This is a genomic window from Candidatus Hydrogenedens sp. (assembly GCA_035378955.1).
Classification (GTDB): Bacteria; Hydrogenedentota; Hydrogenedentia; order Hydrogenedentales; family Hydrogenedentaceae; genus Hydrogenedens.
On the sequence record DAOSUS010000009.1, the window covers coordinates 1 to 57,671 of the forward strand.

56 protein-coding genes (1 of these 56 running past the window's edge) are annotated in these 57,671 nt (G+C 36.0%); 43 read left to right on the forward strand and 13 right to left on the reverse strand.

What is annotated here, in order from left to right; all coding sequences use genetic code 11:
- Nucleotides 1-118 precede the first annotated feature (118 nt).
- The 4 genes from trpD to PLA12_03450 all read left to right on the forward strand — a co-directional run bounded on the left by trpD (nucleotide 119) and on the right by PLA12_03450 (nucleotide 4,346).
- Nucleotides 119-1,150: an anthranilate phosphoribosyltransferase gene (gene trpD, locus PLA12_03435; GenBank protein HOQ31546.1), complete on the forward strand. Its 1,032-nt coding sequence runs from the start codon at nucleotides 119-121 to the stop codon at nucleotides 1,148-1,150.
- A 73-nt stretch (nucleotides 1,151-1,223) separates the two neighbouring features.
- Nucleotides 1,224-2,690 (forward strand): NAD(P)/FAD-dependent oxidoreductase, encoded by a 1,467-nt coding sequence (locus PLA12_03440; GenBank protein ID HOQ31547.1) that lies wholly within the window; start codon nucleotides 1,224-1,226, stop codon nucleotides 2,688-2,690.
- Between the two features lie 9 nt (nucleotides 2,691-2,699).
- Nucleotides 2,700-3,962, forward strand: a complete 1,263-nt coding sequence (locus tag PLA12_03445; GenBank protein HOQ31548.1) for an FAD-dependent oxidoreductase — start codon at nucleotides 2,700-2,702, stop codon at nucleotides 3,960-3,962.
- Between the two features lie 12 nt (nucleotides 3,963-3,974).
- On the forward strand, nucleotides 3,975-4,346 hold the full coding sequence (locus PLA12_03450; GenBank protein ID HOQ31549.1) for a DUF1667 domain-containing protein: 372 nt from the start codon (nucleotides 3,975-3,977) through the stop codon (nucleotides 4,344-4,346).
- On the opposite strand, the gene PLA12_03455 is transcribed toward PLA12_03450, so the two are convergent.
- Both PLA12_03455 and PLA12_03460 read right to left on the reverse strand, forming a co-directional pair.
- Nucleotides 4,330-4,878, reverse strand: a complete 549-nt coding sequence (locus tag PLA12_03455) for a TlpA disulfide reductase family protein (GenBank protein HOQ31550.1) — start codon at nucleotides 4,876-4,878, stop codon at nucleotides 4,330-4,332. The genes PLA12_03450 and PLA12_03455 overlap by 17 nt on opposite strands.
- Before the next feature lie 22 nt (nucleotides 4,879-4,900).
- Complete coding sequence (locus tag PLA12_03460) at nucleotides 4,901-5,512, reverse strand: redoxin domain-containing protein (GenBank protein HOQ31551.1); 612 nt, start codon at nucleotides 5,510-5,512, stop codon at nucleotides 4,901-4,903.
- 218 nt (nucleotides 5,513-5,730) lie between these two features.
- Between PLA12_03460 and PLA12_03465 the strand changes: the two genes are divergently transcribed.
- The 6 genes from PLA12_03465 to PLA12_03490 are packed head-to-tail and all read left to right on the forward strand — an operon-like array spanning nucleotide 5,731 to nucleotide 9,661.
- A complete protein-coding gene (locus PLA12_03465) occupies nucleotides 5,731-6,339 on the forward strand; it encodes a DUF177 domain-containing protein (GenBank protein ID HOQ31552.1) in 609 nt (202 codons plus the stop codon).
- Between the two features lie 2 nt (nucleotides 6,340-6,341).
- On the forward strand, nucleotides 6,342-6,524 hold the full coding sequence (gene rpmF, locus PLA12_03470; protein HOQ31553.1) for a 50S ribosomal protein L32: 183 nt from the start codon (nucleotides 6,342-6,344) through the stop codon (nucleotides 6,522-6,524).
- A gap of 30 nt (nucleotides 6,525-6,554) precedes the next feature.
- Nucleotides 6,555-7,637, forward strand: coding sequence for a phosphate acyltransferase PlsX (gene plsX / locus PLA12_03475; GenBank protein ID HOQ31554.1), 1,083 nt, complete (start codon nucleotides 6,555-6,557; stop codon nucleotides 7,635-7,637).
- A gap of 18 nt (nucleotides 7,638-7,655) precedes the next feature.
- Nucleotides 7,656-8,264 (forward strand): hypothetical protein, encoded by a 609-nt coding sequence (locus tag PLA12_03480; protein HOQ31555.1) that lies wholly within the window; start codon nucleotides 7,656-7,658, stop codon nucleotides 8,262-8,264.
- Nucleotides 8,251-9,156: a tyrosine recombinase XerC gene (locus PLA12_03485; protein HOQ31556.1), complete on the forward strand. Its 906-nt coding sequence runs from the start codon at nucleotides 8,251-8,253 to the stop codon at nucleotides 9,154-9,156. The genes PLA12_03480 and PLA12_03485 overlap by 14 nt, the downstream gene beginning before the upstream one ends.
- A gap of 37 nt (nucleotides 9,157-9,193) precedes the next feature.
- Nucleotides 9,194-9,661 (forward strand): hypothetical protein, encoded by a 468-nt coding sequence (locus tag PLA12_03490; protein HOQ31557.1) that lies wholly within the window; start codon nucleotides 9,194-9,196, stop codon nucleotides 9,659-9,661.
- Nucleotides 9,662-9,664: 3 nt separating this feature from the next.
- Here PLA12_03490 and PLA12_03495 read toward each other — a convergent pair whose 3' ends face one another.
- Nucleotides 9,665-10,399, reverse strand: a complete 735-nt coding sequence (locus PLA12_03495) for a 2-phosphosulfolactate phosphatase (GenBank protein ID HOQ31558.1) — start codon at nucleotides 10,397-10,399, stop codon at nucleotides 9,665-9,667.
- Between the two features lie 190 nt (nucleotides 10,400-10,589).
- Here PLA12_03495 and PLA12_03500 point away from each other — a divergent pair, with 190 nt between their 5' ends.
- The 3 genes from PLA12_03500 to ppk1 all read left to right on the forward strand — a co-directional run bounded on the left by PLA12_03500 (nucleotide 10,590) and on the right by ppk1 (nucleotide 16,850).
- Nucleotides 10,590-10,904 carry an HU family DNA-binding protein gene (locus PLA12_03500; protein ID HOQ31559.1) on the forward strand — a complete coding sequence of 105 codons (315 nt, stop codon included), beginning with the start codon at nucleotides 10,590-10,592 and terminating at the stop codon, nucleotides 10,902-10,904.
- A 140-nt stretch (nucleotides 10,905-11,044) separates the two neighbouring features.
- Complete coding sequence (locus PLA12_03505) at nucleotides 11,045-14,725, forward strand: C25 family cysteine peptidase (protein HOQ31560.1); 3,681 nt, start codon at nucleotides 11,045-11,047, stop codon at nucleotides 14,723-14,725.
- Between the two features lie 103 nt (nucleotides 14,726-14,828).
- Complete coding sequence (gene ppk1 / locus PLA12_03510) at nucleotides 14,829-16,850, forward strand: polyphosphate kinase 1 (GenBank protein HOQ31561.1); 2,022 nt, start codon at nucleotides 14,829-14,831, stop codon at nucleotides 16,848-16,850.
- On the opposite strand, the gene PLA12_03515 is transcribed toward ppk1, so the two are convergent.
- From PLA12_03515 to PLA12_03530, 4 genes are read right to left on the reverse strand one after another with little or no spacing between them, the layout of a single operon-like run.
- Complete coding sequence (locus PLA12_03515; protein HOQ31562.1) at nucleotides 16,847-17,338, reverse strand: nitroreductase family protein; 492 nt, start codon at nucleotides 17,336-17,338, stop codon at nucleotides 16,847-16,849. The two genes, ppk1 and PLA12_03515, sit on opposite strands and share 4 nt — an antisense overlap.
- Nucleotides 17,339-17,376: 38 nt before the next feature.
- A complete protein-coding gene (deoC, locus tag PLA12_03520) occupies nucleotides 17,377-18,042 on the reverse strand; it encodes a deoxyribose-phosphate aldolase (protein ID HOQ31563.1) in 666 nt (221 codons plus the stop codon).
- 22 nt (nucleotides 18,043-18,064) lie between these two features.
- A complete protein-coding gene (locus PLA12_03525; protein HOQ31564.1) occupies nucleotides 18,065-18,844 on the reverse strand; it encodes a 3-ketoacyl-ACP reductase in 780 nt (259 codons plus the stop codon).
- Nucleotides 18,845-18,865: 21 nt separating this feature from the next.
- Complete coding sequence (locus PLA12_03530; protein ID HOQ31565.1) at nucleotides 18,866-20,119, reverse strand: diaminopimelate decarboxylase; 1,254 nt, start codon at nucleotides 20,117-20,119, stop codon at nucleotides 18,866-18,868.
- A gap of 95 nt (nucleotides 20,120-20,214) precedes the next feature.
- Here PLA12_03530 and radA point away from each other — a divergent pair, with 95 nt between their 5' ends.
- The 13 genes from radA to PLA12_03595 all read left to right on the forward strand — a co-directional run bounded on the left by radA (nucleotide 20,215) and on the right by PLA12_03595 (nucleotide 32,727).
- A complete protein-coding gene (gene radA, locus PLA12_03535) occupies nucleotides 20,215-21,597 on the forward strand; it encodes a DNA repair protein RadA (protein ID HOQ31566.1) in 1,383 nt (460 codons plus the stop codon).
- Nucleotides 21,590-22,666, forward strand: coding sequence for a DNA integrity scanning diadenylate cyclase DisA (gene disA, locus PLA12_03540; protein ID HOQ31567.1), 1,077 nt, complete (start codon nucleotides 21,590-21,592; stop codon nucleotides 22,664-22,666). Before radA ends, disA begins: the two co-directional genes overlap by 8 nt.
- A gap of 1 nt (nucleotide 22,667) precedes the next feature.
- Nucleotides 22,668-23,468: a dihydroorotate dehydrogenase electron transfer subunit gene (locus tag PLA12_03545; GenBank protein ID HOQ31568.1), complete on the forward strand. Its 801-nt coding sequence runs from the start codon at nucleotides 22,668-22,670 to the stop codon at nucleotides 23,466-23,468.
- A 9-nt stretch (nucleotides 23,469-23,477) separates the two neighbouring features.
- The gene (locus tag PLA12_03550) at nucleotides 23,478-24,404 is read left to right on the forward strand and encodes a dihydroorotate dehydrogenase (GenBank protein HOQ31569.1); all 927 of its coding nucleotides are present in this window, start codon (nucleotides 23,478-23,480) and stop codon (nucleotides 24,402-24,404) included.
- A 15-nt stretch (nucleotides 24,405-24,419) separates the two neighbouring features.
- Complete coding sequence (gene pyrF / locus PLA12_03555; protein ID HOQ31570.1) at nucleotides 24,420-25,115, forward strand: orotidine-5'-phosphate decarboxylase; 696 nt, start codon at nucleotides 24,420-24,422, stop codon at nucleotides 25,113-25,115.
- Entirely contained in the window at nucleotides 25,105-25,683 is a 579-nt protein-coding gene (pyrE, locus tag PLA12_03560) for an orotate phosphoribosyltransferase (protein HOQ31571.1), read from the forward strand. Before pyrF ends, pyrE begins: the two co-directional genes overlap by 11 nt.
- 28 nt (nucleotides 25,684-25,711) lie before the next feature.
- On the forward strand, nucleotides 25,712-27,007 hold the full coding sequence (locus PLA12_03565; GenBank protein HOQ31572.1) for a hypothetical protein: 1,296 nt from the start codon (nucleotides 25,712-25,714) through the stop codon (nucleotides 27,005-27,007).
- Nucleotides 27,008-27,124: 117 nt separating this feature from the next.
- The gene (locus PLA12_03570; protein HOQ31573.1) at nucleotides 27,125-28,483 is read left to right on the forward strand and encodes a hypothetical protein; all 1,359 of its coding nucleotides are present in this window, start codon (nucleotides 27,125-27,127) and stop codon (nucleotides 28,481-28,483) included.
- A complete protein-coding gene (locus PLA12_03575; GenBank protein ID HOQ31574.1) occupies nucleotides 28,480-28,755 on the forward strand; it encodes an acylphosphatase in 276 nt (91 codons plus the stop codon). The genes PLA12_03570 and PLA12_03575 overlap by 4 nt, the downstream gene beginning before the upstream one ends.
- A gap of 26 nt (nucleotides 28,756-28,781) precedes the next feature.
- Nucleotides 28,782-29,516 (forward strand): hypothetical protein, encoded by a 735-nt coding sequence (locus PLA12_03580; GenBank protein ID HOQ31575.1) that lies wholly within the window; start codon nucleotides 28,782-28,784, stop codon nucleotides 29,514-29,516.
- 110 nt (nucleotides 29,517-29,626) lie between these two features.
- The gene (locus tag PLA12_03585) at nucleotides 29,627-30,529 is read left to right on the forward strand and encodes a sugar phosphate isomerase/epimerase (GenBank protein HOQ31576.1); all 903 of its coding nucleotides are present in this window, start codon (nucleotides 29,627-29,629) and stop codon (nucleotides 30,527-30,529) included.
- 93 nt (nucleotides 30,530-30,622) lie between these two features.
- The gene (locus PLA12_03590; protein ID HOQ31577.1) at nucleotides 30,623-31,741 is read left to right on the forward strand and encodes a sialidase family protein; all 1,119 of its coding nucleotides are present in this window, start codon (nucleotides 30,623-30,625) and stop codon (nucleotides 31,739-31,741) included.
- 11 nt (nucleotides 31,742-31,752) lie between these two features.
- Complete coding sequence (locus PLA12_03595) at nucleotides 31,753-32,727, forward strand: aldo/keto reductase (GenBank protein ID HOQ31578.1); 975 nt, start codon at nucleotides 31,753-31,755, stop codon at nucleotides 32,725-32,727.
- A gap of 8 nt (nucleotides 32,728-32,735) precedes the next feature.
- Here PLA12_03595 and PLA12_03600 read toward each other — a convergent pair whose 3' ends face one another.
- On the reverse strand, nucleotides 32,736-33,125 hold the full coding sequence (locus tag PLA12_03600; protein HOQ31579.1) for a hypothetical protein: 390 nt from the start codon (nucleotides 33,123-33,125) through the stop codon (nucleotides 32,736-32,738).
- An 88-nt stretch (nucleotides 33,126-33,213) separates the two neighbouring features.
- On the opposite strand from PLA12_03600, the gene PLA12_03605 reads away from it, so the two are divergent.
- On the forward strand, nucleotides 33,214-33,924 hold the full coding sequence (locus PLA12_03605; protein HOQ31580.1) for a glycosyltransferase family 2 protein: 711 nt from the start codon (nucleotides 33,214-33,216) through the stop codon (nucleotides 33,922-33,924).
- A gap of 6 nt (nucleotides 33,925-33,930) precedes the next feature.
- Here PLA12_03605 and PLA12_03610 read toward each other — a convergent pair whose 3' ends face one another.
- Together PLA12_03610 and PLA12_03615 are read right to left on the reverse strand one after the other, a co-directional pair.
- Complete coding sequence (locus PLA12_03610; protein ID HOQ31581.1) at nucleotides 33,931-34,812, reverse strand: alpha/beta hydrolase; 882 nt, start codon at nucleotides 34,810-34,812, stop codon at nucleotides 33,931-33,933.
- A 12-nt stretch (nucleotides 34,813-34,824) separates the two neighbouring features.
- The gene (locus PLA12_03615) at nucleotides 34,825-35,739 is read right to left on the reverse strand and encodes an alpha/beta hydrolase (GenBank protein HOQ31582.1); all 915 of its coding nucleotides are present in this window, start codon (nucleotides 35,737-35,739) and stop codon (nucleotides 34,825-34,827) included.
- A gap of 66 nt (nucleotides 35,740-35,805) precedes the next feature.
- Here PLA12_03615 and PLA12_03620 point away from each other — a divergent pair, with 66 nt between their 5' ends.
- Both PLA12_03620 and PLA12_03625 read left to right on the forward strand, forming a co-directional pair.
- The gene (locus tag PLA12_03620; GenBank protein ID HOQ31583.1) at nucleotides 35,806-36,681 is read left to right on the forward strand and encodes a DMT family transporter; all 876 of its coding nucleotides are present in this window, start codon (nucleotides 35,806-35,808) and stop codon (nucleotides 36,679-36,681) included.
- Nucleotides 36,682-36,704: 23 nt separating this feature from the next.
- On the forward strand, nucleotides 36,705-37,550 hold the full coding sequence (locus PLA12_03625) for a metallophosphoesterase (protein HOQ31584.1): 846 nt from the start codon (nucleotides 36,705-36,707) through the stop codon (nucleotides 37,548-37,550).
- A gap of 9 nt (nucleotides 37,551-37,559) precedes the next feature.
- Here PLA12_03625 and PLA12_03630 read toward each other — a convergent pair whose 3' ends face one another.
- On the reverse strand, nucleotides 37,560-38,513 hold the full coding sequence (locus PLA12_03630) for a DUF1559 domain-containing protein (protein ID HOQ31585.1): 954 nt from the start codon (nucleotides 38,511-38,513) through the stop codon (nucleotides 37,560-37,562).
- A 98-nt stretch (nucleotides 38,514-38,611) separates the two neighbouring features.
- Nucleotides 38,612-38,947 (reverse strand): hypothetical protein, encoded by a 336-nt coding sequence (locus PLA12_03635; protein HOQ31586.1) that lies wholly within the window; start codon nucleotides 38,945-38,947, stop codon nucleotides 38,612-38,614.
- Nucleotides 38,948-39,107: 160 nt separating this feature from the next.
- Here PLA12_03635 and PLA12_03640 point away from each other — a divergent pair, with 160 nt between their 5' ends.
- The 14 genes from PLA12_03640 (at nucleotide 39,108) to PLA12_03705 (ending at nucleotide 56,676) form a co-directional block, all read left to right on the forward strand.
- A complete protein-coding gene (locus PLA12_03640) occupies nucleotides 39,108-39,635 on the forward strand; it encodes a UvrB/UvrC motif-containing protein (protein ID HOQ31587.1) in 528 nt (175 codons plus the stop codon).
- A 3-nt stretch (nucleotides 39,636-39,638) separates the two neighbouring features.
- A complete protein-coding gene (locus PLA12_03645; GenBank protein HOQ31588.1) occupies nucleotides 39,639-40,781 on the forward strand; it encodes a hypothetical protein in 1,143 nt (380 codons plus the stop codon).
- A gap of 36 nt (nucleotides 40,782-40,817) precedes the next feature.
- Nucleotides 40,818-43,319, forward strand: a complete 2,502-nt coding sequence (locus tag PLA12_03650) for an ATP-dependent Clp protease ATP-binding subunit (protein ID HOQ31589.1) — start codon at nucleotides 40,818-40,820, stop codon at nucleotides 43,317-43,319.
- A 63-nt stretch (nucleotides 43,320-43,382) separates the two neighbouring features.
- Nucleotides 43,383-45,698, forward strand: a complete 2,316-nt coding sequence (gene bamA / locus PLA12_03655) for an outer membrane protein assembly factor BamA (protein ID HOQ31590.1) — start codon at nucleotides 43,383-43,385, stop codon at nucleotides 45,696-45,698.
- A 128-nt stretch (nucleotides 45,699-45,826) separates the two neighbouring features.
- Nucleotides 45,827-46,420: an OmpH family outer membrane protein gene (locus PLA12_03660; GenBank protein ID HOQ31591.1), complete on the forward strand. Its 594-nt coding sequence runs from the start codon at nucleotides 45,827-45,829 to the stop codon at nucleotides 46,418-46,420.
- 51 nt (nucleotides 46,421-46,471) lie between these two features.
- On the forward strand, nucleotides 46,472-47,515 hold the full coding sequence (gene lpxD, locus PLA12_03665) for a UDP-3-O-(3-hydroxymyristoyl)glucosamine N-acyltransferase (GenBank protein HOQ31592.1): 1,044 nt from the start codon (nucleotides 46,472-46,474) through the stop codon (nucleotides 47,513-47,515).
- Nucleotides 47,512-48,837 (forward strand): UDP-3-O-acyl-N-acetylglucosamine deacetylase, encoded by a 1,326-nt coding sequence (lpxC, locus tag PLA12_03670; protein HOQ31593.1) that lies wholly within the window; start codon nucleotides 47,512-47,514, stop codon nucleotides 48,835-48,837. The genes lpxD and lpxC overlap by 4 nt, the downstream gene beginning before the upstream one ends.
- 122 nt (nucleotides 48,838-48,959) lie before the next feature.
- Nucleotides 48,960-50,087 (forward strand): efflux RND transporter periplasmic adaptor subunit, encoded by a 1,128-nt coding sequence (locus tag PLA12_03675; protein HOQ31594.1) that lies wholly within the window; start codon nucleotides 48,960-48,962, stop codon nucleotides 50,085-50,087.
- Between the two features lie 16 nt (nucleotides 50,088-50,103).
- Nucleotides 50,104-51,078 (forward strand): ABC transporter ATP-binding protein, encoded by a 975-nt coding sequence (locus PLA12_03680; protein ID HOQ31595.1) that lies wholly within the window; start codon nucleotides 50,104-50,106, stop codon nucleotides 51,076-51,078.
- Between the two features lie 4 nt (nucleotides 51,079-51,082).
- The gene (locus tag PLA12_03685) at nucleotides 51,083-52,198 is read left to right on the forward strand and encodes an ABC transporter permease (protein ID HOQ31596.1); all 1,116 of its coding nucleotides are present in this window, start codon (nucleotides 51,083-51,085) and stop codon (nucleotides 52,196-52,198) included.
- A 103-nt stretch (nucleotides 52,199-52,301) separates the two neighbouring features.
- Nucleotides 52,302-53,564 (forward strand): MFS transporter, encoded by a 1,263-nt coding sequence (locus PLA12_03690; GenBank protein ID HOQ31597.1) that lies wholly within the window; start codon nucleotides 52,302-52,304, stop codon nucleotides 53,562-53,564.
- Between the two features lie 29 nt (nucleotides 53,565-53,593).
- Entirely contained in the window at nucleotides 53,594-54,307 is a 714-nt protein-coding gene (locus tag PLA12_03695; GenBank protein ID HOQ31598.1) for a CDP-alcohol phosphatidyltransferase family protein, read from the forward strand.
- 3 nt (nucleotides 54,308-54,310) lie between these two features.
- On the forward strand, nucleotides 54,311-55,867 hold the full coding sequence (locus tag PLA12_03700) for a hypothetical protein (protein ID HOQ31599.1): 1,557 nt from the start codon (nucleotides 54,311-54,313) through the stop codon (nucleotides 55,865-55,867).
- A 335-nt stretch (nucleotides 55,868-56,202) separates the two neighbouring features.
- Nucleotides 56,203-56,676 (forward strand): hypothetical protein, encoded by a 474-nt coding sequence (locus PLA12_03705; GenBank protein HOQ31600.1) that lies wholly within the window; start codon nucleotides 56,203-56,205, stop codon nucleotides 56,674-56,676.
- A 5-nt stretch (nucleotides 56,677-56,681) separates the two neighbouring features.
- On the opposite strand, the gene PLA12_03710 is transcribed toward PLA12_03705, so the two are convergent.
- Nucleotides 56,682-57,671: the 3' portion of a Gfo/Idh/MocA family oxidoreductase gene (locus PLA12_03710; protein ID HOQ31601.1), read on the reverse strand. It continues 375 nt past the right edge of the window; 990 of the gene's 1,365 nt are visible here — the last part of the coding sequence; its start codon lies off the right edge, out of view; it ends in the stop codon at nucleotides 56,682-56,684.

The window sequence follows — 57,671 nt, forward strand, 5'->3', positions numbered from 1 at the left end:
CAACAATAGATTATATTGGTGTATATAATTCATCCCCTCGTGATTTGAAAATTTCCAAAAAAATAAATAATTATTAACTTTATTTTTATGATATATAAATTGGCAAAAAGGTATAAATATGTCATTGCCAGATATTTTAAAGAAGATTGTAAAAAATGAAGATTTATCCCGCGAAGACTATTACCAGGCTCTTTCAGAGATAATGGAAGGAAATGTTTCAGAAATCTTAACCAGTTCCTTTTTAACGGCATTATCTCTTCGTCCTTATAAAGGCGATGAATTGGCAGGTCTTTCATCAGCAATGCGAAAATTTGCTTTACCCATAAGTATAGATAAACATCCGATTATAGATACATGCGGAACGGGTGGCGACCGAAAAGGAACTTTCAATATTTCTACTACAACAGCGTTAGTTTGTGCGGGTGCGGGTATCTATGTGGCAAAGCATGGAAATCGAAGTGCTACCAGTTCTTGTGGAAGTGCAGATGTTTTAGAATATCTTGGAGTTGTTATTGATCTTCCCCCGGATAGAGTGGCAAAGTGTATTGAAGAAGTGAGTATTGGTTTTTTATTTGCTCGAAAATTTCATCCTGCTATGAAGAATGTTGCAAAAATCCGTTCGGAATTGCCTTTCCCAACAGTATTTAATCTATTAGGTCCATTATCAAATCCTGTATCTTTAGATGGACAGATAATAGGAGTTTTTGCCAAAGAATTATTAGAACCGATTGCAAAAGCATTGCAAAAGTCAGGAATTAAAAAAGGTTTTGTTGTTTGGGGGAATGATGGCGTTGATGAATTAAGTATTTCTGATAGAACAGATGTTGTAGAGATATCAGGAGATAGTATCAAACATTATCAGGTTTTTCCCGAAGATTTTGGTTTGTCAAGACATCCTATTGAAAATATTAAAGGAGGGACATTAGAAAAAAATGCAGAAATAGTTCGAAGTGTTTTGACTGGGGAGAAAACTCCGTATAGAGATGCTGTTTTATTGAATGCTATTTTTGGAATTTTAGTAAGTGGAAAAACATCCGACTGGAAAGATGCAATCCATATCGCGGAGGAATCTATAGATTCCAGAAAAGCGATGGATAGATTAGAAAACTTAATCAAATATTCACGCCAATTCGCAAAAGAAGTCCTTTAATTGGTATATTTTAGGTTATTAAGTAGCCCAAAATTTTTTAAATTAAAGAAATACAGGAAAAACAAAGATAACAATGAATAGTCAAATATATGATGTTGCTATTATCGGTGCGGGATGTTGTGGTGCTTCCATTGCCCGTAAATTGTCTACTTATGAAATATCGGTGGTTTTGTTAGAAAAATGTGTAGATGTCGGATTTGGTGTTACAAAAGCCAATTCTGGGATTATACACGCCGGTTTTCATCACCCGATTACATCATTAAAAGCCCGTCTGGAAATCCGCGGGAATTTAATGTTTGACCAACTCCATTATGAATTAGGATTTCCTTTTAAGAGGGTAGGAATTATAGTTGTAGCCTTTAGTATTGAAGAAATGAAAACCATAGAACATTTATATTCCCAGGGTGTAGCCAATGGCGTTCCCCGAATGGAAATATGTGGAAGAGAACGGATTTTAAGTTTAGAACCTCAATTAAATTCTGATGTCGTTGGAGGATTATATGCCCCTACGGGTGGAATTATTGAACCTTATCGTTATGTATTTGCTTTAGTTGAATCAGCACAAAAAAATGGGGTCGAGGTAAAAACACAATTTACAGTAGAACAGGGAATACGAGAAAAGGACTATTGGATAATTAAATCAAAAGAAGGGGAAATCATCAAAGCGAGATATGTGGTAAATTCTGCAGGGCTATTTGCCGATGAAGTCTCAAAATCATTTGATGCGGAACTTTTTGAAATTATTCCAAGAAAAGGGGAAGAATTTTTATTACAACGGAATGCAAAAGGTTTGCCCAATCATGTAATTTTCCCTGTTCCTGGTGCCCATACAAAAGGTATATTAGTTATTCCCACAGTTGAAGGAACATTAATGGTAGGTCCCACCGCTATAGAAACAGATGATAAATATGATTTAGAAACAACATCGCAAAATTTAGAAACCGTTTTTATGCAGGCAACTTATATGGTTCCTGCCATTTCGCGAAGGGAAATCATAACCTCTTTTGCCGGTTTAAGACCAACAATGAAAGGTAATGATTTTTATATTGAACCTTCTAAAAAACAACCGCATTTTATTCAAGTCGCAGGAATTCAGTCCCCAGGATTAACGGCTTCTCCTGCTATAGGGGACTATGTAAAAGACATACTAAAACAAGAGGGATTACAACTAATAGAGAAAAAAGACTTCGACCCATTTTTGCCTCATCCTATTAAGGTTCGTGAGTTAAGTTTTGAAGAATTAGAAAATGTTGTGGAAAAAGACCCTAAATATGGGCATATTGTTTGCCGATGTGAAAGTGTCTCCGAAGCAGAAATTGTCGAAGCCATTTCAAAGGGACATACGACCCTTGATGGAATAAAATTTTATACCCGATCTGGTATGGGACGATGTCAGGGGGCTTTTTGCACCTATAAGATATTAAAGATAATTTCACGAGAGACAGGTATTCCTATAGAAAAAATTACAAAACGGGGAGATAACAGTTGGATAATATCCCAACGACTGCAAACTCTTGCAGATGAAAAAGCAGAGAGATAGGAGTTTTTTATGCAAGAACGAAACTATGATGTTTTGGTAATAGGAGCAGGTGCTGCAGGAATGGCTGCTGCATTAAAGGTGGCAGAAGAGGGTTTGAAAACCGCTATAGTTGACCGAGAACCTTTTTTAGGTGGAATCTTACCCCAGTGTATTCATAATGGTTTTGGAGTACATTTATTTAAGGAAGAACTTACAGGACCTGAATTTGCCGAACGATTTATTCAAGATGTGGTTAAATCAGATATAGATATTTATCTGAATACGACTGCTACAAATATGGCGGTTCATCAACCTATAAAGCAAGTAAATCTGTGTAGTAGTGAACACGGTGTTTTTAGGATTAATGCGAGGGCTATAGTCCTTGCTATGGGTTGTAGAGAGCGAAATCGCGGTAATTTGGGTATCCCTGGAACAAGGCCTGCCGGAATATTTACAGCGGGTCTGGCTCAACGATTAATTAATATAGATGGCTACATGCCAGGTAAGCGGGTGGTTATTGTAGGGTCTGGAGATATTGGCTTGATTATGGCTCGTAGGTTAACATGGACAGGTGCAGAAGTCCTCGCCGTCGTGGAAATATTACCTTATCCATCGGGTATTACAAGAAATATTGTTCAGTGTTTGAATGACTTTAATATTCCCTTATACTTAAGCCATATCATTACAAAAATTGAAGGTAAAGATAGAGTAGAAGCAGTGGAAATAACCCCTCTGGAGAATGGTGCTCCGAATTATACAAAAACCTTCAAAGTAGAATGTGATACACTCTTATTTTCGGTAGGGCTTGTCCCTGAAAATGAATTAACACAATCTGCTGGAATTAAAATTAATCCTGAAACAGGTGGTCCCTTAGTAGACACAAGATTAATGACTTCTGCAGAAGGTGTTTTTGCGTGTGGTAATGTCCTGCATGTCCATGACCTTGTTGATTGGGTTTCCGATGAAGCACAGAGATGTGGAAAGGAATTAATAAACTTTTTGCAAGGGAAAACAGAAAAAATTGAGCAGGGGAAGGTTATTGTAGGTGCAAACCTGAAATATGTTCTTCCCAATAGATATAGATTGGGAGAGAAAAACCGATTTTCTATGCGTTCCCTGATTGTTCGTGATAAAGCAACATTGGTTGTTCGGCAGGGAGAAAAAACAATTCGTCAGTTTACATTAAGACATGTAAAACCTGCGGAAATGTTTCATGTGGAATTAAAGCAAGAAGATTTAAATGATTTGGTCTCTAACGGAGAATTATTACCCATAGAATTTTCACTTAGTTAATAGGATAAAACTATGGAAAAAGAAGTGATTTGTTTAAGTTGTCCTAATGGTTGTCATATTACGGTTCAAGAAACTTCTCCAGGGGTATACCAATTTCAGGGTGCAAAATGTGAACGAGGAGAGGTTTATGCTTATGAAGAAATAACAGACCCCAAACGAGTTGTTACTGCAGTAGTTCAAACCAACTCAGAGGAAATGCCATACATCCCCGTGAAAACAGACAAACCCATACCCAAAAGATACATCAATCCATTATTAGTTCAATTGTATAAACAAAAAATCTCTATTCCTGTTAAATGTGGACAAATAATAATTCAAAATTTCTTGGAAACAGGAGTTAATGTTGTGATTACTCGGACATTTCCCCTTAATTTTGGGAAATAGGTGACATGCCATTTTGTTTTAAAACCAATTCTATATCATTCTCGGTAATTGCACCTTCAAATTTTTTAATAAGTTTTCCTTCTGAATTGTAGATAATCGTAATGGGCAAAGCACCACTTATTTCTGTTTTTAAAACTTTTTCAAGTTCTTCAGGTTTTCCTCCTTCTAACAAATATACAGGACAAGGGAGAGCATTCTTTTTTAAGAATGGCTTTAAAACCTTTTCTTTTATTTCCTTCCCTTCTATGTTTATCAAATACAAACGAACTTTTTCTTTGGAGTATTTTTTGTAAATATTACCAAAATGAGGAAGTTCTGCAACACAAGGAGGGCACCAGGTAGCCCATAAGTTGATAATTATAAGCCCCGGTTTCTTTTCAGCAATCAAGGTTTCAATTTGGGTCAATTTGATATCGTAAATGACAGGTTCTTTTTCAGATTGTTCCCCTACTGCTAAAAGAAAAAAAGAAAAGGTCATCAAAAATAACATACAAAAAAGAGCAATGCTACATCTGTAATAAATATTTACCATAAAATATACTTTTTAGAAAAAACTAACTTTTCGGAACTCTTTTTATAGTGCAACCCCATGCTTTTGTTTCTGCTTTTTCTATCGGTTTACCCGCTAATAAGGCTTCGATGGCATTCTCGGTATATTTTTCTGTTGGCTGTCCATCGGGTCCTTTACGGTCATCAAACGCCCCATGGTAAACTAGCTTACCATCCTTATCTACAATGAAAATTTCAGGCGTTACTTTTGCATCTACTTTATCAGCATACTTATTTTCTACATCTTTTAAGATAGGATATGGTTTTTTTGTTTCAAGAGCATATTTTTTTATATCTTCAGGTTGAGTTTTAAAGTGAGAATCAATTCCAATAAAGACAACACCTTTTGTGCTATATTTTGCATGTAACTTTGCTAAATCCGGGTCTGCACCTCGAGAATAGGGACATTCTTGAGAACAAAACTCGATTACAACAATTTTCCCTTTGTATTGTGTTAATGAATGTTCTTTACCATCATAATCTTTTAAATTGAAATCAGGCATGGGGTCTCCAATATTCAGGGCTTTTATCTGGGAAGTTAACCCAAATACCATACAGATAAGCATACATATTGAAACTATGATGGCTGATTTTTTTGTTGCGTTGGTCTTTGTCATATTCGTATCTCCTATGGTTTATTCTTTTATTTTATCAAAACATTGCTTATTTAATGAATATTTCTCATTTTAAACTTATTATTTTGGAAACTTATTATTATTTATTGTATAATATGCTTTCATATCCTTGAGGAAATAAAAATTTCCCTTGTTTGATTATTTTTTTAAAGTGTGATACAATTTTCAAAACGAGCCCTATCTGATTGAGGATTACACCATTGGATATACTAAAAATAAGAATAATGGATATATCAGATAAGGGTTATCAGATTGATGAAATTATCAAGGTTGCGGAATTACAGCCTGTTGATGTAGAAGCACTTCCCATAGAAACAATACATTTAACTGGGATAGTAAAGAAAACAGGGAAAAACTTTTTATTTCAAGGGAAAATATCAGGATACTATAAGCATACATGTGACCGTTGTCTTGATGATATGCAATATAAACTGGATAAAGAAATAATTTGGTTATTTGAACGAGGACAAGGGAATATATACCTAAATCCTGTGGAGGAAAGTGACCGAAATGTTGAGAATAAATACAGGAGAGGTAAAGAAGAATTTGATGAATTGGCAGAAAAAAGAATGTTTCAAGGAGATGAAATTGATTTGACTCCCTATGTCTGGGAAGAATTGGTATTAGATATGCCTTATAAATTTTTATGCAGTGAAACATGCGCAGGTTTGTGCCCTGTATGTGGTGCAAATTTAAATCATGAAACATGTTCATGTAATATCAATTGTGAAGAGGAAAAAACACAACTTTCAAATACAAAATTATCTGAATTACTTCAAGGAATAAACCTTAACTTAAAGGAGGAGTAAAAGTGCCTGTCCCAAAACGAAGAACTGGAAAAGCCAAGAAAAATATGAGACGGTCTCATCATGCTTTGACAAAGCCGAATTTGGTTGAATGTCCACATTGCAGTGAGAAAATCCTTCCTCACCGGGTTTGTCCCAAGTGTGGGTATTACAAAAATCGTCTGGTATTGAATCTCGAAGAAGAATAATAACTCAAAACTTTAATTTGGAGATAAAACATGCGCATCGCTTTAGATGCGATGGGTTCTGATGGTGCTCCTGCTATAGAAGTGCAAGGGGCTGTGGAAGCCAGTTTAGACCAGAATTGCGACATTGTGCTTGTTGGCAATGAAGAGATACTTAAAAAAGAGTTAGAAAAATATCCCAAAAAGGGGAATATAGAGATAGTCCACACCCCGGAATATATTTCTATGCAAGACCAGCTTGTGCTTGCCCTTCGTCAGAAGAAAGAAAGTAGCCTTCTGGTTGCTTTGCGAAAACTAAAAGCAGGGGAGGTAGATGCGGTCGTAAGCGCAGGGAATACAGGTGCTGTAATGGTAGGTTCGCGAATTATACTGGGAATTATGCAAGGGATATCTCGGCCTGCGTTAGCCCAGGCATTACCAACAATTGGCGGAAAGGTTGTTCTGCTGGATTTAGGTGCTAATGTAGACTGTCAGGTTCGACATCTCTGTGATTTTGCCTTAATGGGTATTGCCTATTCTCATTATGCTTTAGGTGTCGAAAATCCTCGACTTGGATTGATTAATATTGGTGAGGAAATGGTAAAGGGGAGCAGTGTTTTAAAACAAACTTTCCAGATTCTAAGTAAAATTGAAGGGATTAAATTTGTAGGGAACGTTGAACCCAATGGTGTTTTTGGAGGAGAAGCAGATGTCGTTGTCTGTGACGGCTTTGTAGGAAATGTTATATTAAAAACGGCAGAATCCGTTGCGAAGTTCGTGGGTAATTTTATGAAAGAACAACTTTTAAAAAGTTCTATGAATCGTTTAGGTGCTGTATTAGCAAGAAGTGCTCTCCAGGAATTAAAGAAAACTGTAAACCCCAATGAATATCCGGGGGCTCCTTTGTTAGGTGTGCAGGGAATTGTTATTGTCCTACACGGTGCCTCTACAGCATTGGGAATTGCTAACGGTATTCGTGGAGCAGTTAAGGCAGTAGAATCGGATTTATTAGGACATATAGCAGATAATATAGGAAAGTTTTCATGTAAAGAAGTTTTAGACACAGAAGAAGAGAAAAACCAACAGAGTACAAATGATACTACTAATGAAGGCAAAGAACCAATAGATGTAACATAAGTTTTTAGGAGTATTTAAATGGACAGACATGAAACAATTACCCAAATTTTGGAATGCGAATGTGGTGCTAAAATATTGCCTAAAATAGAACATAATGAAATGAAGGGAACTTGTCCCCGTTGTGGAAAAATATTATCCGTACGGATAGAAAGACCTGATGGTGAATATTTATCTGCTAAAGATTCTCCCGCTCCTAAAGAAGAAATTCCTAAAACTGTGGTAAAACTTCCATTACCTGATGATGGATTAGAACCTACCGGCAGAAGCAGTCTAACCTTTTCTTCAGATATTAAAATTCGTTCCAGAGAAGCGGCTACATTAGTAAGTCGAGGCAAAATTGTGGAGGCAGTTGCCTTATACCGATGGATTTGTGAAGAGTGTCCTGAACATCGTGATGCTTATTATGGATTAGGTTTTTGTTATTACAAATTGGGCGATTTGAATCGAAGTCGCTGGATGTTAGAAAAGGCTGTAGAATTAGAGCATCCCAATGCAGGTAAACTCTTATTAAAAATTACACAGAAATTGGAAGAGGAAGAAAAGATTAAAAAAGCAAGTGATGATATAAAAACAAAACAAACACACATAAAAGAACCCGGAGAGTTTACTCTGGATGAATCCGAATGAAATAACCTCAAAGTTGAAACCTCTTGTTGACTATTTCCTCGAACTTGCAGTCTTTGAATGGGGATTATCAGAAAATACACTAATAACATACCGACGGAATTTGAATTCATATATTCTTTTTATCAGCGAGAAGAATATAGATGACCTCACAAAAATAAATTCACATTTTATTTTAGAATATCTTTTAACTCTTCAAAAGAGAGGTATATCCGCTCGTTCTTTAGCACAACATCTAAGCACACTAAGAGGATTTTATAAATTTCTTTATGATGAACAAATAATTGATAAAAATACTATTGATGGATTGGATACACCCCGTTTATCCAAAAAACTACCTCATTTTTTAACCGAAGGTGAAATAGAACAAATATTCAAGGTTGCAGAAACTTCCCCCCGAAATAAAGAAAGAGACCTTGCGATATTAGAACTTTTTTATTCTTGTGGTTTTAGGGTAAGCGAACTAACTCACATTACAATACATGATTTATCTCTAAATGAAGGAATGTTAAGAGTTCGAGGTAAAGGAGATAAAGTTCGCATTGTCCCTATAGGAAATGTAGCCATCGAAAAAATACAAAATTGGCTGAGGATAAGAGAAACAGGCAAAGTAAAATCATCTGCCGTATTTCTATCAAAAACAGGTAAATCTATGAGTAGGGTAACTTTGTGGCGGATTATAAAACATTATGCAATGTTGGCAGGATTATCAGATAGAGTAACCCCTCACACTTTGCGACACACCTTTGCAACCCATTTGTTAAATAGGGGAGCTGATTTGCGAGTGGTTCAGGAACTTCTGGGACATTCCAATATTTCTACTACTCAAATTTATACCCATGTAAGTGTAGAACGAATTACACAAGCCCACAAAAATGCCCATCCTCGTGCATGAGGAGTGGATTAATAAACAGTAAAGAAAAGGATTTTGTATGAAGTATCAGAGAGCCTTAGTTCGATTTATAATGTTTGCAATATTAGGATTAACGATGGAAATCTTATTTACAGGAATAGGTGGGCTCATATCACATGGTAATATAAGTATGAATGGACATTCTTCACCCTGGATGATGATAGATTATGGGTTGTTAGGTATTGTTACTCCATGGCTTAGGAACCCGTTAAAAGCCAAAAAGATTCCCTTACCTTTCCGAGCCATAGTTTATATGATAGGTATCTTTATTGTTGAATATGTGTCAGGCATAATCTTCCACAAAGTTTTAGGATTAAAAATTTGGGACTATTCCAATTTGCGATGGAACTTACATGGGCAGATAACATTAATGTATATTCCGGCGTGGTATTCGCTTAGTTTAGGTGTAGAAAAATTATACGAATGGGTGGACAAATCAGCATGGGCTATTCTTGCGAAATCCCCTGAAGGTTATACCCCGGAGTAGTTATTAATAAGACCCAATATTTTCAAGAATAATATATTCTTTTTCTTTTTTCACTACTTTAGGAATACAATTAGAAATATTGGTTTGAGAACACCAGCGAATATCTTCGTGGAGACCTATTTTACGGAGTTTATCTGCGTGCGGTGCAGAATTGAACAACTGTTCTATTCCTTCTAAATCGATTTTTTCCTTCCAATATTCATAATCGTCTTTTCCATGTTCTATTTGAACATCTAATAAACTAACGATATAACTTCCTGCAACCCAATCTTCTTGAGCAGAAAAATTTACATCGTCAAACAAACCTGCAGGAACAACAACAAAATCTTTATTCTGCTTTTTTAGAAAGTTACTTACTGCTTTTGCGTTAATAGTTGTAGCCATGATTAAAAAAGGAATGGCTTCATCATATCCTTCAATAAGGAGGCGGGCACCCGTTGTGGTTGTAAAGATAACTTCCTTACCTCGTGCATGTGTTGTTTCCCGTGGACTATTTCCATAATCAAAACCGGCAGGAGGCAACCCATTTCGTTCCCCATATAATAATGCGTTTGAGTGATAGGATTTTATGTGGAGAGCATGCGCTACTTCATCGGTAACTAAAATTCTTTTAGCACCAGAATGAAGCAACATGATAGCAGTAGCACTTGCTCTTAATGCATCTACGACGACAATACCTAAATGATTTGTTTTTCCAAAAATACAACCTTCTTTACCTTGTATTAAATAAGCAATCACATTCCAACCTTTATTTATTAGGCTATTTTTAAAAAATTTTAAAAATAATTCAATTTGTAATTTGATTTTTGAGTTTAAATTGTATATCTTAATATATCAATGTAAATATGGTATTCACAAAGCACTGCCCGTTGTAGCGCTTAGTGAGCCAGATAAAAACAATGGGGAGTAACCCACTGGAGGAACAATTATGGCGTTCAAAAAAGCAAAAAAAGAAGATAAGCCAATGACCAAAGCCCAAATCATCAGCACGCTTGCTGAAGCAACAGGGTTAACCAAGAAGAACATTAATGAAGTTCTTCAAAGTTTAGTAGAGTTGGCTTATGCACAAGCACCCGCCAGTTTTGTCATTCCTGGTTTAGGCAAACTGGTAGTGGTGGACCGTAAAGCCCGTATTCAAATCAATCCTCAGACCAAAGAAAAAATGAAGGTCCCCGCAAAGAAAGTTTTGAAATTCCGGATTGCAAAAGCGGCAAAAGATGCAGTTCTGGGAGCAAAGAAGTAAGTAGTATTGTGGTGTAAACAACATACTGTTACTGCGGTCTGCAAAGACCGCAGTACTTTTTTTATGGGAATAAATATTTCTAATATATGGTATAATTTTATAGTTGTACATATAATTAAAATTATTTGTGGGCTGAAATTATGAAAAGAAATAAAAGTATTTCTTGGGTTAATAATAGATTGTTAGTCCTGTTGCCTTTAATGGTAATATTAGCAATTGTTAAGGCGGAAGGAGATGTAGTTAATATAACCACTTTTTCTGAAGTGGGGGGAATTAAGATTCAAATTAATTTGTCTTCTGACCCCGAACTTAAAAAAGAAACCATAGGGGGACACACCTTTACTCATATTAGTTTTCCTGAAATGGGGACATCGGGTTCTATAGGTAATCCAGAATTACCTGCATGGAGAAGATATGTAGAAATTCCTCCTAATGCGACCGATGTATCATTAATTTATAATGTGCAAAGTCTTCCTGAAGAATTAGAAATTCAATACCCTATTTATCCCATTCAGCCTCCATGGGAAAAAATACAGGGGGTACAGAGACCCAAGTTTACAATAAATGATGATGTTTACAATTCCAGTGAGAAGCAAGGGGAAAAGGTTGCAGAAATAGAACCTTTTGGGAATGTTCGTGGAAAAAATCTTTATCAAATAACCTATTATCCTGTAAGTTATGACCCCTTAAATTCAAAAATTTATATCACCAAAAATCTTTTATTAGATATTCGTTGGAATACACCAAAAAACTTTTTGTCCCGTGATAAAAAGTATTTTTCAAAATATGTTGATGACTTATGGAACCCATATATTTTGAATTCCGCTTCTTCTATGGAAAAATCGGAAAACACAGGTTACAATATTCCTGTGGGAATGCTTGTTATTGTTGCTTCTCCTTTTATGGGGAATAGCAAACTTAATGAATGGGTTCAATGGAAGACACAAAGAGGCTTTATTGTAACTGTAGAAAATGTAGCAAATATAGGGACAAATTTTACAGCGATTAGGGATTATATTAAACAGGCATATAATAATTGGGATGTTCCACCTACATTTGTTGTTTTAGTAGGAGACCCTTACTACATTCAGGCGCCAGCAGGTTATGCCCCCAATAATCCCATTACGGATTTATATTACTCTATCGTAGATGGAGACGAATATTATACCCCAGATTTATGGGTAGGCAGGATTAGTGTATCGAGTTCAACTCAATTACAGAATACTTTAAATAAAATTCTTAAATATGAAAAAGCACAATGGACCCTTACAGAACCATGGTATATAAAAGCCTCTTTTTTAACAGGTTCAGATAACTATGAAATTACAGAGGGAACGCACAATTATGTGATTTCAAATTATTTTGAACCAGCAGAATTTGTTTCTCAAAAATTATATACAGTAACTTATGGAGCAACGAGTTCTGATGTAATTTCTGCGATTAATTCTGGAAGAGGATGGGTAGTATATTCCGGTCATGGTTCTGATATCAGTTGGGCAGATGGACCTCCCTTATCGCAAAGTGATGTTAATTCTTTAACTAATACGGTATATCCCTGGGTACTTAGTTTCGCATGCGAAACCGGACAATATGCTGAACCTGAATGTTTTGGAGAAACCTGGCAGAGAGCGTCAAAAGGCGGCGTTGGCTTTTTAGGGAGTTCTGTGACTTCCTATTGGGATGAAGATGATATGTTGGAAAAGTTTGTTATAGAAAGTTTCTTTTCATTAAAGAAAACATGGACAGCCGGGATGATACTTAATGGAAAATTAAAATTTTTTAATTATTATGGGGATACATCTACAACAAAACGCTATTTTGAGATGTATAACCTTTTAGGAGACCCTTCTACGGAAATATGGATAGGGACATTGCAAAACCCCTATATTTCCCATAGTTCTAATGTAGACCCGAACGGGTTGCCTTTATCCGTTTATATTGAGTGGCAAAATGCAGTTATATCTGTTTCTAATTCCAATACATTATTAGGTGCTATTCGTTCTAATTTCGGTAGTAATCTTGTTTCCTTTTCTCCTCCGGGAGTTGTTCCTTTAGTTAAATTAACTATAACAGGAAATCCCATAGTTCCCTATCAAGTAGATTTGCCTGTGGTGGTAGGTGCTGATGGTAGTATTCAATGGGATAAAACAATTTATAATGGTTCCGCATTAGCAACTCTTGTCCTGTCAGATGTTAATTTATCGGGACAGGGAGAAATTTCTATTCCAGTTAGGTCGGATAGTGGAGATAATGAACAGGTAATACTAACGGAATCTCAAGTTTCTGGATTTTTTCAAGGGACTATCCAACTAACAACCTTATCTACAGAAAATAACGATGGACTTCTTACTGTAATTCATAATGGTTTAATTACAGCAGAGTATTACGATGAACTGACGGAATCGGGTTCCCCACGAACAATCACAGCTGAATCTACAACAGATATTTATCCACCTCAATTACTTCACTTATCAATAGAGCCCGGTATTAAAGATGTGAATGTTCAATTAGAAACCGATGAAATTTGTTCTGCCCGTTTTGAATATGGAGGTCAATGCTCTGTTCCCTTTGAGAAATATGAGAATTCTCTCGCTATGAATACAAATCACAAATTCTTAATTACAGGATTAAGTTCGGATACGGAATATACATACAGAATTGTGTTAACAGATATTGCAGAAAATGAATATTCGACAGATTGTGGCAACTTTACGACTCTACACCAGCCAGATTATTTCACCTACTACTATACTTCAGATATTGTAGACACAGTTCCGTTGTCCAATCACCGAGTTATATTTGTTCCCGATGCCTCTTCGGATAAATATCATGCATGCTTGCAAAATATAAATGAATTTCCAAGAATCACAAAAAATGCGACGCCCATTACTCTTGGAGATGATGACTTTGCATTGATTGAATTTCCATTAGGTACTTATGTCTATCTATACGGGGTAGAATATTCTCAATGTTATGTGGGAAGTAACGGTTATGTTACCTTTACGCAAGGAGATGATGACTATGCGGAGTCTTTAGATGCACATTTCACTATTCCGAGAATATCGCTAATGTTTGATGACTTAAACCCATCTAAAGCAGGTTCGATTTTATATCAGTTCGATACTGATGCTTTTGTTGTTACTTTTTCAGGAGTTCTGAGGTACGGTGCAGGGGAAGCCAATATTCAATTAGAAATGTTTTATGATGGAACGATTTCTATCACATGGCTTAATTGTGTTTCCTCAGGTTTTATTACAGGACTATCTGGAGGTGGAGGAATTCCAACGGACTTTGAGTTAACAGATTTTTTAAGATACAAAGAATGCATACCCTCAGAAGGAGTTTTAGAAGGGGAATATGAAGGTATTAGTGAAGGTGAGGGAGTAGCAGAAGGCGAGGGAACTACCGAAGGAAATATAGAAGGAGTTATGGAGGGAGAAGGAGCCATAGAAGGTATAATAGAAGGAACTATGGAAGGTAGTGTAGATGGTGAGGGAAACATCGAAGGAACCCTCGAAGGTGAATATATTTTCTTCCATAGTTCAGATATAAATAGAAACGGTAAAATTGATTTAGATGAACTGTTAAGAATAATTCAGTTATTTAATTCGGGTGGATATCACTGTAATATCAACACTAAAATTGAAGATGGCTATCTCCCAGGTCCTGGAGATAATCACGATTGCCAACCCCATTCCAGCGATTATAATCCTCAGGATTGGGTCATTTCTTTCTCTGAATTAATTCGGGCGATACAAATATTTAATATCCAAAGATACTATCCCTGTCCGGGTGAAAGTGAGGACAATTTTTGTTTTTAATGAAAGTATAAAAAATCTTCTACAACAGCAGTTTGATTAATAGACACAAAATATCTTAAATTAATAGTGAAAATGTAAATAAATTCCTATTATGTAAAATTGTATGATAAATAAAGAAAAAATTTTTTATACGCGTGAAATTTCTGTCCTTTCATTTAACGAGCGTGTTTTGCAAGAAGCGGAAGATGAACGAAATCCCTTATTAGAACGGTTAAAATTTTTGGGTATTTTTTCTTCCAATATGGATGAATTCTTTAAGGTTCGGGTAGCCAGTGTTCAGAGACGCCTTGAATTAGGGGAGCAAAAGATGACATATCTTTTAGAAGCCATCGGGGAATTTTCACGCGAATTGGATGAACGATTTCGCCAGGCTTATGAAACAATTACCAGAGAATTAGAAAATCATGGTATTCGGATATTAACTCAAGAAGAATTATATGAATTAGCACCATCAGAATATCAATGGCTTTCGGATTATTTTAAAGAAAATATTCTTCATACACTTGTTCCTGTAATTCTACAAGATAAAATTCCTTTACCTCCGTTAACCGATGGTGCATTATATTTTGCGATACAGATGAATATGCAGGACAAGAAAAAATACGCCGTATTAGAAATTCCTGCTTCTCTTCCTCGTTTTGTAGAGTTACCCAGTGGAAATATTGCATATATTGACGATGTAATACGCCTTTTCCTTACAGATGTGCTGTATATATTCCCCTTTGATGATATTGAAGCCTATGAATTCAAAATATCGAGAGATGCGGAGTTGGATATTGATAATGATTTTTCAGAGGGTTATATTCGGAAAATGAGGAAAGTCCTGGAACAACGGAAAGGAGGTCGCCCTACCCGTTTTCACTATGATGAGAACATGCCTAAAAAACTATGTAAAAAATTATTAAAAGAATTGAAAATTACAGAAGAAGACACAGTGATAGCCGGGGGACGCTATCACAATATGAAAGATTTAATGAACTTCCCTGCCAGAAGAAAAGATTTGTTATTTGAACCTTTACCCCCCGTAAAACACCCCATTTTAGATGGTCCTCGTGTTCCTGTTTTAGATGTAGTGGAAAAACAGGATGTCTTGCTTACATATCCGTATCAATCATTTGACCATGTTATAAGGCTTATTCGAGAGTCAGCTATTGACCCGGATGTCGAAGAAATCAAAATGACCATTTATCGTGTAGCAAGTCAATCAAAAATTGTAAATGCTCTTATTAATGCGGCTCGAAACGGGAAAAAGGTGTTTGCATCCATAGAACTCCAGGCACGATTTGATGAACAACACAATATCCAGATAGCAGAACGTTTGTCAGAAGCAGGGGTTCGTGTGGCTTATGGTGTCCCTCCCATGAAGGTGCATGCAAAATTCCTTTTAATAAAAAAGAAAAACAAGAGTTTTGTGGGATTATCCACAGGAAACTTTCATGAAAAAACAGCTCGCCAATATGTCGATAGTATTTTATTTACATCTAACCCCGCTATTACGGAAGAAGTGGAAGAGGCTTTTAAACTTTTAGACCGAAGTTCCGGATTGCCTCCTTTAACTCCACCTGATTTTGAGTATCTGTGCATTTCCCCTTTCTCATTACGGAAATCATTGAATAGGTTGATTAATCGTGAAAAAGAAAAAGGTTCCAACGGATATATTTTCCTAAAAGTAAATCATCTAACAGATACCCGAATTGTAAAAAAATTAAAAGAAGCTGCCGATGCCGGTGTTAAAATTGATTTGGTTGTTCGAACGACCTATGCAATGCCTCCACATCCTAATATTTCTGCCATTTCTATTTTAGACCGATTTTTGGAACATCAGAGAATCTATATTTTCGGGAAAGGGGAACAAACAACTATTTACATGGCTTCTGCTGATTTGATGGAACGCAATCTTGATTACCGTGTTGAATGTGCTTTCCCCATTATTTCTCCAGAACTAAAACATCAAGTCTTGGATATAATTTCGTTCCAGATTCATGATAATTTTAAGGCTCGTGTTCTGGATGAACGACAAACAAACCGCTATGTAGAACATGGGAAAGGAACTGTTCGAGCCCAATATGCCACATACGAATATTTTAAGCAATCCGCAACGATAGCGATTGACAATAATGTCTAAAAAGAATTCCAATGTAAAACTTCATTTAAACTTCTCTTATGTGGGGATGGAATAGAAGCAGGATAACCTATAGCAACTAAACTAACCAAACGGTAAGATTCAGGGACATTAAGCAGCTTTAAGATAGAAGCACAGTATGGTTTTTTATCTCCTGCTACCCAACAAGAACCCAGACCTAAAGCACGGGCAGAAACAAGGATATTTTGTGTAGCCGCAGAACCATCTTCAATATAATACTTTGTATCTTTGCATACAACCGCTATACATGCCCCCGCCTCACTGATGAATTTGCCATTATCTGTTTGTTCGGCTACTTTTCTTTTTAATTCTTTGTCCACAATGACGATGAATTCCCATGGTTGTTCATTTCTGGCTGTAGCGGATAATCTTCCACAGTCCACAATAGTTTCTAATAATTCCTTCGGCACTTCTTTATCCAGATATTTTCGGACGGAGCGACGCGTTTTGATAGCCTCAATAGCATCCATATCTTACCTCCTTTAATAATAGATGTGGTTTCTAATTATTATAACGGTGCATCCTGTAAAATATCTAAACTTGTGCTTGTGCCAATACGATTAGCCCCTGCTTCTATCATAGCCACGGCTTCCCCATAGGTTCGGATACCTCCTGCCGCCTTGACACCTAAAAAATTTCCTACTGCTTTTCGCAACAGTTGCACATCTTCCACAGTAGCCCCTTTCGTTCCGTATCCGGTAGAAGTTTTGACAAACTTTGCTCCTGTCCGTATTGCCATTTCGCATACCGCAACTTTTTCGTCATTACTCAAATAACTTGTTTCTAAAATAACTTTTACAGGAACATTCCCTGCTGTTTTAACCACGATAGCAATTTCCTTTTCAACATAAGCAGTATAGCCTGATTTTAAAGCACCAATATTAATCACCATATCAATTTCTTGAGCCCCATTTTTAATGGCTTCAGCCGTTTCTGCCACCTTAATATGAGCAGTTGTTGCACCTAAAGGGAAACCAACACATACATCTACTTTAACAGGTGTATCCTTGAGTAACTGGACGCATAACTTTGTCCATGTCGGGTTAATACTTACCGCGTAAAAATTATTTTCTTTAGCTTCCTGACATAGAATTCTTATGTCATCCTCACTCGCGTAAGGACGAAGAAGGGTATGGTCTATCATCCTTGCTAATTCTTGTCGTTTAATATCCATAATATATCTACCTTCAAACCATTTATAATCTTAAAATGCTGAAACCTCCACTAATTTCAAAAACAGACCCTGTAGCGTAATCAAAATTTCCTTCTGCTATAGATTTAACACAATTGGCTACATCTTCGGGCATTCCCCATCGTTTTTGAAGTAATAACCCTTGTTGTATCAAGGCGTCATATTTCGAACGGACAGGTTCTGTCATGTCAGTCATAATTATTCCGGGGCGAATTTCAAATACAGGTATATTATACTCTGCAAGTCGGACAGCATAAAGTTGGGAAGTCATGCTTAAACCTGCTTTACTAATACAGTATTCAGCACGGTTGGGTGAAGCAGTTATGGCTGAAATGCTGGTTATAAATATAATGCGAGGTTTATAGTTCTCTTTGATACCTTTCTGTATAGAAGCAACCATTCGTTGAACAATTTTTTGAGTAAAGAAGAAAACGCCTTTCAAATTTGTATTAAGAACCTTGTCATAACTTTCTATAGAACACTCCAGAATATCGGAACGCTTGTCAGGTGCTATTCCTGCGTTATTTACAAGAAGGTCTATTTCAGGTAGTGCTGGAAAATGGTTAGAAAACCATACCTCCTGGTCTTTTAAATTCTCGATGTCAAGGGAAAATGCTAAACATTGCACAGGATAGTTTTTTTCTATTTCCTCTTTTAGAAGTCGAAGCCCATCGGGATTTCTTGCTATGGCTATTATGTTATAACCTTGTTTTGCTAATGTTAATGCAATTCCCTTGCCAATCCCTCTGCTTGCTCCTGTAACCAGAACAGTTAAATTTTTCATATATTGGACCCTTATTTTGATTTACACTTCATTCTGAAGCATTTGTTCCAATGTCTGTGGTTTTCTAATCCATTCGAATTCAAAAGGTGCTATTCGTAATAATTCTCCACATTCAGGAAAGGAATTGTAGTTTTTACAAGATTGACTTGAACAATATGCTCCCGCCCCTTCTACCACTAAAACATCGCCTATTTTTGCTTCTAATAGTTCTCTTGGGTCAAGACTTTCTGGGTCTCCCCGTTGAGGTGTAAATATATCTCCACTCTCACAACAGTGGCCTGAAACGATATACAGATATTTGTTTCGCGGACTGTCTTTCTCATGAGGGACAACTATTAAAGGATGTAATGCCCCATACATACTGGGACGAATGTTTTCTGTCATACCTGAATCAATCTTTATAAACCGATACCCTGTAGGTCCTGTATCAACTACATCAATAATACTACATAAAAGTGAGCCTGCATTCGCAACAAGATATGTTCCGGGTTCTATTTCCAAATGGAGTCGCCTACCATGCTTTTTCTCAAATTCAAAAAATGCAGGAAGTATTTTATTCCCGATTTCTTGCAAATTGGCTGTTTTTTCATCGAACATACGAGCCACTTTGTATCCACCGCCAAGACTAATTCTCTGGACATCAGGCATTTTTCCGGCTGTTTCTAAAGCCAAATGAGCACAACGAACCCAAACTTCCGGGTCTGAACCCGAACCTATATGTGTATGCATCCCTGTAATTTTTAGTCTATGTTCTTGGGCTACCTCATATACACGATGGAGATATTCATGCCAGATACCGAAACTGGCGGAAGGTCCTCCCACATTAGTTCGATTAGAAGACCCTGAACCCAATCCCGGATTAATTCGAACGCTGACCTCTGTCCCTGGAAACATTTCACCATAGACTTTTAACTGATGGATGGAACAGGCATTATACAGAACCCCTTGTTCTACTAACTCTTTTAAATTGTAGGGAATTTGTTGGGCTGTGATTTGAATATGTGATGGGGGAATACCTGCTTTAATGGCTCGTTCGGCTTCATAACCACTGCTGGCATCTATATGAAGTCCCCATGTATGAAATTTTTGCAAAATTTTGCGTGTAGGTAAAGCCTTCATCGCAAAGCGAGCCGTGAAACCAAAGGCATGTGGAAATGCTAATACTTCCTGAGCCCTTTGAAACATAGTTTTTTCGTCATAAATGAAAATAGGTGTGTTGTAATGATTTTTAATATGCAAAACTTCTTCTTCTGTTAAAAAAAACAAATGCTCCATTTACAATCCTTTCTTTTCAGTTGGGATACAGTATACAATTTCGATATTATTTAGATGGTAAATAAAATAAATCAGAACAATAAGATTTTACAACGATGGCACACGAGAAAAAAATTTATGAATGTTCGGAATGTGGTTTTGAATCCCCAAAATGGCTTGGTAAATGTCCTCAATGTGAATCCTGGAATCCTTTTTTAGAAAAAATTACTAAAAATCTTACAAAGAACAAACAAAAGAAGATAGAAATTCAGCCTGTTTCTATTTTTGAAAAGAACCATCTTGAAGAACAATCAAAAAGGATACTTACAAGAATAAAAGAATTTGACCGAGTTGTCGGAGGAGGAATTATTCAAGGGGCTGTAATATTGATTAGCGGAGAACCCGGTATAGGAAAGTCTACATTAGTAATACAGGTGGCGGGTTTGTGGGCAAAAAATAATGGGGCTGTATTATATGTTCATGGTGAAGAATCCTTTCATCAGGTAAAAGAGCGGGCACAAAGAGTGAATGCAGTCCATCAAAATTTATTTATGTTCCCATCAACAGATATGACCGATATTCTTTCAAGCATAGACACAAATCAGTATTCCTTAGTCATTATTGATTCCATTCAAAGTATTAGCAATCCAGAAGTAGATTCCTTACCTGGAAGTATTACGCAGGTTCGGGAATGCACTTATGAATTAGTCCAGAAAGCAAAACAATTAAATATTCCAATGATTATCATTGGACATATTACCAAAGAAGGTTATATTGCCGGTCCTAAAGTTTTAGAACATATTGTAGATACGGTTCTTTATTTTGAGGGGGAAGGGAAACATTCTTTAAGGGTCTTACGGGCAATAAAAAACCGATTTGGTTCAACCCATGAAATTGGTGTATTTGAAATGTGTTGCGAAGGATTAAAAGAAATAGCCGACCCCAGTGCTATTTTTTTACAAGAAAGGCCTTTAGGGGTGAGTGGTTCTATTGTGTTTCCTATGGTAGGAGGTTCCCGTCCTTTGCTGGTAGAAATTCAGTCCCTGGTTGGAAAAAGTCGAATTCCTCAACCCCGTCGAGGTGTCATGGGCTTAAATAGTCAAAGGGTATCTTTGTTAGTTGCTATTCTTGAGAAAAAGGCAGGTATATATCTTTCCGATAGGGATATCTTTGTTAATGTTGCAGGTGGAGTGTTTGTTGACGAAACTGCGGTTGACCTACCTGTCATAATTTCTATGCTGTCCAGTTTTTTGGATATTCCTCTTGCTTCGGATTGGATTGCTTTTGGAGAGGTAGGCTTATCTGGGGAAATTCGTCGAGTAAATGGGGCAAGAATTCGACTTAATGAAATTGCAAAATTCGGTTTTAAAACCTGTATAATTCCAAGAATAGAACCATCAGATATTCCTGATAAAGCAGAAAGTTTACAAATTATCTCTTTGGAAAATATAAAAAAATTAAATCAATTGTTTGAAAATCGGGAGAAATCTCATGAGTAATATTCCAGATACAGATGAACTATTTAAAAAAGCATTACAAATGGTTGCCCCGGGAAGTCGAATTCGAGAGGCTCTATCGGCGATTATTCAAAGTGGGATGGGTGCTTTGCTCTGTTTTGGGGAACCCCGCAAACTATCTCAACTTTCTGAAGGGGGGGTAGAATTAAATGAAGAATTAAAACCCCAGTTAATTTACGAACTCTCAAAAATGGATGGGGCTATTATTCTTAATGCAGATGGAACCGAAATTTTATATGCAAATCGTTTCTTAAAACCAAATGCAAAAATTCCTTCCGATGAGACAGGAACACGACATCGTGTTGCACAACGCATGGCTCAACAAGCACATTGTATTGTGGTAGCCGTATCTCAAAGGCGTTCTTCAGTTACTATTTATGTTAATGACCGAAAACATGTATTGGCTACTTTACCTACCCTGTTAAGTCGTGCAATGCAGTCTTTGCAAACGATTGAAAGATTTTTAGTAACAATGAATCAATCCCTTCAGGATTTAACTCTTCGAGAATTCCAAGATGTCGTGACAATTTTTGATGTGTGTAAAACGATACAAAGAACTCAAGTCGTATTACGACTTGCCGATGAATTACATCCCATTATTCTTGAATTAGGAACCGAAGGTAGATTAATTCAAATGCAACTTAAAGAATTACTCATTCCTATTCCTGAAGCGGAATTGGTGTTAAAAGATTACTACCGCGAACGTCCTGGTATAGATTATAATACTCTTCTTGAAAAGCTACATGCTCTAACACAAGATGAATTGCTTGATTTAGGGAATATAAGTCAAATATTAGGATATGGCTCAAACCTTCGTTCTATAGATACATATTTAACTCCTCGTGGGTATCGGATTTTGACAATGACACACCGATTACCATCAGCATTAATCGAAAATTTAGTGGCAAAATTTGGTGGAATTAAACAAATACTTCACGCTTCCAAAGAGGATTTAATGGAAGTAGAAGGAGTTGGAGATGTTTTGGCAGAACGAATTCGGAGCAGTTTGAATTTATTGCGTAGTCAAATGGGGTTGGAATTTCGGAGGTAATATGAATAAACTTCATGAATGTCTTATAACTTTACATAATCTCGTAGCACCCAATCATTACAGAATGGTATTGCAAAGCAAAGAAATGGCTATGCAATCATTACCCGGTCAATTCGTTATGTTAGAAGTTTCCCAGGGATACTACCCTTTTTTACGCAGACCTATGTCTATAGAACGGATTTTTTCAGATGGTGTCTCTATTCTTTACAAAGTATGTGGTGAAGGGACAAAAATTTTATCCACATTATCCGTAGGCGAAAAAATTAATGTTCAGGGTCCGTTAGGAAATTCTTTTCCTATTCCGAAAGAATATTCCCACTATCTTATTGTTGCAGGGGGTATAGGAGTAGCCCCTTTCCCTGCATTAGTAGAGGGAATATTAAAGGTTCGGGGAATTGCTCCGGAAATTATTTTAGCAGGGAAGGATTTCCATCATCTTTTGTGCGAAAAAGATTTTCGACAGATGGGATGCAAAATACATCTTGTAACTGAAGATGGAAGTGCCGGAGACAAAGGACTTGCAACAGATGTCCTTGAAACACTCAATCTGCCAGATTCCACCATTGTATACACATGTGGTCCTCTACCAATGATTAAGAATGTTCATAAGATTTGTGAGCAAAAAAAGTGGCTTTGCTACGCCTCTTTAGAGGCAGAAATGGCTTGTGGAGAAGGTGTCTGTTTAGGATGTGTTCTTCCCGCAAAGATGGAAGTTGAAAACGAAATGATGGCTCGTGTCTGTAGAGAAGGACCCGTGTTTGATACACAGGTAATTCTCTGGGATAAAATTGGAGAAAAATGAAATATGGATATAAACCTAAATGTATCTATAGGAAATCTTATACTAAAAAATCCCATAACTGTGGCTTCAGGGACTTTCGGTTATGGAGAAGAATATTCCGAATATTTTGATATATCTGAATTGGGTGCTGTGACCATAAAGAGCCTTACTTTACAACCTCGTTTGGGCAATATCCCTCCCCGTATTGTTGAAACCCCTGCTGGAATGTTAAATGCAATAGGACTTCAAAATGTTGGAATTGACACTTATTTAAAAAGCAAACTCCCATTTTTACGAGAAAAAAAATGCACCAATATTGCCAATATTTATGGGACTTCTATTGATGAATATGTTAAATTGGCAGAACGCCTTGAGAAAGAGGGTGGTGCTGATGCTATAGAAATGAATTTATCATGTCCAAATGTCCATGATGCTAAAAATAAATTTAAATGTCCTCTTATTGCACAATCTCCCGAATGGGTAGAAAAATATACTCTTGCAGTCCGTTCCAGTGTAAAGTTACCGTTAATTGTTAAACTCTCCCCAAATATCACGGATATTACAGAACCTGCTTTATCGGCAGAGAGAGGTGGGGCAGATGCTATTTCTATCATCAATACATTACTTGGAATGGCAATAAATCCTGAAACAAGAAAACCCAAATTAAAGAATGTCGTTGGGGGGCTTAGCGGTCCTGCAATTCGTCCTGTTGCCTTAAAAATGGTATGGGATGTAAGTAGAACAGTAAAAATTCCTGTAATAGGGATGGGTGGAATTTGCACTGCTTCAGATGCTTTGGAATTTCTTATCGCAGGAGCAAGAATGGTCGCAATAGGTTCTTATTTATTCCGTGACCCGTTGGCTCCCATTCGTATTATACAGGGTTTGCGAGAATACTGTCTTAATAACGGTATAGATGATATTAACAAACTTATTGGTTCTGTGATTATTGAATAGGTAGAAAGCAGGTATATGTCAGAAAAAATTATTATAGGATTAGATATTGATACAATAGACGAAGTTAAGAAAATCCTTGAATTATGTCCAAACTGTGTATGGTTTAAAGTAGGTAGCCAGTTATTTACTCGATGTGGTCCTCAGGTAATTTCCTTACTTAAAGAAAAAAATAAAAAGATTTTTCTTGACTTAAAATATCATGATATTCCGAATACGGTAAAAAATGCAGTAAATTCAGCAAAAAGTCTTGAAGTAGATATGTTAACAGTCCATGCATTAGGCGGAAATAAAATGATAAGATACGCAAGAGAAACAGTGGAAGGGAGCCCAACGAAGATTATTGCTGTAACTGTTTTAACAAGCCATACAGAAGAAGAAATACAAAAAGAATTGGGAATTAAATGGAAATTAGAAGACACTGTATTTAATTATGCCAATATGGCTCTTTCTTCAGGGGCTCATGGAATTGTATGTTCACCTATGGAAATATCACTTTTAAGAAAGAAATTAGGTGTAGAGTTTTTATTAATTACGCCGGGTGTTCGTCCTGTATGGGCTTCAGACACTCATGACCAGGTAAGAGTTATGACCCCATCCGAGGCAATTTCTCGGGGTGCTAATATGTTAGTTCTTTCCCGTCCTATATTAAAAGCCGAAAACCCCCGTTTAGCATTTGAGCGTATTGTGAAGGAAATTGAAAATGAAAAATGAAGAAGTTTTAGACTTATTTGTTCGCCATAAAGCCTTACTTGATGGACATTTTGTTTATGCCAGTGGAAGACATGGAAATCAGTTCTTGCAATTTGCCCGTATATTGCAATACCCCAAAGTTGTAGAAAAATTATGTTATGAATTATCTCAATATTTCAAGAATTTACAAATTGATTTAGTTACAGGTCCTGCTACGGGTGGTATCATTTTGGCACATGAGGTAGCCAAACATCTGGATTGTCATTCCGCATTTCTTGAAAAAGAGCCAGAAGGGGGTATGGCTATGAAAAGGGGGTTTAAGTTGGTCAAAGGTTGGAAGGTAATCGTTGTGGAAGATATTACAACAACAGGTGGTTCTGTGAAGAAATGTATAAAACATTTGCAGGAAAGGGGTGCTAATGTTGTTGGTGTGGGTTGTATTGTAAATAGAAATCCAGGGAATGTTTCGTTCGATGTGCCATTTTATTCTTTAGCAGAAATCCATTTAGCGAGTTGGTTACCGGAAGAATGTGAACTATGTAAAAAAGGAGAACCTATTACAGAGCCCGATAATATACTTCTTCATTGATTTCTATATAACTTCATTGGGGGTGTCTATGAAGGAAAAAGAAGTTCCTCAACAATACTACAACACAAAAATGATAACACGATTAACCGTGCTGGGAGGGAGTAGCGTTTATATCCCTGTTTTCTTGTCAGCCCTGATGCAGAATAATGTTCGGATTAAAGAAATAGTTTTAGTAGGTAAAAATTCAGAAAAACTAAATATCGTAACATCTTTTTGTAAAAGAATGGTCGATAATATCGGATATCCGGTGCAGATTAAAGAAACCACTTCGATAGAAAATGGAATAGAAGGGGCTCAAATTATTCTTAGTCATATCCGTGTAGGTGGATTTCTTGCCAGAATTGATTATGAAAAAAGACCTGTAAACTATGATTTAATTGGAGATGAAAGTTTTGGAGCGGGAAGCTTTCTAAATGCTTTTTACACAATACCTGTGATGCTCGAAATAGGTAAAAAGATATCTTCCATAAACCCAACAGCCCATTTAATAAATATGACCAATCCGATGGGACTTGTCGTAGAGACGCTGACGCGGTTTGCAGGATTAAATCATGTTATTGGTATTTGTGAAACCTCTACTTCTTATAAAAGAATTATTTCTCAATTATTCAATATCTCGGAAAAACATATCCGCATTCAATATATAGGGCTTTATCATTTGGGTGCTATTTGCGATGTATATCTAAATGGTAAAAGCATTATGATAGAACTTATTGATAAGTTGGAAAAGGAAAATATTCCTTTGTTTAATAAAGAACTTATCTCCACTTTTAACATTATACCTTCCAGAGCATTAAACATATTTTTAAGAAAAAGTGATTATTTGAAAGAACAAAAGAAGAAATCACAATTTCGTTCGGAATTCCTTTATGAGCATGAATCGAAAATATTGAGTATTTATAAAGACCCGAGAATAACGACAATCCCTGATGTTGTATATGAACGAAATCCATCGTGGTATGATGAAATCATTATTCCTCTTATTTGCGCTTTACAAAGAAAGAATCCGGAAGAACATATTGTTTGTATTCCGAATAAAGATTATTTATCGGAATTTCCTTTTGATACTTCCGTTGAAATACCTTGTGAAATAAACAATAAAGGGTTAAAACCTTGCATCCATACCAAATTACCAGAAGTTTTCCGAGGTTTACTTCTAACCGCTAAAGAAAGTGACCGGCTTATAATAGAATCTATTGTCAATAAATCATATAACTATGCTTTGAAAGCCCTCACTATTAACCCTTTTGTAGATTCCTTTGATAAAGCAAAGTTATTCTTAGATGAATTTATCCAATCAAAAAAGATAAAATGGTTTAAATAAAAATATAAATTACCTTTTTATATAACGATTAAAATATAGGTGTGTTCCTTGTTTATGGGATATTGAATGTGTATTATGGTTATAATATTTTTAGATGTAACCAAAGAAAGGAATGTTATGGATAAGATAAAGGACTTAAAAGCAATGATGTCTGTAATGCTGTTTATAGTTTTACACGCTGTATTTCTATCAATTTTTGCTGATGAAATCAAAATAACGGGAGGAAAATCCTTAAATGAACTATTAAATTCAAACAATTTAGTTACTGTAATCATAAAAGATTCAGGAGCAAAGGATGTAAATCTTCAACTTGTGGAAATACATGACCAATATCTTGCTTTTGAGACAGAAAAAGAAGATAGAGTTACTTATCGTTTAGACCAGATTGCTGAGATTATAGTACAATCAGAAAAGAAAGAAAGACCATCCATACAACTTTCACCAGGTGTAACACTTAGAACAGAAGACAAAGTAACGGTAGAAAGGGCATGGAGTAGATTGGATGAAATATTTAAATCTTCCGAAGGAAACCAGGACCTGAAAGTAGAATGTGCTGTCTTATTAGTATTGCACGGTTCTCAAGAAGCGATGGAATATTTGCAAAAATTACTCTCTTCAAATGAGATAACAACACAGTTGGTCTCTGCAAGGGGTATGTATTTATCGGAAAATCAAGTTCCTACGGCATTACTGCGGAGCGGATTAGAACATGGAAACAGGTCGGTTCGAATTCAATCGGCTATTTTAAGTGGGTTGGTAGGTTATCGTGATGGAATACCATCGTTAATGAATATGTTACAAGACCGTTCGGGTGAAATCAGTGGACCTTCTGCACGAGCATTGTCTTATTTGGGTGTTCGCGAAATTATTCCAAAACTTTTAGAAATGCTTATATCACAAAACGGGGAAAAATCTGAATCGGCAGTTTATGCTCTTGTTACACTTGGAGGTGATGATATTCGAGAACAATTACTACAACTTCTTCCAAGATTGGAAGGTATGGCAAAGTATAGAACTATAAAAGCACTGTTCTATCTTAAAGAACCTCAGGGTAAATCTCTTCTGTCTCAACTGTATGAAGAACAGGTAACACTCCGTCCCGAAATTGCTCTTATTCTGGCAAAAGAACAAGAATGGAAAGCCCAGCAATTTTTAAGAGCCCGCCTAACTCGAAGAGAAAATCCTACTGATATAAATCTCATTTATCGTGCGAAAGCAATTACCGCCTTATATCAAGGTGGAGACCCTACAGTTTTACCTCAATATCAGGAATTAATGAGGGAGGGAAGTCCCGTCGTCAGGAAAGAAATCTGTTATCTTATTTTTAAATTAGGGGATAAGAATTTGTTAAAAATATTACCTTCATCTATAGAAAGTAGAGATACGGAAGTTGCTTTTGAAGCCTGTCGTGCTGCTGTGGGTGTTACTTTACCCAAATACCGTGAAAGATACATTAAATTAAAAGGAGAACTGTGAAATCCAGAGTTCACATTGTAATTTATGGTATTGTTCAAGGAGTTGGGTATAGATACTCGACTTATCGAAAGGCTTTACAATTAGGTATTACGGGTTGGGTCCGTAATAAAAGTGATGGTAGTGTAGAAGCCGTTTTTGAAGGTGCTCGTGAGAAATTAGAAGAAATGCTTTCATGGTGCCGAGAAGGTCCCTCAGGTGCCTATGTCTCTGAAATTAAAGTCCAATGGGAAGAAGGCGATGAAAGATATAATAATTTTGAAATACGCTATTAAAAATTGAAAAGATTAAGGTCTGTTAAATGTCTGAAGACAAGAAAAGCATATTGGAAAAAATAAATAATGAAATAACAAAACTAAAAAGTTTTATAGAAAAAGACCAGGAAGCGATAAAAAAAATTAATGAGTTACTCAGTAAGGCAGACCAGCGACTCAGGGAAGAGACAGAAAATTATGACCGTTGGATGAGTGTTATCGAAAATTTAGAAAATTCACTGATAGAAACACGAGGAATACTTCAGGGAAGAATTGTTAATCTTCAGAAATTACAAAAAGAATACCAGGAACTTCTTATATCTTCTAAACCGGAGGAACCGGTACTTCCGGATATCCCACTTACAAAAGAGGAACAAGAACTTATTAGCGAGAAGGAAATCAAAGATAACAAATTAGCAGAGTTAGTTCTCGAAACTACTGCAGAAAAATGGGGAGAAGTGAGTTTAGGTGACTTATCGCAGATAATTCTAAGTATGAAATCTTCTTCTGAAGGAGAGGTAGAAAAAAAGACAGAAGAAGATATAGAAAACACAATCAGGTCCGAACCTGTGTATTTACAACTAAGAAATTTGCTTGTTTCTGGCTTAAATAAAGTGTGGAATAATAAAATAGAAATGCTTACTCCTCAGGAAAAAACAATGATATTAAAAATTTACCAACATCTGGGAAACAAGAAAAATAGGAATACAAAGGAAGATAGGTTGTTTCGTGTTATTTCTGCTGCTGTTAGAATGGCTTCTCAAAAACATCGACCAATATAAAACATAAACTGCAAAATTGATTTTTTACCGATTTTTGAAACATAATAGTCCATCGGTTATTCAAATTAGATACAAATAATTATAAACAATTAATAAGAAAGGGTTCGTATATGCAAAATGTTTTTGGTTTCTCTTTTTTAGTGCCGTTAGTATTGTTAGTGTCCATTATTTTATTAGGGGCAAAAGTTTCCCATGCAGATACTGAATTGTATAAAGGAGGTGCCCCGAACGCAGAAGCCATTGGCTGGAGAATCGGCTGTCAGGCTTATTCTTTCAACCGTTTTACTTTTTTTGAAGCAATTGATAAAGTTTCAACGATTGGACTTCATTATATTGAAGCGTATCCTGGGCAAAAACTATCCAATGAAACCGGTGATGTTAAATTTGATCATAGTCTCTCTCCAGAACTCCAACAGAAAGTGAAAGAAAAGTTAGCCTCTGCAAATGTAAAACTTGTGAACTACGGCGTTGTGGGACTATCTAATGATGAAGCAGAATCTCGCAAAGTGTTTGATTTTGCAAAAGCCATGGGTATTGAGACTATCGTTTCTGAACCTCCTGCCAATGCTATGCCATTAGTAGATAAACTTTCTCAGGAATATGGTATAAAAGTGGCAATACACAATCATCCCAAACCTTCTTTATATTGGGATTATAAAAAGGTTCTGGAAGTTACGAAAGATGTAAGTCTCAATATCGGTTCCTGTGCTGATACGGGACATTGGATGCGTTCCGGTATAAAGCCTCTGGAAGCCATTCAGGCATTAGACAAAAGAATTATTTCATTCCATCTTAAAGATTTAAATGAATTTGGCAAGAGGGATGCACACGATACTATTTGGGGAACAGGGCAGGCAGATATGAAAGCCATTTTAACACATCTCTACCAAAAAGGATTTAAAGGGGTTTTCTCGATTGAATACGAGTACAATTGGGAAAATTCGTTACCTGAAATATCTCAATGTGTAAAATATTTCGATGAAGTTGCCAAGGAATTATCATCTAAAAAGTAAATTTAATTCTCTTATAATATTTATATAGAATGGAGATGGGAATACCATCTCCATTTTTTTGTGTCTATATAGTTAAAAAGAAAGGAAAATACCATGAAATTAGTAGTTAAGTTGATAATAATTATGTTATTGATAATCCCTGTTTTTATTTGGGGAGAAAATAACTCTACCACAGTTTTCCTTTCCGGCGAAGGGGGATACAACACTTATAGAATACCTTCTTTGATTAAAGCACAAGATGGAACTTTGATTGCCTTCTGTGAGGGGAGAAAAGATTCCGTGTCTGATGCCGGAGATATAGACCTTATTTACAAATTTTCTAAAGATAACGGAGATACATGGAGTGATATATTTGTTTTATGGGATGATGGAAAAAATACCTGCGGTAATCCCTGTCCTGTAATAGATAAAAATACAGGAGATATCATTATCCTAATGACATGGAATCGGGGAGATGATAATGAGATAGAAATTATTAATGGTATATCAAAAGATACCCGTCGTGTGTTTATTTCTCGTTCCGTAGATAATGGACAGACATGGTCAAAAGTTGAAGAAATAACAAACTCAACGAAACATCCTGACTGGAGTTGGTATGCTACAGGACCTGGAGTAGGAATACAGATGACGGGAGATAAATATAAAAATAGGCTTATTATTCCTTGTGACCATGCTAACAAAAAGGATAAACAATGGTATTCGCATATTATATATTCAGATGATGGCGGTAAAACATGGGCATATAGCCAACCAATAGGTATTAAGACCAATGAATGTCAGGTCGTCGAAATAACGGATAATAAATTGCTTATTAACATGAGAAATTACAATCGAGAATATCCATGTAGGGCTACTTCTATTAGTGAAGATGGTGGCTTATCATGGTCTAATTTAAGTTATGATTTGGAATTGATTGAACCTGTATGCCAGGCAAGTTTGATTAAACATCAGTCCGAAAATAGAGAATACCTGATTTTTTCTAATCCAGCAGATAAAAAAGAAAGGATAAAGATGACAGTAAAAATAAGTTCTGATTATGGAAAAACATGGAAATATCAAAAATTGTTATATAAAGGCCCCTCTGCATATTCTTCTCTGTATTCAATGAATGAAAAAGAAGTGGGAATTTTATTTGAATGTGGAGAGAAAAATCCCTATGAAAAAATTGTATTCCAGAAAATAGATATTCAAAAGATTCTTGCACAACAATAAAGGAAAAACCAATGGACATAAAACTTCGTCAATTAGGAGAAAGTGATATTCAAATTACACCTTTGGGTTTAGGATGTTGGCAATTTAGTAACAGAATTGGTTTTGCCGGAAAATTCTGGCCCTCCCTGGAAGAAGTCCCAAGCGATGAGATTATAAAGGTAAGTTGGGAAGGGGGTATTAACTGGTTTGATACAGCAGAAATGTATGGATGGGGTGCCTCTGAGAAATGTGTTTCCCAGGGGCTTCAAAAAATAAATGCTCCCATTGAAAGCACAATAATCGCGACAAAGTGGCACCCTGTTGCCCGTAGAGCATCAAGGATGCTTCGTTCTATAGAAGAACAAATACAACGCCTTGCCCCTTATAAAATTTCCCTTTATCAAATTCATTCGCCTACATCCCTATCCTCAATAAAAACAGAAATGGAGGTTATGGCAGATTTGCTAAAAGCAGGCATAATTCGTTCTGCTGGAGTAAGCAACTATTCCGCAAGACAAATGAGAAAGGCCCATGCACATTTAGAAAAATTAGGTTTTCCTCTTGTTTCCAATCAAGTCCATTATAGTTTATTAAACCGTAGAATAGAAAAAAATGGAATATTAAAAACAGCACAAGAATTAGGAATGACGATTATTGCTTATTCCCCATTAGAGCAAGGACTATTGACAGGAAAATTTCATGATAATCCTTCCTTGATAAAAACTCGTGTAGGTTGGCGAAAATATTTTCCACTTTACCGTCCCTCCGGTCTTGAACGAACAAAACCCGTGATAGATACATTAAAAAAGATTGCTGGACGATATGGAGCTACTCCTGCCCAAGTTGCTCTGAATTGGCTCATTCATTTTCATGGGGAGCGTGTTGTTGCCATCCCTGGTGCTACCCGAAAAGAACAAGCACTCCAAAACTTAGGAACATTCAAATTCCATATTTCTGAGGCAGAAATGGATGAAATAGACAAAGTTTCTCGAAAATTTATTGGATGATAGTTAGGTTACTTTTTTACAGAGCCCATAAACAATAGAATCGTCATTGAAAAAAGGATAGCAATAAAATCAGATATCCATGTTTCAACCCTATTAACAGCACAGGAACATCCCCGTTGAAGTTGAGAACCGCAAGTGCTTAATTCTTTTATAGCCAATTGCAATTCTTCTTCTGACAACTGTTGGTTTCCATCTCTATCAAAAGATAAAAAAATTTCTAAATCCAATCCTTCTATTAATCTTTGTGCTTCTTGTAAGGTAATTAGGTCATCTCCATTTGAGTCTATCATATCAAAATTATCATACATCGCATAAGCATAATCAATAGGCTTATCCTTTTCCACAATAATTGGATTGGTAGTAGTAGTTAAAGCAATTATTGAAAATAATGTTATCATAAGCCATTTCCTTTTTTATTTTAATTATAATAGTTAGTATAAATAAAAAGAAAAAATTTAGGTTAATTAAAAAAGAATACAATCCAGAATGTCCCATGAAACAAAAAATAATGTAGCAGTTATTATCCCATGTTATAATGCAGGTAACCGATTAGAAAAAGTCATCAAAGCGGTTACAAAATTTCCATTTGATATTTACATTGTTGATGATGGGTCCACAGATAATTGTATTGCATCTGTATTAAATATGCCTGTGTCTGTTATTTCTTTTCCTGTAAATAAAGGGAAAGGATATGCAATTATGGAAGGCTTAAAGCATGTCTTAAATCTTCCACAATACGAATTAATTTGTTTTATGGATGCCGATGGTCAACACGACCCCGAATTACTGCCTTTGTTCATTGAAGAATGGGAAAATAAGAAAGAAGATATTATAATAGGACAACGCGACCTGAAACCTGAGAAAACGCCTCTTCCCAGTAAATTGGGAAATTACATAACTCAATATCTTCTCCGTATATTGGTAAAGTGTCCTTTATCAGATACACAATGCGGTTTTCGTTTGTATTCCCGTTCCTTTGCTCAGGAGATTGTTAAATCTGTTCCTCCCGGAAGATATGAAACAGAAACATGGATTTTACTATTGGCTTTAAAGGAAAAAAAGAAAATAGGGACTATCCCAATATCGTCCATCTATGAAGAAAAAAACCGCTCTTCCCATTTCCGCAAATTTTATGATTCCTTCCGTATACTTAAAACCATTCTTTATTTTATATTTACAAACCGTTTTGGTAAGTGATAACTTTTATTTTTTATCTTTCAAAAATTCAAGAGCAATATTATAAAATTTTGTTCCTGTCATTGCGGTCATGTGGTCCCTACCTTCTAAATAAACAAATTGAGCATTGCTCAAATATTTTTCCATTTCTATAACGCCTACTTTCAAAGGGTCGTTTGTCCCTACTATTGCGAGAACAGGGACTTGATTATATTTTAATTGCTCTTCAGTGACTGCCATTTCGGGAAACTGTTTCATTACATTAGCCATAGCCCGTGAATCAGAAAGCATATTTAATCCAAAATCAAGTAATTTAATTTTCCATAGGGGAGGCTCTTTCCTATCAGGTTCCAGAGCCTTTGTAAGAGGAGCATAGCCTTTCCCACTTTCAAGAGATTCGACCAACTCCATTAAAATTCGGACATTGTCACCATCTACTTTTTCAAAACCTGCTCCACCTACTACCGCCTTAATTATTCTTTCTGGATACATGGTTACTAATTTTAATGTAGTAAATCCACCCATAGAATAACCCATAATATATGCTTTGGGGATTTTTAGATGGTCCATAAGTCGGATTACATCTTTTGCCATTTCAATACCATAACTACCCGGTTCTGTTGGTTTATCACTCAGTCCATGCCCTCGAAGGTCAAAAGAAATTGTAGTAAAATGTTTTTTAAGTTTACGAATAAGTCCATTCCATCTCCAGTTAATATCCGCATTCACACCATATCCATGTATAAGAATTAACGGGGGACCACTTCCCTCAACACGGTAATGTATCTTACATCCATTAGAATCAAAGAAATTTCCTTGAACCCGATATTTTAGTAAAAATATAATGACACCAAAACCTATTAATATAAGGGCAATCAAAATAAGTAAAATAAAAAACAGAATATTCATAGGTATCCATCCTTATGGTTGTTTGTGGTTTATTAAAAATTTTTCAATAGATTTGACAAATTCTTTTTGAAATAAAGTGGTTAAATGAGTTCCTTTATTTATCCAGACAATTTGGCTATTGGGCAATACATCATTTAATTCAGGGATGGTTTTGCACATGGGGTCTGCTGTTCCCCCAATAAGCAATATGGGAACATTACAATTTTTTAAATCCTCTTCCTTTACTTCTAATTCTGGGGTGCTTTCCAATAAATCTGCTATTACATCCAAATCATTTGTTTTGCGAAAATACCAATTCCCAATAGCAATAGAAATTCGTTCCAATCCTTGTTTCCTCATTCCAACGAGTTCAAATAGAGGAGTGCAATCATTATTATTTCGCATCGCTGTATAAATATTTTCCAGCCTGTTTAAATTTTCCTGTGTAGATTTTTCCCATCCTGCTCCCGCAATTGTTACAGAATAAACTTTTTCAGGATAGCAAGTAGCGAATTTTAGTGCTATAAATCCTCCGAGAGAATATCCAACAATGTGTGCTTTACTTATATTAAGATGTTCCATAATTTTACAAACATCATTAACCAGATGAATGCCATACATTTCTTTCCCATGGGGTTTGTCTGATTTTCCATGTCCCCTTAAATCAAAAGATATGACATAAAAATTTTTAGAAAGCCTGTTCATAATTCCTGGAAACCGCCAATTAAGGTCTGAATTTGCAAGAATACCATGAATTAGAATAACAGGTTGTCCTTCGCCTTTTTCTACATAATGGAGAGAAATATCTTGATTGGTTGTGAATTGTCCCTTTTTCTGATGAAATAGTGCACATCCTGAATGAATTAAAAAACAAGAAATCAAAAGTAATTTAAAGGCCATTTTCAAAAAACCAGAAACATTTTTTGAAAAATACCAATCATAACACATATTATTTTCCTCTTAAATGACCTTATGAAATAAGTAAAGTGTATATTACCATATATCAGAAAAAAGATGAAATTGTTATTCCCATATTTTTATATGTTATGTTCTGCTTTTTGTTTTTCCATTATGGCTGTTTGTGGAAGTGTAATTGGAACCAATCTTTCATGGATTATAGTTGCTTTTTTCCGAATTGCTCCTACATTTATTTTTGTGGGAATAATAGCATTAATTCGTAAAGAAAAAATCCTTGTATTGAATTCACTTTCTTTATGGTTGCGAAGTATTTTAGGTACCATTGCGTTACTCTGTACCTTTTATTCTTTATCTCGAATGAATGCTACTGATGCTGTTACGATTTCTGCCACAACTCCTATCTGGGTTACTCTCATTATGTACATCATATTTTCTGATAAAGTGCCTTCTTTATTCTGGGTATTTGTTATTTCTACTTTTTTAGGTATTTATTTGATAGAAAAACCACAATTTCGAGGGGATTTTATCCCTATCTTTGTGGATTTTTTAGGAGCCATTTGTGCAGGGTCCGCAATGGTAAGTTTAAGTTTTTGTGGATTTATTACCCCTATAACTGTTGTCAGTCATTATAGTGCAGTTGCTTTAATGACAACCTTTTGTATATTCTATCTTTCAAAATCAGATATGCCCGTATTTACAGAAATTCTTGAGAAATATGGAGCATTACTTGTGGTAATAGGGTTAAGTGGAACATTGGGACAGATATTTTTAACATACGCTTATGGAACAGGAAAACCTCAGTGGATTTCAGTTACGGGATTAAGTCAGGTTGTTTTTACCACTTTATTCGAAATTTTCTTTAACAGACTGAAACTTAATTTAGGATTAATTTTAGGTATTATAGTAGTATTAACCTCAATTGCTTGTGTTATTATGATAAAGCATGACAAAAATTTGGCAGAAACTACATAAACTAATATGAAAACTATTGTAGTATGTCAACAATAAAAAATAGTAAAACGAATGGCGAGAAAAAACAAACTATAAAACTCTTATGGGCAACCGATATTCATTTAGACCACCTTTCCCCAGAACAAGGGGCTTCTTTTATTAAAGAGATGGCAGAACAGAAGCCTTCTGTAGCAGTAATTACAGGTGATATATCTACCGCAGAGACTGTGGATAAATGGTTGCTATATATGGATAGAGTTTTTACCTGTCCTGTATATTTTGTTTTAGGAAATCATGATTATTATCATGGTTCTATCGAACAAGTTCGACAAAAGGTGCGACAGATTACGAGATATTCCCAGAGGGTGCGTTGGTTGCCTGAAGTTGGATTGGTTTCACTTACCCCCAATACGGTTCTAATTGGTTGTGATGGATGGGGAGATGCCCGTTTGGGAGATTTTGACCGTTCTGATACAAAAATGAGTGATTACATATTTATTAAAGAACTTGTAGGGTTGGATAGACCCCAAATTAAACAGGTGATTCAATCTTTAGGTAAAGATTCTGCAAATTACATCGCTCGTGCATTACCTGAGGCAATGAACCGTGCCCAATTTATCATCATTGCTACCCATGTGCCTCCTTTTGCAGAAGCCTGTTGGCACCAGGGAAGAAGAGGAGATGCAAAATGGTTACCCAACTACACCTGTGGTGCTATTGGTGAGGTAATCCAAGAAATGGCTGTAAGCAGTATGTATCATCAATTCCTGGTTTTATGTGGACATACACATGGCTTTGCCGATGTTCACATTTTACCCAACCTACATATTAAAGTAGGCGAAGTCGAATATGGTAAGCCTATTGTGCAAGATATTATTACTGTTTATTAAGAGTTCGGTTTAGTGTTCATGAAATGATAGAGCATACGGAATTGCACTTAAACATTCTGCTACATATCGGTTTACGGGGGCTTTCCCTTCGTAGCGAATAAATTCAACATGTCCATCTAAATACAACACATTACAACCACCGGGGATATGATTAAAATAACTTGCTTTATCGCCTATCCCAATAACATCAAACATAATCCATACACTGCTTTGTGCTTGTGCTTTAGTGGCTGGATTATTGATATCGGTAATTAGAAATCTTTCAATACCTTCACGAAGTCTGTAAACGGTATCTCCACCGGCATTGCCATCAGGAGAAAGTCCAGGTATATCCATATCAGCAACGGCATAGTTATGTGCCATAGCCCCTTGCATAGCCGTATAAGCAAGAGCACGCCATAACTGTCTACTTCCTATTTTTGTGGCTTGAAACGGTGCTAAATTTGTAGAAGGGTCATCCAATTCACAACGGTCAAAAACCCAACCTGTATATATGTAACTACTACAACCTAATCGAATACCTGCAGAATGTAATAAACCGCCTGAAGTATTAACACAAGCATAATTTATAGTCCATTCACCTTTAGAATTCTTCAGGTTGTTTACTGAAACCGATGAATTGGATGGGCAAATAAGTATAGATGGGTCTGTTAAATATTCAGGATAAATTGTGGAAATTCGGGGGTTTAACCCATAGACATAATTGTATGTGCCTGTGGGAGTGAGAGTTTCACAATCATAGAGAGGTTCGGAATTGATAAGGATCATTGGAAACCGTTCTCCTTTGGCTTCACTGGAATACATCTTAAAAATCAGTCCCCATTGCTTTAAATTATTTTGGCAACTGGACCTTCGTGCTGCTTCACGAGCCCGTGCTAAAGCCGGCAACAAAATAGCCGCCAAAATTCCAATTATGGCTATAACTACCAGTAATTCAATTAGGGTAAAACCATGTTTTCTCATTATATTACTCCTTATAATTAAACAATGTTAAACTTGTAAAAATAATAATTAACAATGACGAAAAAGGAAAAATAGATATAATTAAGGCAGGTAATTTTTTAATTATAAGAAGGGGGACCCCGATGTGAATTAGGCTGGATGATGATTCTTATAGAACTGGTTTTAGGTTTTAAGAATATAGTTTTCCTGAAGTTGTATTTAACAAGAGTAAAAAACAACAGTGAAATAAGAAGGGGAGTGAACATTAAAATTCGGAAAGGTCCTTTTCCCTCTTTACCACCAAAAGATTTCTCCCAGATACCAGGTAGTAAACCATGAAGAACTGCAATTAGAAGATACAAAGCAAGTGCTATACAAACAAACTTTATTAAGTTTTGATTGTTTATAGCCACTTTTCCTATTGTAAATTTATATGTTTTTTTCTTCTTATTCATTGTGGAGGTGTTTTTAATTATAGAATGAAAATTTGAGTTAGATTTATTGTAGATAATTTTACTCTCTTTCCTCAAATTTTAAACCTATATACAAAACTTACTGATGTGAAGGGGATATACTTATAATGTTATAATTATATAAATATTAAAGGAACACGGAATGCTTTGTCAGAGATGTCATAAAAAACTTGCTTCAGTCCGATATGCGGAAGTAATTGATGGTCATGTAACAGAAATTCATTTATGCCCCGACTGTTTACTGGAAATTCAGAAAAATCCGAAGGGGTTTAACTTTGCTTCAGTTGAACCCCAAGTTAAAGAACGACATGAAGAGCCAGAGGAGATTGTAAAGAGGTCAAAGACTAAAACTTTGTGTTCGGTTTGTGGAACACAAATTAATTATATTCAAGAAAAATATAAAGTGGGTTGTTTTACTTGCTACAAAACTTTCGGACCTGAAATTGAATCTATCCTTGAAGTTATTCAGGGAGGGAGTTCCCATATAGGTAAAAAACTAAATTATGCTAATGATGAAGAACGGATTCAGGCTCAAATCCTGCTCGATACAAAAAAGGCATTAATACGACAAGCCATTAAATCGGAGGATTATGAATCTGCAGCAAAATTGCGTGATGAAATTTTAGACTTAGAAAAAATGCTATCTTCATGGAAAATAGGTAAAAATTAACTTATGATGATGAAAACATGGGTCGAAAATAAGCCAGTTTGGTGGAAAGAAGAAGTATATGGTGCACCTGTATCTATTTTAACCGTAGGAACATTATGTCGCAATGTTGCAGGTTTCTTTTTCCCTATGAGAATGAGTGAAGAAGAAAAACAGCGACTTGAGGATTTACTGAAGGAAAAATCTCTCCGATTGGATGGGGTTTCCATAGATGATTACATTAGTTTTGCGGGAATTTCTCCGCGAGAAAATCTGTTTTTGTCAGAGCGTTTTCTTGTATCTTATGATTTGCTTTCCGGGATTGGACATCGAGGAGCATTTATTAGCAAAGACCAACGTTTTTCTGTAATGGTAAATGCAGGAGAACATATTGCTTTCCGTGTTGTGTTTGCTGGGCTTCAAGTAGAAAAAGTTTGGGAACTCTTGAATCAGGTAGATGATAGTATCAGTTCTTCTGTAGATTATATGACCGACCCACGCTTAGGTTTTTTGACTTCAGATTTAAACCTCATCGGAACAGGGTTAAAATTATTTACTATACTCCACCTTCCCGGTTTAGCAAGAACAGGAAGTATTATGCTCTGGGAAGAAAAATTAAAATCGTTAGGTTTTTACCTTAAAGGTATAAGAACAGGACCTCCTGCAGATGCACGACCTCTGGCGATACCCAAACACCTAATTGAGCAGGGTTTCCATAGCTCTTTATCGTCTCCTGTTGCTGTAGGTTTGATTGAAACTGTGGGTAGTTTATTTGTAATTGGCAATAGATATACTTTAGGTTTTTCTGAGGCGGAGATAGTTTTTTCCTTATCTCATATGGTTAGTGAGATAACAAAAGCAGAAATGGATGCAAGGCAAAAACTACTTGCATCCAGTAAACTAACATTAGAAGATATGGTAGGCAGAGCCGAAGGTGTTGCCAAAGGAGCCCGATTTTTAGAATTTCCGGAAGCAATAGAATTGTGGTCTGCTCTGCAGTTAGGTTTTTCCTTAAATTTAACATCAAACTCAATTTCCTCATTACCGTTATCTTTGTTGTTTGAACTTCAAGGAGGGCATATTATTGTAAATTTGACTTCTAATGGTAATAACACAATAAAGATGAGTTTGATGCGTGCCAATCGATTTAAAGAAATATTTAATAATTAATTATTCATAAAAATATATTTTCAGGGAGAAAAATAAATGTTGTGGGAACGCTTCACAGAGAGAGCCCGACATGTAATAGCGGTTGCTCGAACAGAAGCCTCGAAAAGGGGCAGTGAATATGTCCGAACCGAACATATTCTCTTTGCTCTTTGTCTTGAAGTTGAAGGGATTGCTGCAAAAGCCTTAATGAATATGGGAGTGGATTTAGAACAAATAACGCAAGAAATCGAACATCGAAGCCCACAAGGACCTGCTTTACTTATATCAGAAGAAATAACATACACTCCCCGTGCAAAAAAAGTATTAGAAATGGCAGCGGAGGAGGCTCATCGTTTTAATCATACTTATATTGGGACAGAACATATACTTTTAGGGCTAATCAAAGAAGGGGAAAGTGTCGCTGCTAAATTATTGGCAGAGTTTGGTGTGGATTTAAATCGAGCACAAACAGAAATTATGAAACTACTTGGAGAGCATGGTAAATCCGGTGGTAAAAGTGAAATGTATGAACGAAAGAAATCATCAACGCCGGCTCTTGATACATTTGGCAGAGACCTGACCTTTTTAGCAAGGGAAGGAAAATTAGACCCCGTAATTGGTAGGGAAACGGAGATAGAGCGTGTTGTGCAAATATTAAGTAGAAGAACCAAGAACAATCCCATTTTAATCGGAGAGGCTGGCGTAGGTAAGACCGCAATTGTAGAAGGACTTGCTCAGGCTATTATTAATGGAAATGTTCCCGATTTACTTCTTAATAAAAGAGTATTGACATTGGATTTAGGGTCTGTTATTGCAGGAACAAAATATCGAGGACAATTTGAAGAACGATTAAAAAGTGTAATGAGAGAAATTCAAAGGGAAGACAATATAATCCTTTTTATTGACGAGATACATACTATTGTTGGTGCTGGTGCTGCTGAAGGAGCTGTGGACGCAGCCAATATGTTAAAACCTGCGCTTGCACGAGGAGAACTACAATGTATTGGTGCTACAACTGCCGATGAATATCGGAAATATATTGAAAAAGATGCTGCTTTAGCAAGACGCTTTCAAACAATTTTTGTTGAAGCCCCTTCTCCCGAAGAAACCATAAGAATTTTAATGGGACTTCGAGATAAATATGAAGCCCATCACAAAGTTAAGTATATGGATGATGCTATTATTGCTGCGGTAAAACTTTCCGACCAATACATCACGGACCGTTATTTGCCCGATAAAGCAATAGATGTGCTGGATGAAGCAGGTAGTCGTGTCCGACTGCAAATAACCACACGTCCCAAAGAATTAAAGGAATTAGAAACAGAAATAGAAAAAGTAACGCAAGAAAAAGAAATAGCAATAAAACATCAGGAATTTGAAAAGGCAGCTTCGCTGAGGGATAAAGAACGCCGTCTGCAAGCCCAGTATCAGGAAAAGAAGAAAGAATGGGAATTGCAGAGAGATTCTTCTCAGGCAATTGTAACATCAGAAGATATTGCTTATGTTGTGTCCAAATGGACAGGTGTTCCCCTTACCAAAATTGGAGAAACAGAAACCGAACGATTACTTCGTATGCGAGATGAATTGCATAAATCTATTGTAGGGCAAGACATGGCTATTGACGCAATTACCCGAGCCATACAAAGGTCAAGAGCCGGTATAAGACATAGCAATCGCCCGGTGGGTTCCTTCCTTTTCTTAGGTCCCACAGGTGTAGGTAAAACACTCCTTGCTAAGAAACTGGCAGAGTTTTTGTTCGGAGATGAACGAGCATTAATTACATTAGATATGTCAGAATACATGGAAAAATTTACTGTATCCCGTTTAATGGGTGCTCCTCCGGGATATATTGGTTATGATGAAGGGGGTCAACTTACAGAACAGGTGCGAAGAAGACCTTACTCAGTTGTATTATTCGATGAAATAGAAAAGGCTCACCCAGACATATTTAATGCACTACTTCAGATTCTTGAAGAAGGTCAGATGACAGATGGAAGTGGAAGAAAAATAGATTTCAAAAATACAGTTATTGTATTGACATCCAATATCGGTGCCCGTAAGATAGGGAAATCAACTTCATTAGGATTCCAGAAAGATTCTGTTGAGGAAGAATATGAAAAAATGCGGGACCGTGTTATGGAAGAGGTTCGGAAAACTTTTAATCCCGAGTTTTTAAATAGGTTAGATGAAATTTTAGTATTTCATAGGCTTACTCAAGAAGAATTAGAAAAAATTGTTGATATACAGATAGCCGAAGTTGCTAATAAATTAAGTGAGAAACAGGTAAAATTAGAAATTACACCTGAAGCGAAAAAATTCCTTGTGCAAATTAGTAGCAGTGAAGAATATGGGGCTCGACCTTTAAGACGGGCTATACAACAAAATATAGAAGACCCCCTTGCAGAGAAGTTACTTATTGGCGATATTAAAGAAGGAAATACTATACTAATTAAAGTTTCTGAGGATAATAAAAAATTAGAATTTGCTCAGAAAGAAAACGAATTTGAAAATCAGTTGCAAAAAAACGATAATAATACAGTAAAATTAATAAGTAATTAATTAGGGCTTACTGTAGGCAAAACATTGAAAATAAATTAACAAACTAATAAAGGGATTTGTTAAATGTTTAAAATAAGATATATGTATGTGGGCTGTTTTTTCGTTATCATTCTATTTTGCGGTAATGTTATGGCTCAATTAGAGGAATATGCCGGAAAAGAAGTAGTTTCTGTTCAGGTAAAAGGATTAGAAAAAATTAATGAGCAGGTAGTATTAGGACAGGTAGAAACGAAAACAGGACAAAACTTAAATCCTCGTTCTATCGCAAGAGATTTAAAAAGAATTTATGGGCTGGGTTATTTTGTAAAAGTTGACGCCGAGGTTACTCCAGAGGGAAATGGAGTAAAAGTTGTATTCGTTGTTGAAGAAGAACGAAGAATCGCAGATGTTAAAATAATTGGTTGTAAAAAAATAAAACCCCGCGCTATAGAACCAACTTTGAAACAAAAACGAGGGGCTTCTTTTATTCCAGAATTATGTGAAGAAGATAGAAAGTCTATTATCAATATGTACCAGGGGAAAGGTTATGCAAATACGAAAGTTGATATTATAACAGAAAAAATAGACCCTGGACTTGTCCGAATTATTTATTCTATTGATGAAGGGAAAAAAGCCCGTATTAAGGAAATAGAAATCGAAGGGAATAGCGCTTTATCAGACCGACAGATTAAAAAGGCAATGAAAACAAGACCTGCCTGGTGGTTTTTAGGTGGAAAGTATGATGAAACAAAGTTTGAAAACGATTTGGACAATGTCGTGAACAAATATGGAGATAATGGATATTTAGATGCAAAAGTGACTCATACGGATGTTCTTTATACGGATGGTGGTAAAAAACTAAAAATAAAATTATTTGTAGAAGAGGGTGAACAATACAAAGTCAAGTCAATCCAATACGCCAATAATAGTGTGTTTGACAATGATGAATTTGAAAAAGAGATAAAGGTAAAGCCCGAAGATATTCACAATAAAGGACAGGTTGCCAAAGATGCCCAAAAATTAGAAATTAAATATCGCGATAGTGGTTATGTGGATGCAACAGTTACACCCCAAGTGTCCAAAGATGAACAAAATAAAACAACAAATATCGCATACAATATATCCGAAGGAGAATTGAAATATATTAAACAAATAGATGTTACCGGCAACGATGTTACCCAAGATAATGTAATTCGCAGTCAAATGTTAATAAAACCCGGTGAAAGGTATGACGGTTCCTCTATAGAATCCAGTAAGCTAAGACTTGAAAATACAGATTACTTTGATAAGGTTCGTATTACACTTACAGATGATGATGTTGACCCAAGATATTCCAATTTACTTGTAGATGTAGAAGAAGGTAAAACTAATACATTTTTGTTCGGAGCAGGTTATAGCACAGATGAAGGTATTGGTGGATTTGCACAACTTCGCCTGAGAAACTTTGACATTACAAATTGGCCTCACTTCTCCGGTGGAGGACAACAATTTTCTGCCCGTGTTCACCTGGGAGATAGAAGAGACCGTTATAATGTAAGTTTTACAGACCCTGAAATCTTTGGTTATCCCATATCTTTGGGTGTTGACCTTTATAATGAATCCTATTGGGTAAGAGGTGGTGCTGATTATCGCGAAAATCAGGCAGGCGGACAAATCCGATTTGGAAAGGCTCTTTCATTATATAATACTGCCCGCTTATCTTTCCGTGTAGAAGATGTAGATATTAGTGATTTGCCATGGTTTGTTAATAGAGAAATTCGCCGACAAACAGAGAATTCAACCACAGTTAGTACCGTGTTGAGTCTTGAAAGAAATACTTTAGACCGTCCCAGAGACCCTTCTCGTGGCATTAATGCTATTTTAAGTTCAGAACTTGCAGGGCTTGGCGGTGACAATAATTTTGTGAAATTACAATTCGATTTGTCATGGTTTAAAGCATTAGACAAAAATCAAAAATGGGTCTTAATGTTAAGAACTCGTGAAGGCTGGATGACAGAATATGGCGATTCTGATTATATCCCACTGATTTATAGATTCTATGCGGGTGGAACTACGACAGTCCGTGGTTATGACTATCGCGATATAGGACCTAAGATTCGTGAGTATGGCTGGTTTGGAGATTGGATTGCAGAAGGAGGAAATCTCCGTCTGGTTAATAATTTAGAATTAAAGTATAAATTAACAAACATGATTCGTATCTACTCCTTTGTAGATATGGGTGGTGTATGGAAAGATGAGGATGACCTTGATTTATCAGATTTGAGATATAGTGCCGGTCTTGGTTTAGGAGCTGAAATTCCAAAATTTGGTCCTATTCGTATAGATTATGGTATACCGCTTAATCCAGATGAAGACCAAGGAAGCGGTAAATTACATTTGACCACAGGTTTACAGTTTTAATTCTCCACATAGTTAAAAGTTACTTTTCTTTATCATAGGAGATAATGAAATTTAAAATAAAAATGTGATATACTTTCGTTAATTATATTGAATTGTTAATTAACCCTATTAAAAAGAAAGGAAAAGTTGTGAAAGGGAGATATTTTTTCATTTCATTATTTGTTTTAAGTTGTATTTTAATTCCTTTAAAGTCTGTAATGGCACAAGAACCTGCTAAAAGTGCCGATACAGGGACATCTTACAGAATTGCTGTTGTGGATGTTGAACTTGTTATGAGGGAGTACAACAAAAGAAAACAAAAATACGAAGAACTTCAAAAAGAAGTAGATGCCCAACAAAAAGACCTCGATAATCTAATGAACCGAATTGAAGAAGACCGTAAAAAACTTGAATCCGGTAAAGCAACTATGAGTGATGAAGAAAAACTTGATTTGAAAATGAAGATAGAACAAGAAGCGGCTTCATATCGGGCTGAACTTGAAAAACGGCAAAAAACCATTGATAGTAAAGAAGAAAGAATTATTCGTGAATGCTTAGATGATATTCAGAATGCTATAAATATAATAGCAACTTCGGATAATTACCATCTTGTTTTTAATGCAGGGAAGTCCCTGAAAAGCAGTTTGTTATACCATAGTCCAACTATGGATATTACTTCTAAAGTTCTGACTCAGTTAAATTCTAATTCTTCCGTAACCGTTACACCGAAACCTAAAAAATAACTTCGGTAGAATTGTCCAATACTATAATCATATTTGAATATTTGAAAACAGATGCAAATAAAAGCAATACAAATAGCACAATGGGTAGATGGCAAAATTATTAGGGGAGAGGAAAATACTTTAATAACCGGGCTTAATAGCATTGAGAATGCTCGAGAAGGTGATTTAATCTTTATTCGTGATAAAAAATATGAAGCCTACCTTTCACAAACACATGCATCAGCAGTTCTTATAGCAGAAGAACCAACAGTCCCCCTGCCTGAAAAAATGGTGTGCATTGCTGTAAAAAATCCAGAAATTGCTTTTATTCAAATATTGCAAAAATTTGGATTCTCTCAACCTTCCATTCCTAAGGGAGTTCATTCTACCGCTATTATTGGAGATGATGTCCAATTAGAAGAAGGAATTGCAATAGGTCCGTTTGTGTTTATCGGAAAAAACACGCAAATCGGAAAAAATACCATAATCTTCCCCAATGTTTATATTGGTGATAATTGCCAGATAGGTGAGAGTACCTGTATTTTCCCTAATGTGACTATTCGGGAGAATACCACTGTAGGTTCTCAATGTATTATACATTCTGGAGTTTGTATTGGAACCGACGGATTTGGTTTTGTGTTCGATGGAAAGGAATGGATTAAAGTCCCCCAGATGGGACGGGTAATTATTGGTGATAATGTAGAAATTGGGAGTAATACCTGTATTGATAGAGCAACCTTTGGAGAGACAAAAATAGGTTCAGGAACTAAAATTGATAATTTAGTTCAGATAGGACATAATGTTAAAATTGGAGAAAATTGTGCCATTGCCGCTACTACAGGTATTGCTGGAAGTGCAGTAATAGGCAATTGTGTCCGTATCGGTGCAGGTGCTGGTATTAACGGACATATCACAATTGGCGATAATGTGACCATTGGCGCATGGTCAGGTGTAGCAAAATCGGTAGAAAAAGACGCTATTGTTTCGGGATTTCCTGCGGTAGAGCATTCTCGAGCCAAGAGAATATTAGTTGCTCAGCAATATGTCCCGGAACTACTTAAAAGAGTTAAAGACCTTGAAATGAAAATTCAAAAAATAGAGAATGATTGCGTATGAAGAACCAAAGAACAATTAGCAAAGAAGTATCCTTCTCTGGAGTTGGGTTACATAGTGGAAGTTTAACCACAGTGACATTCAAACCTGCTCCTCCCGACACAGGTATAATTTTTATACGAACAGATATGGCGGGTAAACCGGCTATCCCTGCTGATATTGACCATGTTATTGATGTTTCCCGTGGCACGACTATAGGTATTGGCAGTGCTAAAGTCCGCACAGTTGAACATGGCTTAGCGGCTATGGCAGGGTTAGGCATTGATAATCTATATATAGAACTTGATAATGAAGAAATACCCAATGGAGATGGAAGTGCCCTCCCTGTAATGAACTGCCTTTTAAAAGCAGGAATTACTGAACAAGAAGAACCTAAAAGAGCTTTGGTCGTGGATAGACCTGTTTACTATCGACAGGATGAAGTTACATTAAATGTTCTTCCATCAGATGAGTTGCGAGTAACAATGACCATTGCCTATGACCATGTAGCTATCGGCACCCAATATGCAAGCTTTCCTGTCAACGAAGAGACTTTTATGACACAAATAGCCCCTGCTCGAACTTTTTGTTTCTTAAAAGAAGTAAAAATGTTAAAAGAACAGGGATTAATTATGGGAGGTAGCCTGGAAAGTGCCGTAGTTATTGGTGATGAGGAAATTCTCAACGATGGACTTCGTTTCCCAGATGAGTTTGTTCGTCATAAAATCCTTGATTTGCTTGGAGATACTTATCTTTTAGGGCGACCCTTAATTGGACATATTATTGGGGTTAAATCCGGACACGAAAAAAATGTTATGTTTACCAAACAAATTAAAAAGGTATATTTGAATGGCTATGGCATTTATGCTGTTCATGACCCAAGACCAACGGCACACCGACAAATCCCTGTTTTGGATGTAAACAAAATATTAAGGATATTGCCCCATCGCTACCCGTTTCTCCTTGTTGATAGAATTATTGAATTCACCTCTATGAAGAAAGTCGTAGGTATAAAAAATGTAACTGTAAACGAACCTTTCTTCCAGGGACACTGGCCTGATGTTCCAGTAATGCCCAGTGTTTTAATTCTTGAAGCCATGGCACAGGTCTCTTCTGTCCTTATCTTCCGTGAAAATGGAGAACCGCCCCTTTATCAGGCCTATTTCATTGGAATTGAAAATGCTTCTCTAAGACGATTGGTCGTTCCTGGGGACCAGCTTGTTGTAGAAGCAGAGATGTTGTATTACAAAAATGATTTATTCAAAGCGAAAGTAATTGCTTCTGTCGAAAATCAAGTTGTGGCAGAAGCATCTATGACTTTCGGTCTTGTTGAAATTAAAAAATAACCTATCTCTGCATCTTCTCTTTATTTTGTATTTATTATTTTAAGTAAGTTATTATTTTCTACTTGAATTTTTAATGACAATATTGAAAAACTAATTTTTACAAAATATATTTTGACAAAAAAATGAAATATAAGATTTTCAGCAATAACTTTTTTGTAATACTTTTAATTAGTTCTATTGTATTTTGTTCATGCAATAAAGAAGAAAGAACTTCCTTTTTAGTTTCAGGACAAATTGAATGCAAAGTTCATACTCCAGGTTCAACAGTTGGAGGTCGTGTTATTGATGTTTTTGTTAGGGAAGGGGATGTAGTAAAAAAAGATACTACCTTAATTCAGTTTGATTGCGCCCAACAAGAGGCAATGTATCAATCTGCTCTTGCCGGGGTTAAGCGTGCTGAATCTTTGGTAGAGAAACTAAAAAAAGGTGCTACAGAGGAAGAACTCCGTCAGGTAGAAAATGCCGTAAAAACAGCAGAAGCACAATATCGGCTTCTGCTTACAGGTGCAAGAGAAGAAGATAAACAATCCGCAAAGGCTACCTTAGAATCCGCAAAATCTGCCTTTGAAATAGCCAAACAAGATTATGAAAGAGCAGAACGACTATTTAACGAAGGGGCTATTTCTAAAAAAGAATGGGAACAGACAAAAATCCTTTTTGAAAAGGCAAAAGCAGAATATCGTGTAGCCGAAGAAAGACATAAGCAACTACAAAAAGGTGCCCGTGATGAAGAAATAGAAGCAGCAAAAGCGAATTGGGAACGCTCAGTTGCTATGTTTGATGAAATAAAAAGAGGACCGCGAGTTGAAGATATTCGTTCTGCGGAATCAGCATTAGAATCAGCTCGAGCCGAATTATCACGAGCAGAAACCGTTCTGAAAGAATGCACTGTAAAATCACCCATTGATGGTATTGTAGAATCTGTATCTGTTCGCAAAGGAGATATAGTCCCACCGGGTCCCTGTATCCGTATTGTAAATCCAGATGATTTAGAAATGGTTATCTATGTCCCTGCCTATATATTGGGTCATATTTCCATTGGGCAAACATTAAATTTCTATACAGATGCTCACAAGAATGAAACATTTTCAGGGAAAATTATCTACATTGCTTCCGAAGGTGAATTTACTCCAAGAAATTTGCAGACACAGGAAGAGAGAATACAACAGGTGTTTGCTGTAAAATTGTCGTTAAACTCATACGGTGGTAAACTTCGTGCAGGAATGACTGCTACTGTGAAAGTTCGTTGATACAATGAGTATAAATTTGTCAGAGGTAGAAAATAACCCAATTTCTCAACAGGTTAATCCTGCAGTAATTGAGGTAAATGAATTATCCCGAAAATTTGGTTCTTACACTGCTGTAGATCATGTTTCTTTAACAGTTCGCAAAAGAGATATATTTGGTTTTTTAGGTCCAAATGGTTCTGGAAAAACAACGCTAATTCGCATGTTATGTGGAATTCTCCGTCCTACCTCCGGCGAAGCAAGGGTTTTAGGATTTGATGTGGTTTCGGAAAGTGAAGAGGTAAAAAAGTCTATAGGTTATATGTCACAACAATTTAGCTTATACTCTGACCTTACTGTTCTTGAAAATATTACTTTCTATGCAAGAATTTATGGTATCCCCCGAAAACAAAGAAGAGAACGAATTGACGAAGTAATTAATATTGTAGAGATAAAACCATACCTAAACCAATTATCGGGATCTTTATCTGGAGGGTGGAAACAAAGACTTGCCCTTGCCTGTTCACTGGTTCATAATCCTCAATTGTTATTTTTAGATGAACCTACAGCAGGAATTGACCCTGTTGCCCGTCGTGACCTATGGAATCTTTTATTCGACCTTTCAGCACGCGGAACAACTTTTTTTGTTACTACTCATTATATGGACGAAGCAGAACGATGTTCTCATCTGGGGTATATCTATTTTTCAAAACTTATCGCTTATGGTTCTCCTGAAGAATTAAAAAAGATGCCCCAGGTAACGCCTGAGGGGTTTATGCGTTATGAGATTAGAATAGACCGACTTACAGAAGCCATGCGTGAGTTGTTAAAAATGCCTTTTGTAAGGGATGCCACTATGTTTTCCGATGTTATTCATATTCTCATTCAACAAGGAAGTGAAGAAGAACTTCAGCAATCTATCCAGAAAAAAGGATTTCATATTCAGAGTTTACGATTAGTGCCACCGACACTTGAAGATGTTTTTGTAACTTTAACTCGTTCTTTTGGAAAGTAGGTATATGTTTCAAGGGCTTTTTGCAATTGTTTATAAGGAAACACGGCATATTATTAGAGACCCACGAAGCCTTTTTTTAATGTTAGTTATTCCAAGTATTGAACTTATTATTTTCGGATTTGCGGTCAATTTGGATATAAAAAATATTCGGACAGGATTATTAAATCAAGATAAAAAAATAGAAAGTAGAAATTTAGTAGACCAGTTTGTTAATTCAGGCTATTTTGATGTTGTTAAGATTTTCAACAATGAAGAAGAAATGGCTACGGCTATGCGTAGGGGAGATGTGCGTGTTGGAATTCACATTCCTCCCTACTACACAGACCGTGTATTAAAAAATGAACATGTAAGTGTGCAAATTCTCATTGATGGCAGTGATTCTACAGTAGCCATGCAGGCTTTAAATGTGAGCAATGCCATCGGATTGAGGGCTTCAATAAAAGTATTAAACAAAACAAAATCCTTGCCCCCTCAGTTCCCTATTGATATGCGACCTCGTGTATTATTCAATCCCGATATGCGAACAGCAAATTTTATGATTCCGGGTTTATGTGGCGTTATCCTTCAAGTAGTGATAATGTTACTAACATCTTTTGCTATTGTCAAAGAAAAGGAACAAAGAACATTAGAACAATTAGTCGTTACACCTGTATCACGCTTTGGACTAATGTTGGGCAAATTGATTCCTTTCTTAGGAGTAGGAATATGTGAAACAGCATCTGTTTTGTTTTTAATGCGATTTTTGTTTCAAGTTCCTATTGCAGGAAGTATTTTCCTTCTTGCTTTCTTTGCAGGTATATTTCTCTTCACTACATTAGGTATGGGGCTATTAGTTTCGACTTTTGCTCAAAATCAAATTCAAGCATTACAAATTTCCTTTCTTATATTATTACCGTCCTTCCTTCTTTCCGGTTTTATGTTCCCACAAGAAACCATGCCCAAAATTATTTATTGGTTTGGACAGATTGTTCCTGCTACTTATTTTATTCGAATTTTACGCGGAATTATTCTTCGTAATGCAGGTTTCTGGGACTTGTGGCATAACGGTGCTATTCTCGCTGCTATGGGTATCGTTATCCTTTTCATTGCCTCATTCCGATTCCATAAAACGATTGGATAAATTCCTAATTTTTAAAATTTGCAGTTTTCCTTGCATATAAACGATAATCCATTAATTTACCTAATCCTATAATGTCCCATGAAACATAAAGAAATAGAGTAGTATGTTCCATAAAAGAATTATGTCTTTCTTTTTACTATGTCAGGTTGGCTTTTGGGTAGATTTTGCCATAATGGCAGGTGTTGTAGCACTGCCTTTCCTCATCCTTGAACATATTCCTAATGGTAATACGGCTATTTCTGGAAATGTCTTTGCTATACAAATGGCAACTTATACAATTACCTGTCTTATAATGTCAAGAGTGGTGGGAAAATCGAAAAACATATTGTCATGGGCAAGATGGGGAGTTATTATTTTTACCTTTTCCTATCCCTTCTATCCTTTCTTCCCTTATAAGTATGCCTTTTATCTACTATCTGCAATAGCCTTTATAGGTATGGCAATTTCTTGGCCTGCTTTCTATGCATGGGTAGGGACAGAAACTAATGAAGCCAAAAGACAGCGAAATCTTGCCTTTTTCAATATTGCCTGGAGTTTAGGTTTTACAATTAGTCCGTTAGTTGCAGGGCCTCTTTATGATATTGATTTTAGATTGCCCTATATCCTAATATTTTTTATAAGTATTTTGTCTTTTATTTTTCTTTTATTTATACAAAACGAAAACAGTCATTATAATCTGGAAGAGAACTCCATAAAGAATTCTGAAAATAACCCCAATGAAGATGAAACAAACAACTTATTTTTATATCCTTTTTGGATAGGGGTTTTTCTCGCAAACTTAATGTCAATTATTCCTCGTTCTACTTATGCTGAACATCTAAAAAAATTGGTTTCAAACAATGAACTTCGCTTTTTATTTGAAGATACAGTTAGTCCCGTCCTAACAGGAGACCCGGCAACAAAGTTTTCCTGGCCTTCCGCAATGATGGCTTTTACTACAGCCGGTGTTTTTTTACTGTTTGCGTGGACCTATTTCTGGAAACATCGTATCTCTTTACTTATTATTTCTCAAGGAATATGTGCTATTACATTTTTCCTTTTATCTGAAACAAAAAGTATCCTTTTAATATGTTTATCTTTTGCCGTAATCGGTGCGAACCATGGTTTAACCTTTTTTGCTAGTACCTATTATAGTGTCAACAATCCTGTTCTTCGACATGGAAGGGCTTCCATTAATGAAGGGCTCGTAGGATTAGGTGGTGTCGTGGGAAGTCTTGTCTTCGGTTTTTTAGTAGATAAATATGGGGTGACAATATCTTACAAATATATAACATTTCTTGTAATTTTTGTTATACTGACCGAATTATTGCTTTTTTATTACCTTCGCAAAAAGGTAAAATTATTACATGATAATAGAAAAGATTGAGGGCATAAGAACAAACAGATTGCTTACCTATGAAGAACGATAAAAAGTATTCCTGCATTCAATATGCTTTGGCATGGTCTATACATTTATTTACAGCGATGGGTGCTGTTTTTGGCTTTTTAGCGATTATTGCTATCGGCAGACACCAATGGCTATTAGCATTTACATGGATGGCTGTATCTGTTTTTATAGACTCTATAGATGGTATACTGGCTCGTGCATTCAAAGTAAAAGATATCTTGCCCAATTTTGATGGTGCTTTGTTAGATAATATAGTTGATTATTTTACCTATGTGATAGTTCCCGCCAGTTTTTTATATGAGACCCATAGTGTTCCTTACAAATTAAATTTATTGTCTTCAATTTTGATAACCCTTTCTTCTGCTTATCAATTTTGCCAATCCGACGCAAAAACAGAAGACCATTGGTTCAAAGGGTTTCCTTCTTATTGGAACATTGTCGTACTTTATATATTTCTTTTAGATTTTTCGGAAAAAATCAATTTTATAATAATTTTGTCTTTAACTATATTGGTATTTGTTCCCATTCGCTACCTGTATCCCAGCAGAGCCGTTCAGTACCGTTTATTAAATCTCATTTTAGTTTCAATTTGGGCATTTCTTATCGTATTATCTCTCTATAATTATCCTAATCATCATGTTTATATTTATTTGTCACTAATATATGTTCTTTACTATTTTATGTATAGTATATGGTGGACAATAAAATTACGCAGAGGTTGATTTATGAATTTATACAAAGGTTTTCCTTTTATTAAGATAATAGAGAAGATAAAAAATTTTGATATTTCCCGATATGCTGAACTAATTGTCCTCTTATCTCTGGGTGTTTCATTAATAATAGTGGCTTTGTATAACTATTATTTACAGCCATGGACATTAGATGATGCATACATTGCGTTTCGATATGCAGAAAATTTTTCAGAAGGAAAAGGTATTGTTTACAACGAAGGCGAATATGTAGAGGGCTATACCTGTTTTTTATGGGTTGTATTATTAGCAGGCTTACATAAAATAGGTTTCGACCTACCTATAACCTCAAAAATTCTCGGTGTCCTTTTTACATTTATTACTATATTCCTAATGTCTCGTGTCCATAAAATTATTAAAGGTACCCATTGGTTAGTTTCTGTTGCAGGTGTTCTAATTTTAGGTTCTATGGGTGCTTTTACTTCCTGGACTATGAGCGGTATGGAAACAAACATGACGGCGTTTTTAATTTTCCTGTCAGTACTATTATTCGGTGCTTTTGTTTCACGAAATACAGTATCATTATCAGGCTATTTTTTAGTGGGAGTTGTAATAGCTCTTGCTGTGATGTCTCGACCCGATGCGGGCATAATTCTTCCCATTCTCGTCTTTTGTTCGTTGCTCCATTCCCTGAAAGAAAGGCAATATCTAAACCCTATATTTATTATATTAGGCTTTTCACTTCTGTTTGTTCCATATTTTATCTGGCGTTATAACTATTATGGGTGGTTACTACCCAATACCTTTTATGTGAAAGTAGGTTCATCGAAAGAGCAAATTAAAAGAGGATTAACCTATGCCTTCTATTTCCTGAAAGGCACTTCTCTTATCTGGGCTCCATTTATCATGCTTCAAATATTTCCTCTACAAACATTAGGGAATAGAGGTTATGTCGTTTTTTCGATGAGTTTAGCAGTCATGTTGAATATGCTTTATGTTATATCGGTAGGTGGAGATTGTATGCCTGCACATCGTTTTTTTACTCCTATAACACCATTATTTGTCGCTGTCAGTGCTTACTCCATATTCTTCCCTGGTGTGTCATATCTCCGTAGTTTATTGTTGGTACTTATTATTGTATGTTTCAATTTGTGGCAATTAAAGAATGACCCCTACCTTTATGAAAGGATTGTGGCTGATGTGGTTGCTGAGAGGGGTAAGGAAGTCGGTTTATGGCTTAGAGATAATGTTCCTCCGGATTCTCTGCTTGCTACAAATACAGCAGGAAGTGTTGCTTATTATTCCCGTTTAAAGACAATTGATATGTTAGGTCTTAATGATGAACATATAGCACATAGAGAAATAAAGACATTAGGGAAAGGTTTTGCTGGACATGAAAAAGGGGATGGGAAATATGTTCTTTCAAGAAAACCCGATTATATTATGTTCGGTTCTGCTACGGGGAATAAAGAACCTCGATTTGTCAGTGACCGCGAAATGGCTGTTGAAGCAGAATTCCGAGAAAACTATGTTTATAAACAATACATTTTACCTTCTGGTAGAGCATTGCACATATACGAGAGAAAGAAATAAAATTTTCCCTTATGGCCTATTTATTATTGGATGAAAATATCTCCATTTTGTTTATCCCTATGGACATATTATCGGAACAAGATTTATCTATTTTTTTTCAGAATAACCAGATTTTCACATCTGAATTTGTTAAATATATTTCCATGTGCCAATCACAAAAACGAAGAAAAGAGATATTATTAAGCAGATTTCTGTTCCTATATATTATGCACACAAATAACGTAAATATACATTACTATAATTCCATAAAAAGAAAAGAAGAAATATTAATAAATAAATATTTTCCTTCTCCTGCACAAACGGTTTACCTTTCTATCAGTCACACGGATAAATGGATGGTGTTTGCATTGTATTCAGTATCTCCAATAGGAATTGACATAGAAAACTCAAAAAGGAAAACAGAAAAAATAAAACAATTTTTAAATGAAAAAATGTTATTGGACTGTTTAGATGAACATCCTTCTGTATTATTATCTCTATGGACGGTATATGAATCATTATACAAATTACAATCCCCTTTAGAAAATCAAAAAAAAGTTTTGAATAGGGTATTATCTACAATAAAAAAAAGTCATCCCCAAAAACTTAATGGTTTTAACTTGTGGAATATCCCTGTCTATAACTACACGACCCTTATATGGGAAGATGAGATTGCCGCTGTTATAGGATGTTTCATTATAAAAGGTAAAATGCCTAAAAAAATAAAATTCTATTCGATTGAGAAATTGGAGAATGAAATAGAAAAGCCTTGTAAGATAGAACTTACAAGGCTTTTAACTTGCGATATGAAATTAGAAATTAATTTCTAAGGGATTTATAAAGGTAATTCCCAACCTTTACGATATTCTTTTGTTAAGTACTTATTGGCTTTCTTAACATTTGTAATCTTCATGGAAGCAACATCAAATTCAATTTTTTCACCCGCCCAGAGTGCTACATTTCCAATATTAGCGACTTCTGTAAGAGGTCCTGCATATTCAAAATCGGAACATGCTTTCTGATTTGTTTTGATACTTTCTATCCAGTTCTTAAATGGGTTTTCTTCAGGGATTCGCGGAATAGTAGGTTCCGGTTTCTTATAATCTTTCATCTTTTCCGCAGGAACTAATCTGGAATCACCTCCGTAGCAACCCGAAGTAAGATAACCGTTTGTCCCAACAAACAAGGAGCCATTATCACCATCACCTAATTTTTCATCTGCCGGTATACCTTCAGGTCGTTTGGGTAAAAGACCACCATCATACCAGTATACATCTACAGGAGGCATATTTCCACGAGCAGGGAATTGGTATTTTATAATGGATTTCTTCGGTGCTGTTTGTTTATTCATTCCTTCCTGTTGCAGAACTTCTACAGTATATTTAGGTGCTTCATATAATTTCAGTGCCCAGAATGCGGGGTCCATAATATGGCAAGCCATGTCTCCAATAGCACCACATCCGAAATCCCACCAACCTCTCCATTTGAACGGAGCATAACCCGGATTATAATCTCTCATGGGAGCCGGACCTATCCACAAATTCCAGTCAATCGTAGGAGGGATATCTCGTTTAGGTAAGGGCTTTTCAATACCTTGAGGCCAGATAGGACGATTTGTCCATATATGGGCTTCTTTCACATCACCTATAGCACCAGCCCAAATCATTTCACATAACTCACGAACGCCATCGCCAGCATGTCCCTGATTTCCCATCTGTGTAATTACGCCTGTTTCTTTCGCAATTTTAGTTAATAAACGGGCTTCAGCAATAGTATGGGTCAATGGCTTTTGCACGCGGACATGTTTACCCATCATCATAGCCAT

Excerpts from the sequence above, each read along its gene's own strand:
- PLA12_03675 (HOQ31594.1), top strand. The coding sequence starts at position 48,960 with ATGAAATATAAGATTTTCAGCAATAACTTTTTTGTAATACTTTTAATT.
- radA (HOQ31566.1), top strand. The coding sequence starts at position 20,215 with ATGGCACACGAGAAAAAAATTTATGAATGTTCGGAATGTGGTTTTGAA.
- PLA12_03690 (HOQ31597.1), top strand. The coding sequence starts at position 52,302 with ATGTTCCATAAAAGAATTATGTCTTTCTTTTTACTATGTCAGGTTGGC.
- PLA12_03440 (HOQ31547.1), top strand. The coding sequence starts at position 1,224 with ATGAATAGTCAAATATATGATGTTGCTATTATCGGTGCGGGATGTTGT.
- lpxD (HOQ31592.1), top strand. The coding sequence starts at position 46,472 with ATGCAAATAAAAGCAATACAAATAGCACAATGGGTAGATGGCAAAATT.
- PLA12_03605 (HOQ31580.1), top strand. The coding sequence starts at position 33,214 with ATGTCCCATGAAACAAAAAATAATGTAGCAGTTATTATCCCATGTTAT.
- PLA12_03695 (HOQ31598.1), top strand. The coding sequence starts at position 53,594 with ATGAAGAACGATAAAAAGTATTCCTGCATTCAATATGCTTTGGCATGG.
- pyrE (HOQ31571.1), top strand. The coding sequence starts at position 25,105 with ATGAAAAATGAAGAAGTTTTAGACTTATTTGTTCGCCATAAAGCCTTA.
- PLA12_03490 (HOQ31557.1), top strand. The coding sequence starts at position 9,194 with ATGAAGTATCAGAGAGCCTTAGTTCGATTTATAATGTTTGCAATATTA.
- pyrF (HOQ31570.1), top strand. The coding sequence starts at position 24,420 with ATGTCAGAAAAAATTATTATAGGATTAGATATTGATACAATAGACGAA.
- PLA12_03620 (HOQ31583.1), top strand. The coding sequence starts at position 35,806 with ATGAAATTGTTATTCCCATATTTTTATATGTTATGTTCTGCTTTTTGT.
- PLA12_03610 (HOQ31581.1), bottom strand. The coding sequence starts at position 34,812 with ATGAATATTCTGTTTTTTATTTTACTTATTTTGATTGCCCTTATATTA.
- PLA12_03595 (HOQ31578.1), top strand. The coding sequence starts at position 31,753 with ATGGACATAAAACTTCGTCAATTAGGAGAAAGTGATATTCAAATTACA.
- disA (HOQ31567.1), top strand. The coding sequence starts at position 21,590 with ATGAGTAATATTCCAGATACAGATGAACTATTTAAAAAAGCATTACAA.
- PLA12_03445 (HOQ31548.1), top strand. The coding sequence starts at position 2,700 with ATGCAAGAACGAAACTATGATGTTTTGGTAATAGGAGCAGGTGCTGCA.
- PLA12_03635 (HOQ31586.1), bottom strand. The coding sequence starts at position 38,947 with ATGAATAAGAAGAAAAAAACATATAAATTTACAATAGGAAAAGTGGCT.
- PLA12_03645 (HOQ31588.1), top strand. The coding sequence starts at position 39,639 with ATGATGATGAAAACATGGGTCGAAAATAAGCCAGTTTGGTGGAAAGAA.
- PLA12_03505 (HOQ31560.1), top strand. The coding sequence starts at position 11,045 with ATGAAAAGAAATAAAAGTATTTCTTGGGTTAATAATAGATTGTTAGTC.
- PLA12_03585 (HOQ31576.1), top strand. The coding sequence starts at position 29,627 with ATGCAAAATGTTTTTGGTTTCTCTTTTTTAGTGCCGTTAGTATTGTTA.
- PLA12_03625 (HOQ31584.1), top strand. The coding sequence starts at position 36,705 with ATGTCAACAATAAAAAATAGTAAAACGAATGGCGAGAAAAAACAAACT.
- PLA12_03705 (HOQ31600.1), top strand. The coding sequence starts at position 56,203 with ATGGTGTTTGCATTGTATTCAGTATCTCCAATAGGAATTGACATAGAA.
- ppk1 (HOQ31561.1), top strand. The coding sequence starts at position 14,829 with ATGATAAATAAAGAAAAAATTTTTTATACGCGTGAAATTTCTGTCCTT.
- bamA (HOQ31590.1), top strand. The coding sequence starts at position 43,383 with ATGTTTAAAATAAGATATATGTATGTGGGCTGTTTTTTCGTTATCATT.
- PLA12_03580 (HOQ31575.1), top strand. The coding sequence starts at position 28,782 with ATGTCTGAAGACAAGAAAAGCATATTGGAAAAAATAAATAATGAAATA.
- PLA12_03455 (HOQ31550.1), bottom strand. The coding sequence starts at position 4,878 with ATGGTAAATATTTATTACAGATGTAGCATTGCTCTTTTTTGTATGTTA.
- PLA12_03650 (HOQ31589.1), top strand. The coding sequence starts at position 40,818 with ATGTTGTGGGAACGCTTCACAGAGAGAGCCCGACATGTAATAGCGGTT.
- PLA12_03685 (HOQ31596.1), top strand. The coding sequence starts at position 51,083 with ATGTTTCAAGGGCTTTTTGCAATTGTTTATAAGGAAACACGGCATATT.
- PLA12_03515 (HOQ31562.1), bottom strand. The coding sequence starts at position 17,338 with ATGGATGCTATTGAGGCTATCAAAACGCGTCGCTCCGTCCGAAAATAT.
- PLA12_03640 (HOQ31587.1), top strand. The coding sequence starts at position 39,108 with ATGCTTTGTCAGAGATGTCATAAAAAACTTGCTTCAGTCCGATATGCG.
- PLA12_03615 (HOQ31582.1), bottom strand. The coding sequence starts at position 35,739 with ATGTGTTATGATTGGTATTTTTCAAAAAATGTTTCTGGTTTTTTGAAA.
- plsX (HOQ31554.1), top strand. The coding sequence starts at position 6,555 with ATGCGCATCGCTTTAGATGCGATGGGTTCTGATGGTGCTCCTGCTATA.
- deoC (HOQ31563.1), bottom strand. The coding sequence starts at position 18,042 with ATGGATATTAAACGACAAGAATTAGCAAGGATGATAGACCATACCCTT.
- PLA12_03460 (HOQ31551.1), bottom strand. The coding sequence starts at position 5,512 with ATGACAAAGACCAACGCAACAAAAAAATCAGCCATCATAGTTTCAATA.
- PLA12_03545 (HOQ31568.1), top strand. The coding sequence starts at position 22,668 with ATGAATAAACTTCATGAATGTCTTATAACTTTACATAATCTCGTAGCA.
- PLA12_03450 (HOQ31549.1), top strand. The coding sequence starts at position 3,975 with ATGGAAAAAGAAGTGATTTGTTTAAGTTGTCCTAATGGTTGTCATATT.
- PLA12_03630 (HOQ31585.1), bottom strand. The coding sequence starts at position 38,513 with ATGAGAAAACATGGTTTTACCCTAATTGAATTACTGGTAGTTATAGCC.
- PLA12_03565 (HOQ31572.1), top strand. The coding sequence starts at position 25,712 with ATGAAGGAAAAAGAAGTTCCTCAACAATACTACAACACAAAAATGATA.
- lpxC (HOQ31593.1), top strand. The coding sequence starts at position 47,512 with ATGAAGAACCAAAGAACAATTAGCAAAGAAGTATCCTTCTCTGGAGTT.
- PLA12_03480 (HOQ31555.1), top strand. The coding sequence starts at position 7,656 with ATGGACAGACATGAAACAATTACCCAAATTTTGGAATGCGAATGTGGT.
- PLA12_03700 (HOQ31599.1), top strand. The coding sequence starts at position 54,311 with ATGAATTTATACAAAGGTTTTCCTTTTATTAAGATAATAGAGAAGATA.
- PLA12_03530 (HOQ31565.1), bottom strand. The coding sequence starts at position 20,119 with ATGGAGCATTTGTTTTTTTTAACAGAAGAAGAAGTTTTGCATATTAAA.
- trpD (HOQ31546.1), top strand. The coding sequence starts at position 119 with ATGTCATTGCCAGATATTTTAAAGAAGATTGTAAAAAATGAAGATTTA.
- PLA12_03485 (HOQ31556.1), top strand. The coding sequence starts at position 8,251 with ATGAATCCGAATGAAATAACCTCAAAGTTGAAACCTCTTGTTGACTAT.
- PLA12_03570 (HOQ31573.1), top strand. The coding sequence starts at position 27,125 with ATGGATAAGATAAAGGACTTAAAAGCAATGATGTCTGTAATGCTGTTT.
- PLA12_03500 (HOQ31559.1), top strand. The coding sequence starts at position 10,590 with ATGGCGTTCAAAAAAGCAAAAAAAGAAGATAAGCCAATGACCAAAGCC.
- PLA12_03525 (HOQ31564.1), bottom strand. The coding sequence starts at position 18,844 with ATGAAAAATTTAACTGTTCTGGTTACAGGAGCAAGCAGAGGGATTGGC.
- PLA12_03600 (HOQ31579.1), bottom strand. The coding sequence starts at position 33,125 with ATGATAACATTATTTTCAATAATTGCTTTAACTACTACTACCAATCCA.
- PLA12_03590 (HOQ31577.1), top strand. The coding sequence starts at position 30,623 with ATGAAATTAGTAGTTAAGTTGATAATAATTATGTTATTGATAATCCCT.